Origin of the sequence: Flavobacterium sp. F52 (genome assembly GCF_000278705.1) — a bacterium.
GTDB classification, from domain to species: Bacteria; Bacteroidota; Bacteroidia; order Flavobacteriales; family Flavobacteriaceae; genus Flavobacterium; species Flavobacterium anhuiense.
In genome coordinates this window covers 57,672-99,636 of record NZ_AKZQ01000043.1, presented here as the reverse complement: position 1 = coordinate 99,636, position 41,965 = coordinate 57,672, and the positions used below count along the sequence as shown (strand labels likewise).

Sequence of the window (41,965 nt, the reverse complement as noted above, 5' to 3'; positions counted from 1 at the left end):
TAGTTAGTTAGTTAGTTAGTTACTGCTGGGACTGAGTTCTTATTTTTTAACTGTGATGTGGCTAATTGGCTTTGCTATTCCTGTAAAGACATGAGCCCGAAACAAACGGGCTCATTATTATCAGATCTGATTAATTCTAAAGTTTTGTGTGAAGTCTCTTAAACCCACGCTTCCTTGCAATTTTATGCGAGACTTTGTCCTATAGGCAGTCGGGTGCTGAGTACAACCCTGTTCCAAAGATTTATCGTAATTACGGCAGTTATGATATCTGCAATCTGGGTTTCGCTGAAAAAATGCACGGCGTTTGAATAGGTTTGATCTGATAATCCCTGTTGATGGATCAAGGTTATTTCTTCCGTTATCGCCAGCACTGCTTTTTCTTCTTCTGTAAAAATATTCCCAGCTTCCCTCCAGGCGCTCAGGAGAAAAATGCGCTGGTTTGTTTCGCCGTTTTTTACCGCGTCCTGAGTGTGGATATTGATGCAGTATGCGCAGCCGTTGATCTGCGAGGCGCGGATCTTTATCAGTTCTTTGGCTGTCTTGGAGATGGAAATCCTTGAAAGATAGCTTTCCAGGCCGATCATCGCTTTCAGCGCATCCGGGGCAGCCTGCTTGATGTTTAGTCGTTTTTGCATTGTATTATTCTTTTAAAATTGTTCTATGCAAAATTGGACAATAAGAAAATGAAAAAACTTAAACTGGTTTAAGAAAGAGACCTCTTGCGGATCTCGCTCAGATATTCGGGGGTGAATCCCAGATAGGATGCGATCAGGTACTGGGGTACGCGCTGAATGAATTCAGGGTGGTTGCGGACTGCCTGAAAATAGAATTCTTCCTTAGAGAACGAGAAAAGGAATTTGATGCGTTTCTGGGCCGCTGCATAAGCCCGCTGGTAGACAAAGCGGAAATAGCGCTCCATTGCAGGAAACTCCTCCAGCAGCTTCTGCTGCTTCTCGGGAGTGATATAAAGCAGGGTGGATTTTTCCACTGCCTGAATGTAAAATTCTGTCGGCAATAGGTTCTCGTAGGCATAGTTATCGGTAAGCCACCAGGTTTCTATGGCAAATTCAGTGGTCTGCTGGGTGCCTTTCTCGTTGATGTAAAATTTTCTGAGAAGGCCCTCCAAAACAAAATAATGGTGCCGGCAGATCTGTCCCTCTTCCAGCAGGTTTTCTTTTTTGGCCGCTTGCTTGATTTCAAAGAATTTTATGATCTGCTCAAAGTCGTCCTCCGGGACCTGGGCGAACTTGGCTATATGGTTTTTAAATATATCGGACATCTGAGGTAATCGGCTTCTAGGTTTTGACTCTTTGGCCTGCCTATACAATCCGAATAACACCGGTGTATCCTTGTTTGCAGGCCAGGCGCAGCCGGTAGGCTTTTAAAGCAAATATAGCAATAATATTTCAACTCTATTCTCCCTGCAGATCCGATGTCTGACTGGGCTGGGTTTTCCTTGCCAGCAGGTAGAAATTCCTGAGATGCCGCCATGCGGAGCACATTTCAAGCGGGCCGTTGAAAGTCCTTATCCACGTATAGCAGCTTTTTAAAAAAAGCTGGGAATCTTTGCCCAAGGCTTCCAGTCCACCTGTAAATGAGGAGTCGTATTGTCAAAATATCATTTGATTTCTTCGGGATTCCGGGGCAGGAGGATTTTCGCTGCTAATTTTAGGGAGGCTAAATTCCTTGAATAATACCTGCTGATTTATCAAACTATGAGAATAAGACTTCCACTTGGAAAGAAGTTTTGGGGTCACGCCAAGTTCAATAGCCTTTTCCTTGACATTTTTTCTTTCGTAGCTTAGCAGAACGCTATTCTCTTTAAAGTCAGAGTTAAGGTTCCTAATTATTTTTGACATGATGGGAATATAATGTTAAATATTGAAAATGATCGTGCTATGAATGGTTTTTCTAAAATTAGCACTTTTTTTTATATTTATGCTCCAGCTATTAACTTGAATGTTCTTTTGAAAACTTGATTATTAAACGAAATTATATAATATTACTTCACTTGGCAGCAGCCCTTTTTTTTATATTGCATTGCAATCCCATTTCTTTCATATATCTCTTTACCGTTGAAATCGAAATCTGAAAGCCGTCATTTTGAAGCATCGCAGCAATTCTAAGGGCGCCGTAACGCTGTTGCGAGTTAAAAAATGCCTCCTTTATCTTCTGTTGTCTAATTGCTTTTAGTTTCTGCGTCTTTGTAGGAATATTTCTTTTCCATTTGTGGTAGAAAGATCTGTTAACATCTAATACGTTGCACATTAGCCTAATGCTGTACTTTTTTTCGTTTTTTTGGATAAAGTTCAAAAGTCCGGCCGCTTCCTCATTTAAGTATCGGCCAGCGGCTTTTAGAATCTGGAATTTTTCCTCTATATGCTTTATTTTTTTTTCTAGCTCTTGAATTTTCCCATTCTCGAGACGAAGCCTCGAAAAGTATTCTGCCTTGAAATTGTCGTTTCCCCATTTCTCATGCTTCTGGCGCCAATCGGTCAGCAGGCCTCTATGTAGGCCAAATTCTTTCTCCAGCTTTATGATGCTTTTGTTTCCGTAACTCATGAGGACTAGCTTTTCTTTAAAATCAGGGTCGTATTTTCGTCTCATTACATTTCTAAGTGCGAATTATAAATGGTTTGGTTTTCTGCTTCGAACTGTTCAATGGTCTTATACTTGAGATAGGAATGGATCCTTTTTCTATTATACCATGTTTCTATAAAATCATATATTTCTTTCCTCATGTGTCTTTGGCTGATCAGTTTGATTTTCTGATGAACCAATTCGTTTTTTAAGGTGCTGAAAAAACTCTCGCATACCGCATTATCATTGGAATCCCATTTTCGGCTCATACTTCGGATGCAGCCGAATGAATCAAGAATGTCACTGAAAACTTTGCAGGCATACTGCACTCCTCTGTCAGAGTGGAATATCATCCCTTCTAAAACCTTGCGGTTCTTTGCTGCCATCTTCCATGAGGGTAGAATGGTATTTTCCGCAGACATGCTGACGCTTAGATTCCAGCCTATTATTTTTCTGTCAAATAGATCCATTATTACAGTAAGATACATAAAGCGTTTTTTTGTTTTTATATACGTTATGTCTGAAACCCATACTTTTGAGGGAGCGCCCACAGTAAAATTTCTGTTTAAGACATTTGTGGCGATGTAATGGTTATGGAAGGAATCGGTGGTTGCCACAAATTTTCTTTTAGGAATCCTTTTCAGCTTCAGCTGTCGCATGTAGAAATCTACCTTGGATTGTTTCAGATTGCATCCAAGCTGATTTAATTCGGATGTGATTTGTCTGCTCCCGCAGCGTTTGTTTGAGTTAAGGAATATTTTAGTGATATTTTTTTTTAAAGCAATGATATGGCGCTTCTTCTCAGAGAGGCCGTTCTTTTTCCATATATTGTATCTTTTTTTACCCACATCCAGCACCTGGCACATCTGCATCAGGTCATATTTTTTATGGCTGTTTTTTATGAACTGGTAGATTTCCTCATTCCCGTTGTAGAGATGCGGAGTGGCATTTTGCAATATTTCGTATCTCAGTTCGGCTTTTTTTAATTTTTGTTCAAGTTCATATATGGTCTTTTGTTCAGGATGCACCCTTTTTTGGCCTTTTCCGCAAAAGCTTCCATCGCCGAATTGTCTATGCTCCCTACGCCATCTCTGGATAAAATGCATTTCTATTCCCAATTCTTCGGCAGATTCTTTAGTGCTGTTCTTCTGATAGCTTAGCTTAATGGCATTTCTTTTGAAATCAGGGCTAAATACTCTTCGTTTTTCTGCCATAATACTCTTTTTTTAATATTATTAAGAGGAAATTTAAAAAAAAATATTCTATTATAGCAGGAAGCGCTATAAAGTAATATGCTTATTCCTTTAAAAGATAAGATAGTTACAGGCATTCCTAGTCACTCCTTTTGGATCCTTCCCTATGAGCCGTCAGCAGCTTGATAAAAGGTTTTTAAAATGAGAGCCCTTCGGTTTCTCGTCAAACAGCTTCTGTATTTTCAGTATATGGTGACTTGCTAAAACTAATTATAAATCTGTTTTTTGCTTAAAAAGTTTTAGCGTAGAGTTGGAAATTATGGGTTTGGACTAATAATTAGTCGTAGTATCCTTAATGCTGATATAATATTATAATAAGGATCTGTAGATTTAAGGCTTTTTAATTGAAACGCAAAGGCCTAATTCCCTCATGTACCTCGCCGTGGTTGAGCTTGAGATCTTGTAGCCTCTTTTTTGAAGTTCAGCGGCTATTCTCATATAACCGTATCTTTTTTTATTTTCATTAAAAAGAGCCGTTATGATCTGCTGTAATTCTATTTTTCTTTTTTTTCTTTCGTGGATATAATGGCGGTTTTTCCATCTGCTGTAGGAACGCTGGTCTACGCTAAGAATTTTGCAAATTTGTTTTGCAGAACACTTTTTTTCAAATCTCTCAATGAAATGGTATATGGAGATTAGTCCCATAGAAAGATAAGGAACTGCATTTGATATAATTGAAGAATGAAGCTCTGCTTTCTCAATTCTTTTTTTGAGCAGATAAATTTTGTTGTCTTCGGGACTTAGTCTTAGGTTTCCACAACCTGGAAAACTTCCTTTGCCATATTTATAAAAATCCTGGCGCCATCGGTTCAGGAGTGTTTTTGTTATATTGAGTTCTTGCTCAATTTTTTCAATAGTACTTCCCTCATGACTCAATAATACAGCCATTTCTTTGAAATCACGGTCATAAATTCTCTGACTCTTTTTCATATTAGATAAAAGTTTTGTCCGGTATGAAAATTAATAAATTTTATGGTTTATGCATCGCATTGAATTCTTCGATAGTCAGATAATTAAGGGCGGAATGTATTCTTATTTTGTTGTACCAATTTTCTATGTAATCAATAATCAATATTTTAAGATCTTTCTTAGGCAATAATTTGTTTTGATATATCAATTCTCTTTTAAGTGTATTGAAGAAACTCTCGGCAGGGGCATTGTCTAGTGAGTTTTCCCTGCGACTCATACTGCGGATGATGCCTTTGTATGATTGCAGTCTGTTGGTAAAAGCTCTGCAGGCGTACTGTACGCCACGATCAGAGTGAAATATTAACCCTTCTGAAACTGAGCGATTCGCAACGGCCATGTCCCAGGCAGCAATTGTGGTTTTTAGGGCAGACATAGTAGTGCTAAGACTCCATCCTATTATTTTCCGGTCGTACAAATCCATAATGATCGTAAGGTATAAAAACCTTTTATCGGTTTGTATATAAGTAATGTCTGAAACCCAGACCATTGACTCAGATGTACTATTAAACTTTTGGTTTAGAAGATTTGGTGATGTATAGTGATTGTGTTTGGAATCAGTTGTGATTTTGAATTTCCTTTTTGCTTTTGGACGCAATCGCATCTCTTTCATGTATAACCCTACCTGGGTGTAAGATATTTTTGTGCCGTTATTGGTGAGTTCTTTAGCGATTTTAGTGCATCCATAAAATCCATGGGAGCTTTTAAATGTCTCTGCTATCTTTTCTTTTAGTAAAGTTATACGCTTCTTAGTATTTGAAATTGGCTGGGCTTTCCAAATACGATAACTGCTTTCGCATACTTGCAACACCCGGCACATTCTATGAATGGTATATTTTCTTTCATTTTCTTTTATGAACTCAAATACGGCAAGTGAACCTTTACGAAAGTAGGGAACGCAGTTCTTTAAGATTTCACAATTAAGTTCTGAATCAAGACATTTTTTTTCCAGTTCCATTATTTGTTGGCGAGGCTGGTCTATTCGACTTCGGCCATATCCGCAGAAACATCCCGAGCCAAATTTTTCATAGATTTTGCGCCAGCTGTGAAGACGCCCATTTGGAATATTAAGTTCTCTTTCCATTTTTGAAATATTAGTGCTCCGATAACTTTGCTGGACCACTTCCTCCTTAAATTCAGGACTAAAAAAAAGGTTCTTTGATGTTCGTCTTTTTTTGGATTGCTTAGCAATAACGAGACTCTCCATTTTTACTTTAGGTTTACCTTTACCGAGGAAACAATAGTTTCCCAATAGTTCGTACTCCCTGCGCCATTTATGTAATAAGCCTTGAGGTATATTGAGTTCTCTTTCAGTTTTGCTGTTATTGTTTCGGGTGTAACTTAACAGTACTGCCTTTTCTTTAAATTCGGGATTAAAATAACGATGTGATGTTCCCATAGATATTTGGTTTATTATTCTAATAAAACGTTTAGTGCATATCTACTGGGGGCATCTTAAGCAATTTACAACTTTTAATTGTAATTGTTTGTGAAACAATATGTTAATTATGTTTCGCCAAATTTTAAAAAAAATCCAAATAGCAATACTAGAATAAAATACTATCATGTTAAATTATGATGACTATTCAAAGTTGTAAGATTATTTCGTATATATTTGTACTAACTACTATGTTAAATGTTCTCTTGAAAAACTAGCTATTTTACCAAATGATCGGACAGATAACAAATGATATTTTTGTAAGACTTTATTTTGTAAAATTTGTACCTTATTTGTACCTCGACATTGCTTGCCTACGATAAAATAAGGAATGTTAATTTCTGCATCGCAAATAGAGGGCGCAAAGAATCCAAAATAAAATTTGCATAAAGAGTTAAGATGTTCGTAGAAGCATTTTAACTCTTTTTTTATTGAAATTCAAAAATGAACGCCAAATAAATTCTACAATTCTATTTAAACAACTCTTTTTTAGTGATATAGTAATATTTTTTTTGTATTATTGTAGTATAGTACAGTATAGTACTGTTGTAAATTTTACTAACTAATTAAGAAAACCATGCAAAAAATTACAAAAGAAACCGTCCCAGTTAAAAACATTCTAGCTTTAATGTTTTTTTTATTAACGATATGCTGCTGGGGGCAGACTTACGAATTTGAAAACGGCACTCGTACCGGAAATGCTGACATTCAAAACTGTGATTCCTGTTCAGGAAAAATAGTCGGTAATTTAGGAGGTACAGGAAGTGTCTCTTTAAACGTCAACGTAGCTACAACAGGCTGGTACAATCTGCAATTGTTTTACTGTACAGGAGATCCGCGTGCAATTCGGTTAACTGCTGGTTCAGCCACGGCTATTGCAATTCCATGTGAGCCAAGTGGAGGATGGAGCACAGCAGCTTCCAAAAATATAAGCGTCTATCTAAACAGCGGTACAACCACTCTGCTTTGGGATAATACCAATTCATGGGCTCCTAATCTGGATAAGTTTGTCTTGACGCCTTTAGCGGCTGGAACCAGTCAAACGATCTCTTTTGGAACAAATAATAGCATTGTTTATAACCTTACAAATAAAACATATAGTATAAAGTTTAATGGCGCAACCGTAATCAGTAATGCCTCAGCTTATGCAAACAGTGACCAGCAATACTTGAGCAGTAATTTTGCTTCGGCTGTTTATACTTCAGAACCGTTTGCAGACAATATAGGAAGTGGCACTAAACATATTTTTACTTTAAGTGGTAATTATAATCTTGGAATGCAACAGATTTTTTACACTTATACCAATAAAAACTATTTAGCTGTGCAAGTAGTTTTAACAGGGAATGGATCAAACTGTTATAAAATGTCCCCTTTAACCAGTAATCAGATAACGCCAAATTTTGAAACAGGAGATACAAGAGCCGTATTTGTTCCTTATGATAATGACGCTTGGATTCGATACAATGCTTATACTTTAAATTCGGCTGATTTTACAGCATCAGAGGTGACCAATATTTATAACAATACCAATCGAAAAGGTTTGGTAATTGGTTCTTTGGAACATACCAAATGGAAAACAGGTGTCACTGTAAGCGGTGGTGGTTCATCATCGGCTTATGTTTCCGTTATTGCAGGATGGACTAAACAAGACATAACCAGAGATGCGCGAGGACATGGTTGGGTAAATGTTGGGCAAACGAGCTGTCCTTCTCCAAAAATAATGATTAATGCTACGAACGACTGGAGAACTGGATTTGAAGAATTTGCGCAAGCCAACGCAGCGATGCAACCCAAATATATTTTTGATTGGACAGCACCAAAACCAATTGGATGGAATAGCTGGGGAGCTATGCAGACCAATATCAACTTGACGAAGGCAAAAGCAGTGGTAGATTTTTTTCATAATGATTGCCCTGCGTTTAAAACGGAGGATAATACTTTATTCATCGACTTAGATTCGTATTGGGATAATATGAGTGATTCGGAGTTGGCACAATTTGTTACTTATGCAAAAAGCAAAGGATATAAGGCTGGAATTTATTGGGCTCCGTTTGTAGATTGGGGAAAATACAATCGTCAGGTTGAGGGAAGTTCGTATACTTATAATCAATGTTGGACAAAAGTCAATGGAAATCCGTTTGAATTGGATGGCGCTTACGCTATGGATCCGACAAGTCCAGGAACTAAGGCAAGAATTCAATATTTTATAAATCGCTTTAAAACTGCTGGATTCGAAATGATAAAAATTGACTTTTTAACTCATGCAAGTATTGAAGCAGATAGCTTTGCTAATAACCAGTTGCATACAGGAATGGAAGCGTATCAAGAAGGAATGAAATTCTTAATTGACCAAATTGGAGGAACGATGCTGGTTCAGGCAGCTATATCTCCTAATCTAGCTACTGGTCCTTTTGTGCATGTAAGACGTATTGCATGTGATGCATACGCGACAATAAGTGATACTGATTATACTTTGAATAGTACAACTTATGGATGGTGGCAAAATCAAATTTATGATTATATCGATGCAGATCACGTAGTTTTCGGAAATGCTTCAATTGGACAGAATCGTGCAAGATTATTAAGTAGTGTAGTTACAGGAACGGTAATTACTGGTGATGATTTTTCTGTTGCTGGACAATGGAAAACTACTGCACAAAATCTTTTGCAAAATAATGATGTAATGGATGTTGCACGTAATGAAATGCACTTTATTCCTGCAGATGGAAATACGGGATATAATGCGGCGAGTGTTTTTTCGGCAACGCATAATAACGTTACTTATGTGGCAGTTTTTAATTACAGCAATTCGGCTACGACAAATAATATCAGTTTGAGTCGTTTAGGGCTTGGTTCAGGCAATTATACTGTTAAAGAACTCTATTCTGGAGCTACGAGTACAGCTCAAAGCACATTAAGTGTTCAACTGCCTCAGGCTGATGCTGCGATTTATGCTATTTCTAGCGGGACATTAAGTACTCCAAGTTATAATTGGTCGAATGCTTCTACTAATTATGTTTTTCCTAACCCTGCGACAGACAGTTTTAGAATTAAGTTTGATCAGGAAATTAATGGTCCAACAGTAATCTCGGTACACAATATAGCAGGAAAAGAAGTTTGGAAAAACACTGTTACAACAAATGGAACAATTAGTTCAGAAATTCCGGTAAACGGTCTTACAAAAGGCGTTTATGTAGTAAAAGTGAAAGCATCTGGACATCCTCAGCAAAATTTTAAATTTGTTAAGAATTAAAAATCTTTAAGTAACTTTTAAAAATCCCGATTTTCATTATGTTGAGAATCGGGATTTTTTGTATTGATGTTTTAGAATTTTTAAACGGCAAATTTGAAATATAGTACTTCTTGTGCTGTATATTTTTTGTTTATTTTTTTGAAATTTTTATCCGTTTATTGTCAGATTGACTATTTTGAAGAAAAAAATGCAATCCTTTTTAAGTGATTTTATTTATTGATTTATAGGTGTTTATGTTTTTGGAATCGGAAAAAATGAGCACTATTTTTACTTATATTCTTGCAGGGTTAATTTTAATTTGTATTATTGTAGTATAGAATAGTATAATAAACCAAAAAACTTATCTAATGAACCACTATCCTTTTCCTTTAAAAAAACTGTTTTTATCCATTTTTCTGGCAGTATTTTTTTGTATATCAGCTTTAGCGCAAAAAAATATTACAATGACTTTTGGTAAAAACGGAATCATTATTTATGATGTGAAACAAAAAACGATTTCAGTAAGCCAATCTGGAAAAACTGTATTTAGCGGAGCAAAAGCTTCTGTTATAGTTAACGGAAAAACCATAACGACAGATTCATATCCGGATGCTGTTTTTGCAAAACAAACTATTAAAGATGATTTAGGAGATGGTTTAAAATATACTTTAACTTATAAAGAGAAAAATAACCCAACTTTAATTCAGAGTTTTTATACTTATACTAACAAGTCTTACTTTATAACTCAAATAGAAATAATAAGTAACGGAAAACAGATTGCTACCAATTATATCTCACCATTAGATTTAGGTAAACTTGCTTTTGATAAAATTGAAAATCTGCACACCGTTTTTGTTCCTTATGACAATGATGCTTTTATAAGTTATAATTCTAAAAAACTAGATACTATTTCGCAAAATACTAGTGCAGAAGTTGGAATTATATTCAACAACAATTCAAGAAACGGTTTTATTGTAGGTTCGCTTGAACATACCGTTTGGAAAAGCGCTGTTAAAACAATCAATACAAATAAAGAAGCACAATTTTCGGCTTGGGCAGGATTTTCAGAAAAAGAAATAACTAGAGATAGTATTGAGCACGGAATAATAAAAGGTGAAAAAGTTTTGTCTCCTAAATTCTTCGTCGGATATTATTCTGATTGGAGAGAGGGAATGGAAGAATATGCAAAAACAAATCGTATTGTAGAGAAACCTTTTGTTTTTACTTGGAATAAACCAACTCCAGTTGGCTGGAATAGCTGGGGTGTTTTGATGGAGAAAATTAATTTTGAAAACACGACTAAAGTTGCCGATTTTTTTGCGAACTCAATTCCGCAGTTTAGAGTAGGCAATACAGCTTATATTGATCTCGATTCTTTTTGGGATAATATGGTAAAAGGCGGATTTACAGGAGATTTCAGTAAATTAAAAGAATTTGCAGATTATTGCAAAAGCAAAGGTTTAGAACCTGGAGCCTATTGGGCACCTTTTACCGATTGGGGTTGGAAAGACGGCCCAAACCGCAAAGCAGAAGGCAGTGATTATACTTTTGGAGAATTGTGGACTAAAACCGGAAATACTTATTTTGATTTCGACGGTGCTCGTGCCATAGATCCTACACATCCTGGAACGCTTAAACGCGTTGATTACGTTATTAATAAGCTAAAAGCATGTGGTTTTAAAATGATAAAAATTGACTTTTTGGGTCACGCCGCTGCAGAATCGACTTCATTCTATGATAAAAATGTGACCACAGGAATGCAGGCTTATAAAGTAGGAATGGAACATTTAGTAAAAGCTTTAGATGGACAAATGCTAATTTATGCTGCAATTTCTCCTAATATGGCTACAGGTCGTTACGCACACGTTCGCCGTATTGCATGCGACGCTTGGAAAACAATCGAGCAGACACAATACACCTTAAATAGTGTCAATTATGGCTGGTGGCAAACGCATTTGTATGATTATATAGATGCAGACCATGTTGTTTTTGCAGATGTTACAGAAGGTGAAAATAGAGCTAGATTAATATCTTCGGTAATTACGGGAACATTAATTACAGGAGACGATTACAGTAAAGATGGAATCTGGAGCAAGCGTGCAAAAGATTGGCTTCAAAATCAGGAATTGCTTAAAATTGTTGCCAATGGAGTAGCTTTCCGTCCAGTAGAAGGAAATACGGGAAAACTAACAACTGAAGTTTTCGAACAAAAAATAGGAAATGATTGGTATGTTGCAGTTTTAAATTATGGTTCAGCAGCTAAAAATTTTACTCTGCCATTAGAAAGACTTGGTGTTAAGAACGGTAACTATAAATTGCAAAATCTTTTTACAGCCGAAACTGTTGAGATAAAAAACAACAGTATAGACTTAAATCTTAGTGCTAAAAATGCTGGTTTATTTAAAATAGTAAAACGTTAATTGATAGAATTATGAGAAAACATTTTTTTAAGAAAACGGCTTTAGTGTTTGCCTTATTTATTCTTTGCTCAAACGTAATAAATGCAACGGTTTCATTGCCATCTTTCTTTACAGATAATATGGTTTTGCAGCAAAAAAGTACAGTTCCGTTTTGGGGAGAAAGCGATAAACAATCAGTGTCTGTTACAACTTCTTGGGATAAAAAGACTTATAAAGTCAATGTGGTAAACGGTAAATGGGAGGTAGTTTTAAAAACTCCAGTTTATGGCGGCCCTTATACTATTGCAATAAATGACGGAGATTTAAAAACGCTGCAAAATGTTTTAATTGGCGATGTTTGGCTATGTTCTGGACAAAGCAATATGGAAATGCCTTTGGAAGGCTGGGGAAAAATCGATAATTATAAGGAAGAAATTGCAAATGCCAATTATCCTCAAATACGATTATTACAAGCCGAACATATCGAAAGCACTTTACCTCTAAACACACTAAAAGTGCAACACGATGGGTGGAATGTATGCAGCCCTAAAACTATTGCCGATTTTAGTGCGACGGCTTATTTTTTTGCTAGAAAAATTTATAAAGAAAAAAAGATTCCCATTGGATTGATTCATTCTTCTTGGGGAGGAACATTAATAGAAGCATGGACAAGTTCTGGAGCGCTAAGTACCATTCATGATTTTGATGCCGAAATTGAAGCCATGAAATCTGAAACAAGCAGAGAAGTTTTAGAAAAAAAATACAATGCTGATTTAGCAGTTTGGGAAAAACATCTTGCTAATGCTGACAAAGGATATGAGAAAGAAAAAGCAGTTTGGGCAACGTCTAAACTTGATGATTCAGCTTGGAAAACAATGAAAGTGCCTTCTTTTTTTGACAGCAACGGTTTAGGGAATTTTGATGGTATAGTTTGGTTTAGAAAAAAAGTAAATATTTCAGATGCTACTAAAGATTTCACTCTGAGTTATTTTGCTGATGACGATGATATAATTTGGGTTAACGGAAATTATATTGGAGAAACCAAAGGCTATAATGTAGAACGCCATTATACCATTCCAGCGAAATATTTGAAGAAAGGTGAAAACCTAATAACAATAAGAGTTTTTGACGGAGCAGGAAATGGAGGAATTTACGGAGATGAAAATATCGCTTTAAAATCGGATAAAGAAACTATTTCATTGAGCGGAGATTGGAAATATGTTATTGGTGTCGACAGTAAAGATTTGCCTGCAAAACCATATTTGGCCCAAGGGCAAAACCGACCAAGCGCCATATACAATGCCATGATTGCGCCTTTGTTAGATTATAAAATAAAAGGAGTAATCTGGTATCAAGGTGAGAGTAATGCCGAAAGAGCGCATCAATATCAAAAGTTAATGCCACTCTTGATAAACGACTGGCGAGATAAATTTAAAGACAAAAATCTTCCTTTTTTCTTTGTGCAATTGGCTAATTATAAAGAGAAGAAAAAACAGCCAGGAGATTCAGATTGGGCAGAATTAAGAGAAGCACAATTCCTGACCTTGAAAGTTCCCAATACAGGAATGGCTGTGACAACTGATATTGGTGATGGAGAAGACATTCATCCAAAAAATAAACAAGATGTAGGAGGGCGCTTGGCGAATATTGCTTTAGCGAAAGTCTATAATACCAAAATTGATTATTCGGGACCTCTTTATAAATCATATAAAATTGAGCATAACAGCATTATTCTAGATTTTGATTTTAATACCGGTATTAAAGCTAAAGACAATATTCTGAAAGGATTTTCAATTGCGGGATCCGACCAGAAGTTTTATTGGGCAGAAGCAAAAATAGTTGATGGAAAAGTAGTGGTTTATGCTCAGGAAGTTCCAAACCCTGTGGCTGTAAGATACAATTGGGCAGACAATCCAGACGGAAACTTAACCAATGCATCAGGATTGCCAGCATCATCATTTAGAACCGATAATTGGAAAGGAATTACAGAAGGAAAAAAATAAAAAAATAACATATAATAAAATGAAAAAACAAAGTATCAATTTAAGGCAGTCTTTTGCGATAGCATTTTTTATTCTCACGAGTTATTGCAGTACAGTAACCGCACAACAGATTATCGCTGTAAAAACAAAAACTAACGCATTAGTTTTACAAGTAACACCTGGAAAAGAAGTAAATACTATTTATTTAGGAGAAAAACTGGCAAACGACTCGGATTATGCTAAAATACAAAGTCAGTTTCGTCAAGGAACGGATTATTCAGGAATTTATAATGCGGCTTACACTGCTTCTGGATCAAAAAATTTATTAGAACCTGCAATTACAGTAACACATGCTGACGGAAACACTTCTTTGGATTTGCTATATGTAAGTCATAAAACGAATGCGGTAAGTACAGGAGTTTCTCAAACTGAAATTACATTAAAAGATCCTGTATATCCAGTTGAGGTTCATTTGTTTATCCAATCTTATTATGATACTGATGTGATTGAGCAATGGACAACGATTCAGCACAATGAAAAAGGAAGCATCACTTTAAATAAATATGCATCGGCTAATTTATATTTAAAAGGATACAAAAACTTTTATTTGAATCAATATCATGGAGACTGGGCAAAAGAAATGCAGCCAGAAGAGACTAAAATTACTCACGGAATCAAAACTTTAGATACGAAATTAGGTTCTCGCACCAATTTGTTTCAACCTTCTGTTTTTATGGTTTCTTTGGATAAACCAGCTACTGAAGATGAAGGGAAAGTTTTATTTGCAGGTTTAGAATGGTCAGGTAATTTTAGAACCGATTTAGAATTAGATCCATTGAACAATCTTCGTCTTATTTCTGGAATCAATAATGCGGCAGCAGCTTACAAATTAGCTAAAAGCGAAGTTTTTACGACTCCTAAATTTTGGTACACTTTATCATCAAAAGGAAAAGGAACTGCAAGCCGTAATCTGCACGATTGGTCAAGAACTTACAAAATCTTAGACGGAAAAGAAAATCGTTTGACTTTATTAAACAACTGGGAAGCAACATATTTTAATTTTGATGAAGAAAAACTTAAAGTTTTAATTGCCGATAGCAAAAAACTAGGCGTTGATCTGTTCTTGTTAGACGATGGTTGGTTTGGAAACACGTATCCTCGTAACAACGATGATGCAGCTTTGGGAGATTGGGATGTCAATAAAAAGAAATTGCCAAACGGAATTGGAACTTTAGTAAAAACGGCCAAAGACAATCAAGTGAAATTCGGAATTTGGATTGAGCCTGAAATGGTAAATCCTGCAAGTGATTTGTATAAAAAACACCCTGATTGGGTTATCAAACAGCCAGGTAGAGCAGAACATTATTTCCGTAATCAATTGGTTTTAGATTTGGCAAATCCAAAAGTTCAGGATTTTGTGTACGGAGTTGTAGATAATCTTTTTACTGAAAATCCAGAATTAGCTTATATTAAATGGGATTGTAATGCTGTGATTTATAATGCTAATTCTAATTATTTGAAAGACAAACAGAATAATTTCTACACCGATTATGTAAACGGATTGTACAAAGTGTTGGAACGTATACGCGTAAAATATCTAAAAGTGCCAATGATGCTTTGTTCTGGCGGTGGAGGAAGAGTAGATTATGGTGCTTTGAAATACTTTACAGAATTCTGGCCAAGTGACAACACAGATCCTTTAGAGCGTGTTTACATGCAATGGGAATACTCGTATTTTTATCCAGCGCTTACTATTGCGGCACACGTTACAGACTGGGGAAAACAACCTCTAAAATACCGTACAGATGTTGCTATGATGGGAAAATTAGGTTTTGATATTGTGGTAAAAGATTTAAATGAAAAGGATTTGGCTTTCACTCAAAAAGCAATAAAAAACTATAACGAATTAAGCAATACCATCTGGCAGGGAGACCAATATCGTCTGCAGAATCCGTGGGATAATGATGCCGCTTCTGTAATGTTTGTCAATAAAAATGGTAATGAAGCTGTGGTTTTCAGCTATTCTGTTAACTCTAGATATGAAGCAGGAACTCATCTTCCAATTAAACTAAAAGGATTGCAGGCTGGACAAAACTATAAAGTAGAAGAAATTAACGTGTATCCAGATAAAAAACCAGTGGTAGAAACTGCTGTATATTCGGGCGATTTTTTAATGCAAGTTGGGATTAATCCGAATGTTACAGCATCAAACAGTAGTGTTGTTTTAAAAATTACTAAGGCCTAAACTAAATTTCAAACATTAGTATATATTTGTAATACAATATTTTCTAAATAAATACTTATTAAAACGATTTATGAAGCAAATTATTCAGCAGATCAAAAATCTTGAATCTATAAATTCCTTATCTAAGCATGAGCAATTGGTTCAGGGAATAATTAATGCCATTGATGAAAAGGTAGTCGTAAAAGGCGATTTACTTCCTTCTGTAAATACTTTTATTAGCGAATTGGGTTTTGCGAGAGAAACCATTGCAAAAGCTTATAAAGAATTGGTGCACAGAGGAATTATCGAATCGAAAAACCGATTGGGGTATTTTGTAGCTACCAATGATGTAAAGCAGGAGTTAAAAGTGGCATTGCTGATATTTGCTTTTGATATTTTTCAGGAAATGTTTTACGAGAATTTTAGAAAAGGACTGGGCAAAAATGTGCAATTGGATATTTTCTTTCATCATAACAATTTTGATACGTTCGAAAATATAGTTCAAAGCATAAAAGGAAAATACGGAATGTTTGTTATCGCTCCGATTCCGAATAAAAAAACACCTGCTGTCTTAAAACAATTGCCTACAAACAGAGTGCTGTTGGTAGACCGTTTTATAGAAACGGATGAAGATTACAATTATGTTGCACAAGAGTTTGGAGATTCGTCTTACAACGCTTTTGTGCAGCTTAAAGATAAAATTAAAAAGTACGATGAACTTGTTTTCTTCTTCAAGCCATCGTCTGCAGAACCTAATGAAATCTTAAATTCTTTTAAAAGATTTATGAAAGATTATGATATCAAGGGAGTTATAAAAGAAGAATATACAGCTGGCTCTCTGGAAAAAGGAAAAGTATATTTTACCATTCACAATTTGGAACTTTGGGAAATGCTGAAAGATTCTAAAATTAAAGGATTGAAGATTGGTAAAGACATTGGTTTTATTTCGCATAACGATGATATTGTAAAAGAGATCATTTTTGACGGAGTAACTACATTTTCTACAGATTTCTCTGAAATGGGAAGAAGAGCAGCCGATTTTGTGCTGAACAGAAAAAAAACGCAGGAAATCATTCCAACAGTTCTTATCGATAGAAATTCGCTGTAATTTATGAATGTTTTATCGATTGTTAGTTTCCTACTGATTACGGGTTTAGTTGCCGTTATTTCAGCAATAAAAACGCGAAAAAAAAAGGTACAGACAACAAGCGGACTTTTTTTTGCAGACCATAACAATAATTTTTTTATAGTCGGAGGTGCTTTACTGCTCAGTAATATAAGTGCTAATCAGTTTATAGGTGAAAACGAATCTATTTACACCAATAACATGAGCGTGATAGCATGGGGCGTAAGTTCTGTGCTGGCGATGCTTTTGGTTGCTGAGTTTTTTCTTCCAATTTATTTTCGAACTGGAGCAATGACAATTCCCGATTATCTCGGAAAGCGTTACGATCAATCGACTAAAAGACTCGTATCGATTATATTTCTTTGCAGTTATATTGTTAATTTACTTCCAGCCGTATTATATGGTGGAGCAGTAGCGCTGACTGGAATGTTTAATTTCTTGTCTCCATTTGGATTTAGTTATTGGCAGAATATCTGGGTAATGGTTTGGCTAATAGGTCTTACAGGTTGCGCTTATTCAGTTTTGGGCGGTTTGCGAGCCATATCGATCAGCGATACTGTTTTGAGTGTCGGTTTGCTGACTATTGGTATTGCATTTCCTTATTTTGGATTTAAATTCTTAGGAAACGGAGATTGGTTCAAAGGACTTCATATTCTGCTGTCAGAAAATAAAGAGCATTTAAATGCAATTGGTGGTCCTCATGATGAAATTCCGCTCAGCACCATTTTTACAGGTATGTTTATCATGAATCTGTATTATTGGGGAATGGAACAATTTATTGTACAGCAGGCACTTTCGGCAAAAAGTTTATCCCATAGCCAGAAAGGTATGGGGCTAGCTTGCTTAGGAAAGCTCTTATGTCCTTTTATTATAAATATTCCTGGATTGGTTGGAACACATCTTTATAAAAATTTAGAAAATACAGCAGAAGTTTTTCCGCTTGTCATTAAAGATACCATGCCGGGAATCATGATTGGTCTAACGGCAGCTGTTGTTCTAGGAGCAGCAATAAGCACTTTTAATGCAGGACTTAACAGCAGCAGTACTTTATTTGTTCTTAATCTTTACAAACCTTGGTTAGAGAAAAGAAATAAAGAAGCGACAGAGAAACATCTGGTTTACACAGGACGTAAATTTGAAATTATTGTTTCAGGTCTGGCTATGTTTTCGGCACCATTTATCATTTTTAGTAAAGCTGGTTTTTACACTTACTTGCAGCAATTAGGCGGTATGTTTTGTGTGCCCATTTTTACTATTATACTGATTGGTTTTGTATTTAAAAAAGTACCGCCTCAAGCAGCAAAAACGGGTATGATTTTTTTCATTTTGAGCTATATTTTTTTCAATTATGTATTGGACATTAAATTGCATTATCTGCACATGCTGGCTCTTTTGTTTATTCTGACTTCATTCTGTATGCTATTGGTATCTAGGTATTATCCTGCGTATCAATACACCGAAATCAAATTTGAAACAGTAGAATTATCGCCTTGGAAAAATCGTTATTGGTATTTTGCTTTATTGATTATTGGCATGATAAGCATTTTTATTTTATTCTCTAAATGGGGAATAGCTTAGGTTTTAAGGTGCTGAGATGCTGAGATACTGAGGTTCTAAGGTTTAGGTGCAAAGGTTCAGAGGTTCAAAGATTTATGTAGAGACGCACTTCAGTGCGTTTTTTTTTATGTTTTAGGTTAAACCTAACAGTTTTTTAAAACCTGTTAGGTCTAATTAATAGACATATATTGAAAAGTTTTTTATTAAAAAGACACATTTTGCATGTCTTTTAAAGGATAAATATCTTGAGAATGAGTTCTTTAATTTGTACACTTTTTTCCTTGGTTTTAATTGAACCTTTCTTCTTTTTTGTCTGACATTTCTTTAAATTATCATATCCTTTATTTTCTTTTTCCTTTTTTAGATGCCGTATTTGTGGCAAAGCCGAAATAAATCAATAAAAAAAATAGCAAATTCTTAAAACATAAATTTGGATGTAATGAAAATATTTGTATGTTTGTAATGTTGTAGTATAGTATAGTATAAGTCAATTCGTTTTCTCGTATTTTAAATGCTCAATAAAGAACAAAAAACTAACTAACTAATTTATTAACTAAAAACCAAATTATTATGAGAATTGCAATAAGATACTTATGCTTCTTAGTAGTTATGTTGTATGCCGGCACACTTTACTCCCAAACCATAACTGGTAAAGTTAAGGATGAACAAAATTTACCTTTACCAGGGGCAACTATTCAGGTTAAAGGTACTCAGAATTCAACAGTAACAGACATTGATGGTAGTTACAAATTATTAAATGTAAAATCTGGTTCCACGCTTGAGTTTAGTTTTATCGGATTTGATAAGCAAACAGCAATTGCAAACAAGTCTGAAATTAATATCTCTTTGACTCCGAGCACTCAGGAACTGACAGAAGTGGTAATAGTTGGAGCTGCTATAAAAAAGGGAGATCTAACAGGTGCCGTAAGCAGCGTTTCTGGAGATAAGCTTAGAGAGGTTCCTACTCCAAACGTAGTGCAGGCGCTTCAAGGGCGCGCGTCAGGAGTCTACGTGCAGCAAAGTGCAGTGCCTGGCCAAACAGGCTCAATAAGAATTAGAGGGAATAATTCTCTCAACTTTGGCGGTAACCCAATATTTGTAATTGATGGTTTGATTACAGATAGTAATTTTGAAAACATAAATCCTGATGATATTGCGAGTATGGAAGTGCTTAAAGATGCTTCTGCTACTGCATTGTATGGTTCAAGAGCTGCAAATGGAGTAATCGTAATCACAACAAAAAAAGGTTCAAGATCAGGAGAAGCAAAAATACAGTATGACACATGGACTGGTGTATCTGAATTTGCAAGAACTATTCCTTTGATGAATGGCCAGCAGTTATTTGATTTAAGAGTTGACGCTTATGCAAATCGTTATATGGATGAGAATCCTGGTGCTGATCGTGCTGCTTATATTAATCAAATTAAGTCAGATGGTTCGACTGTATTTGCACCTTATGAATTGGAATCTTACAGAACTGGTAAAAGCTATAATTGGCTAGATCAGGTAACGCGTTCAGGTTTTCAAACCAATCATAATTTAAGTTTTAGCGGAGGAGGAGAAAAAGGAACTTATTTTGTGAGTTTTAATTATGTTGATCAGGAAGGGCTTCTTAAAAATTCTGATTTTAAAAGATATAATGGAAAAATTAACCTTACACAGGATTTAAAATCTTGGTTGCAATTTGGTACTAATACTACTTTTTCTAGAAGTGAAAGCAACTATCAGGAAGGCAGTGCCTTTGGTGTGGCATTGGGAGCAAATCCATTATTGCCTATAGACCCAAAAGCTACTTATTTGAGATATGGTGAAGTATTTGATCAAAATCTTTACAATCCAATAAAAAGTCTTGACATCATAAATACAAGTACGCGCAATAGACTTACAAGCAGTAATTTTTTAAGCGCAAAACCAGTAAAAGGACTTGATATCAGAACGAATCTTTCTGTGGATGTTATAGATCAGGCAAATTTTGATTATGTGCCAAGCTACACTGGACAATCACTTAGAAATTCTATGAATGGCGAGGCGCACCATTATAGATATTCACAATTAAATTATCAATGGGATAATACTGTAAGTTATAGTAAAGTTTTTGCTGCAAAGCATGACGTAAGTATAATGGGAGGATTTTCTGTACTAAGCAATTCGGGTAATACTACAGATGTAAGAGCTCGCGGATTTGTGAGTGATGACTTGACATACATGGCATTATCTGGAGCTTATCAAAAAGACAATGCACAGTTAGGATCGAATTTTACAGATTATACAAATCAATCATATTTTGCAAGAGCGAACTATACTTTTGATGGGAAGTACAATATTACAGGTACAATAAGAAGAGATGGTTCTTCTAAATTTGGACCTAATAACAAGTGGGGAACTTTTCCTTCTATAGCGGGAAGCTGGGATATTTCTAGAGAAAATTTCCTTTCTGGATTTGAAAAATTAAGCCAACTTAAGTTTCGTGTAGGTTATGGTATGGTAGGAAATCAGAATGTAGATGCTTATAGATACTTTGCATTATACAATGCGCAAGTGAGCAATAATTCTGGAACTTACGTGTCTGATAATTACATCGATAATTTTGATTTAAGATGGGAAAAACAAAAACAATTTAATATAGGATTAGACGCTGGTTTCTTCCAAAACAGATTGACTGCAAGTGCTAACTATTTCCACATCAATAATGATGATCTTTTGATGTTGCGTAACATGCCAGTTTCATCAGGATATAAATATAAGTTAGACAATATTGGTGCTACCACTAATGAAGGATTTGAATTAGAACTTAGCGGTGACATTATTAAAAACAAAGATTTTAAATGGAATGTTTCTGCCAACATATCATCCGCAAAAAATAAGGTTACAAAACTTTACGGAGATGCTACAGAGATTTACAATTTAGGTGGTTATAGCAACAATGAGATCCAGCGTACTGGGAATTTTTTCTTAGGAAAATCAGTAAATACGGTTTATGTGTTTCAATATGATGGTATAGCACAGCAAGGAGAAGATCTTACTAAAGTAAATTATGGAAGCCGAACTGTTCAGGCTGGAGACATTAAAATTAAAGACCGCAATGGAGATGGTGTAATAAACGACCAAGATAGATATGTGGTTGGCGATTTAAATCCTGATTACTATGGTGGTTTTTCTACTGATCTTAATTATAAAGGTTTTGGATTAAATGCAGTATTTGCGTATTCAATAGGAGGAAAGAGGCCAAGTGGCACTTATGAAAGCTATATGAACTCTGGAGGAATGAGTGCAGCACATACAGATCTTTTGGATCGTTGGACTCCAACAAACACCAATACAGATGTGCCACGAGCTTATTATGGAGGAGGAAGATATACTTTGGGCGAAACAGATAAGGCGATACAAGATGCTTCATTCCTAAGATTAAATGCACTTACACTATCGTATACATTGCAAGACAGAGTTGCAGAAAGTGTTTTTCTTAAAAATTGCAGGTTTTATGTAACGGGATCGAATCTATTTATTATAACTAAATATAAAGGATATGACCCTGAGGGAGGAGATTCTTATCCGATTTCTAGAGCGATAGTTATGGGATTAAATGTAACTCTTTAATCAAATTAATTCTAAAAATTATTTTTATGAAAGCAAAAATTATAGCCTTTATGGCCCTAACAATATTATCCGCTTCCTGTTCTTCAGATTTTTTAGATCAAGAACCAAAAAGTTCTCTTACTGCAGAACAAGCATACGGCAGTTTAGGAAAAATAGAACCTGTTCTTTTGGGAGCTATAACAAATTGGAGAAATATGCAAAAAGACCGTGCAGGACTTTATACTTCTCTTGGTACAGACGAGGCGCAACAAGGAGCTTTGCAGGTAACAGGAGATGCAAACCAAGCGGGACTTGATTTGTATAATGGTTTCTTAAGCCAGGAAAATCAGGCAATTGGACAATTATGGAATGACAGATGGCCAGTAATCGAAGTTGCAGCTCAGTCTATCAGAGCATTAGGAATTAATACCGAAGATGATAGTGCAAAACGCGATCTTCTAATGGGTGAAGCTAGTTTTTTAAGAGCAACATTAATGTTTGAACTTACACAATACTGGGGAGAAATACCAATTAATGATAAAGCAAAATCGGCAGAGTTTGGTTTAAAGCGCCAGCCTTTAGATTTGGTCTATTCTTATATAGTTGCCGATTTGGAAAGAGCAGTAGAGAAACTTCCTGTAACACAAAGCAATCCTGCATTTCCTGCAAAAGGAGTAGCTCAGGCACTTTTAGGAAAAGTATATCTATATGCACCAGAAGCATCAGGATACCGTGATTATAACAAAGCAAAAAAATGGTTTGAAGAAGTGATTAAATCTGGAAAATATAGCTTGCTGCCTAATTACGCAGATGTTTTTAATCCTGATCATGCTAATTCTTCAGAATCTTTATACGAATGGCAGTATAACAATAACTGGCCAGATAACAACCAGATACAATGGCAGACAGGTTCAAGAGTTTTAGCCAATATGGATCAATATGCCTATTTTGGAGGTTACGATCTTATTCTTCCTACTCAATATTGCTATAAAGACAAAACGGCTGGAGGAATATGGGAAGCTGGTGACACACGTAAAGCTGCCAGTATTCGTTATGATTTTACTTATAAAGGAGTTACGCCAACACTTCCTGCAGGTTTTGGTGGTGATGAGCTAGATCCACACATTAAAAAATACGAAGATATTCGTGTTGATGGAAAACAATCATTTTGGAATTCTGGTAAAAATAAAGCGTATATCAGATACTCTGATGTATTGCTTAACTACGCAGAATGTTTAAATGAATTAGGAAGCACAACAGAAGCTGAAAGTTATGTGAATCAGGTTCGAACAAGAGCTTTTGGAGGAACATTGCCAGCAGGAATGGCTTGGAGCGGACTTTCTCAAGCTCAGTTTAGAGATCAGATTCTAGATGAGCGTATGCGCGAATTGGCTTTTGAAGGATGGAGAAGAATGGATCTTATTCGTACAGGAAAATTGGTAGAATTGGTAGGCGCTCGCAACAAATGGGCAAAACAAAACGGTACCATTGCAGCATTTCATAACCGTTATCCTATTCCAATTGGAGAGATTAAGCTTAACGATGAGATTGGCCCAGAGGATCAAAATCCGGGCTATTAATATCTAAAAAAAATTCAATAGTAATTTTTATTTTTTTGGTTCATGTGGTTCGGTTAATGCCACAGTTTTGATTTGTAATGCCATTTTGGGTATAGGTAGTAACAGTACTGAGTTCTTCTGTTCGAAAAAGCTTATTCCAAAATGGCATTCTTATTTCTTATAATTCAATAATTTTTAATCATTCAAATAACAGTATGAAATTTTATACTTATCAGGTTTATCTCTATTTATTTGTTTTAAATGCCATTTCGTTCAATTTTTACGCTCAGAATAAAGTAAGCCTAAACTCTTCTGATATTGTTTGGAAGGTAAAACCACAAGCAGAAATAGGAAAAGACAGCCTTAAAATGTTTGCTCCAAATTATGCCGATAGCGATTGGGTAAAAGCAGTTGTTCCCGGTACAATTTTTAATTCTTATGTCGTAAGCGGATTAGAAAAAGACCCTAATTTTGGAGACAATATATATCAGGTCGATAAATCGAAATACGATCGCAGTTTTTGGTATCGTTCTGAATTTGCCATTCCGGAAAATTTCACCAAAGAAATCATCTGGCTAAATTTTGAAGGTATAAACCGTGAAGGAGAAATTTACCTTAACGGAAAAAAAATAGCAGTTTTAAGCGGAATGATGCAACGCGGCAAATTTGATATTACAAAGCTTATAAACCGTAAAGCAAAAAATGTCTTAAACATTTTAGTAAGCATCCCAAAACAGCCGCTAAATAACTACGGAAGCCCAACTTACATTTCTAGCGCAGGATGGGATTGGATGCCTTATGTGCCAGGATTAAATTCTGGAATTACAGACGATGTCTTTTTAACCAATACCGATAAAGTCACCATTGCAGATCCATGGATTCATACCAATCTACCAACCAATGCACGCGCAGATTTGGAAGTAAAAGTAGATTTGAAAAACACCTCTTCACAAAATCAAGAAGGGGTTCTAACCGGAGTGATAATGCCGGGGAACATAACCTTTTCTAAAAAAATAAATCTGGATGCTGACGGAATTACAAGTGTAAAACTGACAAAAGAACAGTTTCCGGAACTTTCCATTCAAAACCCGAAACTTTGGTGGCCCAATGGTTACGGCGATCCTAATTTATATACCTGCCAATTTACTTTTAAAGTTGGAAATGTAATTTCGGATAGTCAAAAAATAACTTTCGGAATTAAAAAATATACTTACGATACAGAAGGTGGCGTTTTGCATATTTCCATAAACGGAAAACGTGTTTTTTTAAAGGGAGGAAACTGGGGAATGAGCGAGTATATGCTTCGTTGCAGAGGTGAAGAATATGATCTTAAAGTAAAACTTCACAAAGAAATGAATTATAATATAATCCGAAACTGGCTGGGCTCAACAACAGACGCAGAGTTTTACGAAGCTTGCGATAAATATGGTATAATGGTTTGGGATGATTTTTGGCTAAATGCCAATCCGAATCTGCCTTTGGATATTCATGTTTTCAATAGCAATGTAATCGAGAAAATAAAACGAGTTAGAAATCACGCCAGTATTGCAATTTGGTGCGGAAATAATGAAGGTCTTCCGCAGCCTCCGCTAAATGGCTGGATTGCCGAAAATATTAAAACGTTTGACAACAACGACCGTTATTATCAACCTTGTTCGAATACAGGAAACTTAAGCGGTAGCGGACTTTGGGGAAATAAAGATCCGAGGTTTTATTTTACAAAATATCCAGAACCTTATGCGGGAACAGGCGACGGTCCAAGCTGGGGTTTACGTTCTGAAATTGGTACAGCAGTTTTTCCTAATATCGAAAGCTTTAAAAAGTTTATTCCAGAAAAAGACTGGTGGCCCAGAAACGATATGTGGGATAAACATTTCTTTGGACAAAAAGCCTTTAACGCAACTCCAGATAATTATGATAAAAGCATTACAGAACGTTACGGTAAACCAAATAATCTGGAAGAATATACTAAAAAGGCTCAACTTTTAAACATAGAAACCAACAAAGCCATGTACGAAGGATGGCTGGATCATATGTGGGAAGATGCCTCTGGTATTATGATCTGGATGAGCCAATCTTCATACCCAAGTATGGTTTGGCAGACTTACGATTACTATTATGATTTGACGGGAGCATATTGGGGCGTAAAATCGGCTTGTGAGCCTATGCACATTCAGTGGAGTCCTGTAGACAATTCGGTAAAAGTAATCAATACAACAGGAACCGATTTTAAAAATCTGAAAGCCGAAGCCGTTGTCTATAATTTAGATGGAAAAACGGTAGGAAAGTATAAGCAAAATGCTGTGGTTGATTCTTATTCTAATACAGCTGTAGAAAGTTTTGTAATTCCGTTTTATTCCAATCAGAAAGATTTGGCTTTTCAAAAAAATGTTACGGCATCCTCTACTGATGGAGGAAATACAAGAGATGTTGCAGATGGAGATTCAAATACGCGCTGGGCAAGTAATTCGACAGATAATGAGTGGATTTATGTAGATCTTGAAAAAGAGTATATTGTGAATCGAGTGGTTTTAAACTGGGAAAATGCTTTTGGAAAAGAATACAAAATCCAAATTAGTTCTGACGCCAAAAACTGGACAGATGTAGGCGTGATTAAAGACGGAAAACAAGGTCTTCAAACTATTTCATTTGATGAAACAAAAGGCCGTTACGTTCGAATGTTAGGAATAAAACGTGGTTCAGGCTGGGGATATTCATTATACGATTTCAAAATTTTTGGAGCCGAAACCCATGTTGATACTTCCGATTTATGTCCTGTGCATTTTATTCGATTAAAACTAAAAGATGCCTCAGATAAATTAATCAGTGAGAATTTTTATTGGAGAGGCACCAATATGAAAGATTTTACAGAACTGAATAAACTACCAAAAGCAAACGTAAATGTTTTCAGCAAAGTCATAAAACAAAACGGGAAATACATTATAAAGTCAAAAGTTTCAAGTCCATCGGGAATAGCTTTTGGAATTCAGATTCAGCCCTTAAACGAAAAATCGGGAACTCAAATATTACCCGCAATCGTAAGCGACAGTTATTTTACTTTGTTAAAAGGAGAAAGCAAAGAAGTGACAATAGAATTTGATGAAACAGCTTTAAAAAATGGAGAAAAGCCAATTGTAAAAGCGATTCCTTATAATAAATAAGAGCGTTTTATATCCTAACAGGTTTCCAAAACCTGTTAGGTATTATTATAAAGTAAGCCCCTTAAGGTTTTAGAAATAATCAAAACAATAAATATGCATATCAAAATAATCAAACGTTTTCTTCTTATACTATTGCCATTTCTGAGCTTTTCACAAAACAATCAGCTCGAATTATGGTATACAAAACCTGCTTCACAATGGGAAGAAACTTTGCCTCTAGGAAACGGAAGGTTAGGCATTATGCCCGATGGCGGAATTGAAACCGAAAAGTTAGTTCTAAATGATATTACTTTATGGAGCGGATCTCCACAAGATGCTAATAATTATAAAGCTTATACTTTTTTACCTCAAATAAGAGAATTGTTATTGGCTAATAAAAACAGTGAAGCCGAACAGCTCATTAATCAAAATTTTGTTTGTACAGGCCCAGGTTCAGGGAGCGGGGACGGAGCAAATGTACAATTTGGATGTTATCAGGTTTTGGGAGATATGACTTTAAAGTTTGATTATAAAACCAAATCAAAAGCTATAAATTATAGTAGAAATTTAAATATCCAAACTGCACTTGCATCAACTCAATTTACTATTGACGGTGTAATTTATAAACGAGAATATTTTGCTGGTTTTGGTGATGATGTCCTTTTTGTAAAATTGACTTCAAGCAAAAAAGGAAAACTTAATTTTACCGTTAAGTTAGACAGATCGGAACATTTTAAAACTGTAAACAGTGACAATTCCTTAGTCATGACAGGTCAGTTAAACAACGGAATTGACGGAAAAGGAATGAAATATAAAGCCAAGGTAAAAGCCAAAACAGCAGACGGAAGTGTTTTATATACTAACAATACAATTGAAGTAAAAAACGCAACAGAGGTCGTGCTTTATGTTTCTGCAGGAACAGATTTTAAAAATCAGAATTTTGAAACTGCTGTAGATAAAACTTTAGAAATTGCTCTGCAAAAAAAATACGATGAGCAGAAGAAAACGCACATTCAAAACTACCAAAAGTTATTTAATCGAGTGGCTTTGAATTTTGGCAAAACAGCAAGAAATACATTGCCAACAAATGAGCGTTTAGATGCTTTTATGAAAAATCCAGATTCAGATACAGGGCTTCCAGTTTTGTTTTATCAATATGGACGTTATTTGAGTATCAGCAGTACAAGAGTGGGTTTGCTTCCTCCAAATTTGCAAGGATTGTGGGCACATCAGATACAGACGCCATGGAACGGAGATTATCATTTGGATGTCAATGTTCAGATGAATCATTGGGCTCTGGAAACGGGAAATCTGTCTGAATTAAATCTTCCTCTAAAAGATTTGGTTAAAGAAATGGTGCCTTACGGCGAAAAAACTGCCAAAGCGTATTACAATGCCGACGGCTGGGTAGCACACGTTATTACGAATATCTGGGGATTTACAGAACCAGGCGAAAGCGCCTCTTGGGGAATTGCAAAAGCAGGTTCGGGCTGGCTTTGCAACAATCTATGGAATCATTATTTATACACGAATGATCAGGCTTATTTAGCTGATATTTATCCAATCATAAAAGGCGCTGCGCAGTTTTATAACAGCATGCTGGTAAAAGATCCAGAAACAGGATGGCTGGTAACTTCACCGTCAGTTTCTCCTGAAAATTCATTTTTCTTGCCAAATGGTCAGGACGCACATGTTTGTATGGGACCAACAATTGATAACCAAATTGTTCGTGAATTGTTCAATAATGTAATTGCAGCTTCTTCCAAATTAGGATTGGACAATACTTTAAAAGCAGAACTTGAAAAACGACTTAAATTACTGCCTCCCCCAGGGGTTGTTTCTCCTGACGGAAGAATTCAGGAATGGTTAAAACCGTATAAAGAACCAGACCCACAACATCGTCATGTTTCTCATTTATACGGATTATATCCAGCGCCTTTAATTACCCCAGAAAGCACGCCAGAACTTGCCGAAGCGGCTAAAAAAATACTCGAGGTTCGCGGAGACGATGGTCCAAGTTGGTCAATAGCTTATAAAATGCTTTTTTGGTCTCGTTTAAAAGAGGGTAATCGAGCTTATAAATTATTAAAAACGATTTTGAGACCAACTTTAGCAACGAATATTAATTATGGAGCAGGAGGAGGAGTGTATCCAAATTTACTTTCTGCTGGGCCGCCATTCCAAATCGATGGTAATTTTGGCGCCGCAGCCGGAATTGGAGAAATGCTGATACAAAGCCATGCTGGATTTATCGAATTACTGCCTGCAATGCCCGATGTTTGGCTAAAAGAAGGTGAAGTAAAAGGATTAAAAGCCGAAGGAAACTTTACTATAAATATGAAATGGGAAAAAGGTAAAGTGACGAAATATGAAATTTTATCTCCTGTACCAACAAAAGTGAAAGTAAAAGTGAACGGCGAATTAAAAGAAATCATTTCTTCTAAATTATAAGTTCGAGTAGAAATCCTGCAAGGTTTTTAAAACCTTGTAGGTTTAGCTTTTTTATCTCGATTTAAAATATAATATCTACAAGATTTTGAAAACCTTGTAGGAATAAGAAAAGCAAGACCCGACAGGTTTTAAAAACCTGTCGGGTCTGCTGTTAAAAATAGTTACTAACTTAAACCGAAACCGATTCTTCGTTTTTTAATAACGATAAATGTATCGTAACTGCTGAATGGCTTTTCTCTTCAGAAAGAACACTGTTAAAAGTTTCCTCAGCTTCTACTTTTTTATCAAGACCTAAAAGACCTAATCCTTTCATGTACAGACAGTGAATTTTATTTCGCTTGTCCAAGTCATCTTCCCAAATCATAAGATCCGGAAGCGAAACTGCAAAATAATCAATCGTAACATGATCGTTTACATGTTTTTCTGCGTAAGCAACAAACTTCTCGAAACGTTTATTGGCTTCTGGAATATTGTTTAATTTTAAGAAAGCCAATCCCTGATAGAAAATTTTATCAGGCTGCTGATCGTTATAAAAAATCGCTGCTGTTGGTTCTTCTAATCCTTGAGTTGCTTTATGCCACCAGTTATTCGCTTCTTCTAAATTATTTTTCTTTTCGAAAGCAACTCCAAGCCAATAATGAATATCGTTTTCTTGTGCGCCTGGCAGTTTTCCTTCACCTAAATTTTCTGGATAAATTTGAGCCTGTTCTAAAAGTTCTATGGCTTTATCATAATTCCCTTCAGTAATATTCTGTTTAGCAATTTCGGTCAAAGAAATCAGGTATTGACCGCTTACTTTTCCTTCACCACCTTCCCAAGGATGGAATTTTCTGTTTTGCAATAAAGTCAAAGCTTTATTATGTTTGCCTAAAAGATTGTACAAAGCCACTCTTTCTAAATACACATCATCTCTTTGAATAACCAACTCTAAATGTTTTTCTAAGAAAGCCAGTCTGAAAACCAAATCTCTGTTCAAACGTTTGTACAATTGGTCTAATTCCATTAAAATTCTGGAATCTTCCGTATCCAGAGAAAATGCTTTTTCTAAACTTGAAAGCGCTTTTTGCTCATCATTTAATTTATTGTAATAAGCCAATGATAAGTTACGGTGAACAGTTGGAAACGTATTGTCTATAGCAACAGATTTTTCCCAGCAGGAAATAGCATCATCATAGAATTTTGAAGCATACCAAAAGTTCCCTAAATAATACAATGCTTTTGCGTCATGAGTTTTTTTCTGAATTACTTTAGAAAGGACTAAAGCCGCTTCAATCTGGTTTGGGAAACAGTAATCCGGTTTTGCCTGAGAAGCCATTTGGAAACATTTTTCGGCTTGACCGAAATCATTTAATTTTTCATAAAATGAACCTGCAAAATACCATGCCATTGGATAAGTGTTTTCATCTTTCAAACCTTCATTTAATAATGATGCAGCTTCTTCATATAAACCGGTTGCGCTGTAATCTAAAGCATATTCAATATAAGTATGAATGTTATCTCGGATTAATGCATTTAGATACGCCAGATCTTTTTTATCGGTACTTAAAATATACTTTTCATATAGCAATCCGAAATTAAACAAGTCGTTCTGTAAATATTGGTCTGCAAGTTGAAGCGCTTTTTCTTTTTGATTTAATTTTCTAAGAAATGCTACTTGCAAATGCAGTGCTTTATGATCTTCGGTATTTTTAGAAATAGCTTTTTGAATGTGTTCCAAAGCCAGTTCAAAATCGCCATTTAAAGCATCAAGTTGTGCTACATAAAAATAACCTTGATTCTGCCAAGCTGCATTCCAAGTTGATTTGTAAAAAGCATCGTAAGCTTCTTTGTTTTTGTTTTGATATTTAAGACACAATCCCAAATTGAAGTAAGCTTCACCATCGTACGGATTTGGGTTTCGCTGCGTCAATGTTTTTATGGCTGCTCTAAAATAGGGTTCGGCTTCAGTAAATTTTGCTCTTCGCATGAGCCATAATCCCATAGCATTATTAGAACGAATATCGCCAGAATCACGTTTTAAGGCTTCTTCGTAATACGGAATCGGACTGTAAGTAGCGTGTCTGTATTGCTCCAAATGCTGTGCAGTCAGGAATAACTGTTCGTTGTTTTGGATATCTTCTGGAGCAAGTGCAGGTTTTGCGGCTTCTGGAATTTCGTCTTCATTTTGTCCTTCATAAATCCAGTCAACTAAAACTTTATCATCTGCATCGGTCACAGAAATCGATAAACCTTCTAAAGAGGCATTGTGCTCAAAATCGATAGTTTCTTCAAATGAATTATATGGAGACGCATCGTATTGTTTTTGGAATAATACAATATCATTGTTTTTTAAAGTGACGGTTGTTTTAGGATAAACGCCTGTTGTATAAGCTTTAATTACTAATTTATTGTCAACACTTTCCAGATTAACCATCGCGTTTTTAGTAGCATTTTTTACAACTCCCAAATCGCGATATGGCATAAAATATTGCGTGAATTCTTTTTGTTCGCCTGGCATAATCCAAGTAAAATCAGGCTGATTGTCAGTATAAACCCCGCACATCAATTCGATATACGGACCATCTTCATCGGTAAGGTTACGATCCCAAGCACGTCCGAAGTCGCCGTGTCCCCATGTCCATTGTTTTTTCCCAGGAGAAACATGATGATTGGCAACATGAAGCAATCCGCCTTTTGAATCATTTTCGTAACCTCCCACAAAATTATATTTGGATGCAATCGCCATATATGATGTTGGAACGGGAATATTTTTATAACGGGAAATATCAGTTCCTGGCGAATAATCTACTTTGTAATACGTTCCTTTTGCAATTGGGAAAGACGAAACGTCGCGCTTTCCATGATCAAAAACAGCATTTACATCTGGAGGAAAAACCGACTGATAATCGTCATTTACTTTAACTGCAGGATTGGCCCACCATAAAAAAGTCTGTGGAAATGAGGTTCTGTTGTATAATTGGGCTCTAATTTCTAAATAAGCTTTATCTGGATACAATCGAAATCCGGCCATACCTTTGGTTCTAAACATACGTTCTATTTCGCTGCACCAAATTGTAGCGCTCCCGTCTTCGTGTTCTTCTATAGTAAAATCAACAGGATCAAAAGTGGTTGGTCTATGGTGCTGTGGCCAGTTAAACTCAATTCCTCCCGAAATCCAAGGTCCTGTAAGTCCAACCAATGCAGGTTTTACAACCTGATTGTAATACACAAAATGACGTTCTTTAGTTTTATCATAAGCCATATGAACGCGTCCGCCTAGTTCTGGCAAAATCATTATTTTAACAAACTCATTTTCAAGATAAACGGCTTGATATTCTTTATTGGTTTTTTCGTCAGCGATTTTTTCGATAACCGGATAAGGATATACAGATCCGTTACTTCCCTGATACACTCTTTTTTCAATAAATACAGGATTTTTTTCAGGTTTGCCCACCTCATAAGTTGGCAGGATTATTTTTTCCTTCCAAACATTTACTTTTTGCATGATGTAATGAAATTTAAATTATTGAATATTCTTTGATTCTTTATCAGAAACCATCAGTTTTTCAATCTCTTCGAGACTTTTGTTTTTGGTTTCAGGAAGTTTTTTGAGTACAAACAAGGATCCTAAAGCACAGATAATTCCATAAATCCAGAAAGTTCCAGATGTGCCTAAGTATTCGTTGAAGATTGGAAACGTTTGTACCAAAAGTGCAGATGCTATCCAGAGTGCAAATGTGGCAACAGACATCGCAACACCTCTGATGCGGTTAGGAAAAATTTCAGATAAAATAACCCACGTAATAGGAGCAAGAGACATGGCGTAAATAGCAATTGCTAATAATACCAGTAATAATAAAGGGAGACCGGTAACATTGGTATAATAAAAATAACCGAGTAAGGCGTAAATTATGGCAAGTCCAGCCGAACCAAAAAGCATTAGTTTTTTACGTCCAATTTTGTCTACAGTTCCCATGGCAACCAATGTAAAAACAAGATTGATACTTCCGGTAATTACGATATTCATAAACAAATCATTAATGCTATAACCAGCCGAAACAAAGATTTCCTGAGCATAATTAAAAATGATGTTGATACCGCACCATTGCTGGAAAGCGGCCAATACAATTCCGATTAGCAGAATGGGTAAAGCTCTTTTATCAAGCAACATTTTGAAATCGGTTTTTTCGGTTTCTTCTGTAAAAGTTTCTTTAATTGTGGCAATCTCTTCTTTGGCGTAGGCCAAACCTCCAATTTTAGTTAAAGTATTCTCTGCTTTATCATGGTTCCCTTTTTTTGCAAGATAGCGAGGGCTTTCAGGTATTAAAAACATTAATATAAAGAAAAGAACCGCGGGAAAAAATCCTGCCCAAAGCATCCATCTCCAGCCTGTTTGACCGTTCCAAGAAGCTAAAATCTGTTCATGTGAATAATCTGGCGGAATAACATCAGTAATTAACATATTGGTAATCTGTGCAGCAAGAATTCCAATCACAACGGTTAACTGATTGATAGAAACAAATAATCCTCGGGTTTCTTGAGGGGCAATTTCTGCAATGTATAAAGGAGAAATGGTAGAAGCGATTCCAATTCCGACTCCGCCGATAATTCGCCAGATAATAAACACGGTAAAGGTTTCAGATGCTCCTGTTCCAAGAGCGCATAAAGAGAATAATATGGCAGCAACGATTAGTATAGGACGTCTTCCGTAACTGTCGGCTAATTTTCCTGCAATGGCTGCTCCTGCGACGCATCCTACAAGCGCACTGCTCATTGCCCAGCCTTGCAGAGCTGGAGAATTTGTAATGCCAAAATAAAGTTCGTAAAATGGTTTTGCGCCGCCGATTACAACCCAGTCGTAACCAAAGAGTAATCCTCCCAATGCCGCAACAAGACTGATTGATAGTAAAAAGGTATAATTATAGTTTTTCATAAAAAGGTTTTATAGCTTTTGTAAAATTAGCGGAATAGGAACCTTTGATTTATGGATATTTTTTTTGAATAGATGGATTATAATCTGATTTTTTACTATTGAATGATTAAATACGAAAACAATTGCGTTACTGCTTGTATTCGGTTCGATATTGTATTGGTGAAGTACTCATGATTTTTTTGAACAAACGAGAGAAATATAAAGGATCATTAAACCCTAAATTAAAACTGATTTCTTTTATGCTCATAGTGGTAAAGCTCAGATATTGGCAGGCTTTCTGCATTTTTAAATAATTGAAATAATGTATAGGAGAGTAACCAGTCTGCTTCTTAAATAGTGTAAAAAAATGAGAAGGAGAATAATTAAAATAAGCGGCAACATCATTAATTTTTAAGGAAATATCGAGATGTTTTTTCATATAGTCAATAGCCGATTCAATAGTATTATCCTCTGAAAATTTTCGGTTCTTTTGAATGAAGAATTTTTCATACAAAAAGGTATTTAGTAACTGCCATAAAGAAAGATTAGCAAATTCGAGATTACTGGCGCTATAGCCGTCTTCCATAACGTCTAATATGTTTTCAAAAAGTTCTATGCGTCTTTCTTCAAGTGATAGTTGAGGTGCAGTGTCAGGATGTTCGGCAATGAATTTATCATAGAAAAAAGGAGCTTGCATTCCCGTAAAATGGATCCAGTAAATACTCCACGGATTTTGTTTTAAAGCATAATAATCATGTGCAACTTCAGGAGGTATAATATAAAAGGTATTGGCTTTTAATGTTATGGTTTTATTTTCTTTGCTTATGATGCCTTCTCCTTTGTAACAATAAATTAAAATGTATTGCTTGCTCCCATGTTTTCGTTTCATGGAATGATGACTTGCATTAGGGAAAACACCAATATCCGTAAAGTATAAACCAGCTATAAGCGGATTCTTTTTAATGATCGAAAGTATATTCTTTGGAATTACAATCATTCGCTGTCCTAGAAAGCCTTCTTTGACTTTTGTTTTTTCTTTTTGTGTTGCATTTTTCATGATCCAGATTGTGTTTTTCAAATATCGTAATTTAATCCATGCTTTCACAAAAAATGTCCATTTTGAGAACCATAATCAAAACTAAATTTGAAATTCTATACTAACACTTCAAATTCTAAACTTTTTGTAAAACTTTATGAATGCTACAAATAACATTGTTTGGGAGTCTTTTGGCTGGCATGATGAGAAAGAGATTTTCAAATTTCAGATCACAAATAGTCACGGCAACTATGTCGAACTTATTAATTATGGTGCCATAGTAAAATCCATAGTAGTGCCAGATAAAGTGGAAAACAAAGAAAATGTGGTTTTAGGATTTCCAACTTTAGAAGGTTATGTAAAAGATCAATCTTATATAGGAGCGACTGTTGGCCGTTTTGCAAATAGAATTCATAATGCGGCATTTTCTATCAAAAATAAAATCTATTATCTCGATAAAAACGATGGTAAAAATAATAATCATAGTGGTTCGGCTGGATTTAATAACAAAGTATTTGATTGTATTGTAGAAGAAGATGCCGTAATTTTTTCTCTTGAAAGTAAAGATGGAGAGGGTGGTTTTCCTGGGAATTTGAAAACAATAGTACGTTATAAATGGACAGATCAAAACGAACTTAAAATTGATTTTCTGGCAGAAGTCGATCAACCAACTCCGTTAAATTTTACCAATCATTCTTATTTTAATTTGACAGCTTGTAAAGAAAAAATACATCATCATCAGTTAACCATTCAAGGATCAAAAATTCTGGAAAGTACTGTTGATTATATTCCAACTGGAAAAATTTTGCTCGCCGACGAATATTTGTTTTTGAGAGATGAATTAAAAGACGTGATGCAAAACAACGGACTTAATCTCTATTATATTTTTGATAGAAAAACTAAAAATGAAAATGCTGTCTGCGAATTGTATGATGAAAAATCGGGAAGAATAATGCGTGTTTACACCTCTTATCCTGGAGTACAACTGTATACAGGAGATTATTTAAACTGTGATATTGTTGGAGAACATAATAAATTATACAGTTCATTTGACGGACTCTGCTTAGAGTGCCAGTTTTATCCCGACAGTCCAAATCACCAGCATTTTCCGAATACGATATTCCAATCCGGACAAGTTTATAACGAAACTATTATGTATGCTTTTGATGTAATAAAATAACAAAAGGAACTATCACCTCTAATAATTATAAAATGAAAAAAATCTTTCTTAACCGATCTTTAAGTGTGCTGATACCTGTGGTATTTTTTGTGCTAACGAGCTGTGTTGCACAAAACGAAGAACTTTCTTTAAAATCAAAAGATAATCTCAATGAAATCAATTTGTCTCTGACCAAAGACGGAAAATTATCGTACAAGGTTTCCCGTAAAGATAAAACAATAATCGAAGATTCGCCTCTTGGACTTGTTTTTGAAAATCAGGATTTTTCATCAGGCTTGTCTGTTGCAAAAGTTTCAGCTATTGAAGAAAAGCGTGAGCAATACGAACTTAAAGTAGCGAACAACAAAGTAATAGATCATGTTTTTAAAAGCAAAAGCATTACATTCAAAAACAGCAAAGACGCTTTAATGACAATAGATTTAATTGCAGGCCAAGAAGGTGTTGCTTTTAGATATAAGTTTCCCGAGCAGGAAAAGCAAACTAGAATACTTAAAAATGAATTGACAGGTTTTCATATAGCTCAGAATGTAAAGGGATGGTTGCAGCCTTATAACAAAGCAGGAGATTATACACCAGGTTATGAGGATTTTTATATTAATGTAAAGCCTGGAGATCCTATAAATGGTGCCAGAGGTGAATCAGTTGGCTGGTGCATGCCGGCGCTTTTTAATGTAAATAATACTCAAAATTGGATTTTAATTGCAGAATCAGGAACTGATGGTTCATTTCCGGGCTGTCATTTAGATTCAGATTCTAAAGATGGAATTTACAGAATCGCTTTTGCTAAAAATGATGAAAAATTCACACTGCCTTTAGCTGATAAAGGAATTGCATATCCTGAATCAAACTTGCCTTGGACAATGCCTTGGAGAGTAATTATGATTGGAGATAAAGCAGGAGATATATTATTGTCTACCATGATTACCGATTTGGCTCCAGCTTCTAAAATTGAAGAGACTTCATGGATTGTTCCAGGAAAAGCGGCTTGGTCGTGGTGGTCACATCCTGAAGATTTTACGCCAGAAATGTATAAAAAGTTTACAGATGTTTCGGCATCATTTGGATTTAGATACACGCTTTTTGACGCTGGATGGGAAAAAGCCAACAGAGAAGGAAAAATTATTGACGATGCTTTGTCGAAAGGAGTTCAGCCACTGGTTTGGGGTTATTCGGCTGAATATTTTGACGCTGATAAAAGGAAGAAGAGATTTAAGGAGCTGGCAGAAATGGGCGTAAAAGGAGTTAAAATAGATTTTTGGTGTTCAGACAGACAGGAAGTTATGGGAACGCTGCAGTCGGTTTTTGAAGATGCAGCCAAAGAACATCTTTTGGTAAATCTGCACGGTACTACAATGCCAAGAGGCTGGCATAGAACATGGCCGAATTTCGTAACAGCTGAGGCTATTTTAGGAACTGAAAGTTATTTTTATGAGCCAAGATTTCCTGAAAAAGCGGCGGAGCAAAACACTGTATTGCCTTTTACAAGAAACGTTGCAGGACCAGCAGATTATACGCCATTTGCTTTGACTTTTAGAAAGTACACTCGTTTAAATACAGCGACGCACGAATTGGCTATGGCCATGATTTATACTTCAGGAATAATTCATTTTGCCGATTCAGAAGAGGTTTTTAATTCACTCCCGAATGAGTTGAAGAATTTACTGAAAGAAATGCCAGCAACATGGGATAAAACAGAATGCATTATTGGAGAGCCGGGCAAAGCATTAGTATTGTCACGCCAGAAAGATAATCTTTCTTATATCGTGGGTATTAATGGAACTAATGTAAATCAAACCATAACAATTGATTTAAAAAAATACGGCAAAGGTTTTTCAAAATTCAGGATTATTTCTGAAGGGAAAGATCCTTTAATGGATTTTAAAATAGAATCGCATGCTGTAAGTTCAAAATGGAAATATAGCTTGGCTCCAAAAGGTGGTTTTATCATCCAATTTATTAAGTAGCGGAAAATAGAAAAATAAGTTTGGTTAATAATGTGTGATTTTTAAAGATACGAGAGTCTATTGATTTTTATTTTATACTTATTAACGAAAAAAGTTTAAATGCTTTAGGAGCTTTAAAACTTAAGTTTTTTTATCTATTAAGATGTTATTGATTGACATTTCTTCGCATCAAAAAATAAAAGCTTACAATCAAGAAGCGAAGCAGTATTTTTTTATAAAAAAGACCGATTGTTCTTTTTTTATTGTAATTTTGTCATAGTAAAAAAAAGGGCCATGAAAATAAAGACATCCAAGTCAGAAAATACTAAGCAGTTAATTATAGAAAAAACGGCATCGGTTTTTAATACAAAAGGCTATGCAGGTACTTCCATCAATGATTTGATGAACGTAACGGGGCTTTCGAAAGGCTGTATTTATGGTAATTTTGAAAATAAGGATGAAATTGCCCTGAAAGTCTTTGATTACAATTTTGCGAAGATTACCCAGCATATGAAAGAACGCATCCTAGCAACAGGCGATTCAGTTGAAGGATTGTTGGTTTATCCAGAAATGTATAAAAACTACTATAAATATCCGTTTTTACAGTCGGGATGCCCGATACTCAATACAGCTACAGAAGCAGATGATACACATCCGCAACTTAAGGAACGCGCGCAAAAGGCACTTGATCTTTGGAAAACTGCTATTGTGAATCAGGTAAAACGAGGTATTGAAGAAAAGGAAATAAAAGAAGAAACAGATCCAAATGAATTGGCTGTGATTATGATTTCGATAATCGAAGGGGCATTTATGCAAGCAAAAGTGAACAATAGAATGACCGAGCTCAAGGTAGCAATGTCGTTTTTGGAAAAAATGATTATGCAGTTAAGAGCATAATTTTTTTTACTATAAAAAAGACCGATTGGTTTATTTTGAATTATAAAATAATAAACAATAATAAAATGGAAGAATTTGATATTGCCGTTATAGGATCAGGTCCTGGCGGATATGTAGCCGCAATTAGAAGCGCACAGCTTGGTTACAAAACAGTTTTAATAGAAAAATATAACAGTTTGGGCGGTACTTGCACCAATGTGGGATGCATTCCTACGAAAGCACTCCTGGATAGCACGCATCATTATGCAGATGCAGGGAAGAGTTTTAGAGCGCATGGAATAGAATTTTCTGATATCCAGCTAAACTTTGAGCAGCTTTACAGACGCAAAAGCGAGGTGGTGCAGAAGAACACACAAGGCCTAGAATTTCTGATGAAAAAGAATAAAATCAGCGTACTTCATGGTATAGCTTCTTTTGTCAGCGATGAACAAATTAAAGTTTCACATGCCGATCAGACCGAAACTTTTTTAAAATCAAAGAAATATATTATTGCTACAGGATCTAAACCAGCTACGATTCCTAGTGTCATCATAGATAAAAAAAGGGTAATTACTTCTACTGAAGCGTTGGATATGAAAGAGAAGCCTGAACATATTGCTATCATCGGTGGTGGCGTAATTGGTGTTGAAATGGCATCGATCTTTAATAGAATAGGAACAAAAGTGACCATTTTAGAGTATGCTGATAACCTTATTGCTAATATGGATCAGGAACTCGGAAGTGCTTTGGCTAAAATTTTAAGTAAGGAAGGTGTTGAAATTAAATTGGGACAAGCGGTTTACAAAACAGAAAATCTGGGTGAAAAAGCTAAAGTGTATTTCAAAAATAAACAAGGCGAACAAAATGAGCTAAAGGTTGATTATGTGTTAGTTGCAGTAGGTAGAAAACCCAATGTAACTGCTTTGGGGCTGGAGAATACCAATGTAACATTAAATGCCAATGGCACTATCAAGGTAAATGAACTTCTCCAAACAGCAGTACCTAATATTTACGCTATTGGTGATGTTATTGGTGGAGCCATGTTGGCTCATAAAGCCGAGGAAGAAGCTGTATTTGCGGTGGAAAGGATAAATGGTCAAAAACCGCACATTCATTATAACCGTATTCCTTCCGTGGTATATACTTGGCCAGAGGTTGCTTCTGTAGGGGCCACGGAAGAGGAATTAAAAAGAGATGGAGTTGCTTATCAAATAGGCAAGTTTCCTTTTGCAGTCAACGCCAGAGCCAGAGCAGGTATGGAGCAGGAGGGTTTTGTGAAGGTGATTTCTGATCCAAAATATGGCGAATTATTGGGTGTGCACATTATAGGAGCTAGAGCAGCAGATCTTATCGCACAAGCCGTTGTAGGGTTAGAGTACGAAGTGACCGCGGGAGACATGGCTTCTATCAGTTATGCTCATCCAACCTATTCAGAAGCGCTTAAAGAAGCATACACGATTGCTTCAGGAAAGCCGTCACTTAATATTTAAAACAAAGGATTGAAAAAATCATAATTCATTTTAGTTTAAAATTAGATTTAAACTAGACTAGTGGCAGCGTAAATTTGTGCTGCCTCTAGTGTTTTATGCTCTTAGACTGAATAGTTGATGCACAACGGAATTAGTGCGCAGGAAATGGCGAGAAATATAGTGACCCTGATATAATAGATTCTGCCAAAGGGAGGTTCGTTTTGCAAGATACATGTTATTGTGTGGAATGGAATCGTTTTGCTGCGAAATCATTTTTTAAATAATTCTGAAAAATAATATTCTATTTCTTTTTGTAATACAGCTGCACTAATCCAGTTTCAAATGTTTTTGCCGAAACAAATTCAAGTATTTGCTCAGGTCTGCCGTCTTTAAAAAGTTTGGTTCCATTACCTAATAAAACAGGGATAATTGAAATTATGAATTCATCGATTAAACTATTTTTCAACAGTTCATTTATTACTTCAGCGCCGCCATCACAATAAATATTTTTTCCTTTTTCAGATTTTAGCTTCTCGACTAGTTCGGCTATGTTTCCTGTATAAAAAATTGTCCTCCCTATTTGTGGCCTTTCAGTTCGAGTGATGACATAAACATCTCTTTGGCCGTTGTCGTAATGAGATGCACCGATTTCCTTTAGCACATAATCATATGTTTTTCTGCCAATAATTAAAGTATCTACATTAGCAGTAAATTCAGCATATCCATAATCTTCATCTTTTTTTTCTACAAGTTTCAAAAAGCTAAGATCGTCATTTGGCTTTGCTATGTAGCCATCTAAGCTCATAGCGATGAAAAGTGATATTTTTCGCATTTTTTATTAAGTTTTAATGTTCTGTCAAATGTACTTTTGTGCCACCGATTATACTTTGTAAAAATGCGACAAATTATAATGATGAAGGCCAAAATCCAGTATTTCGCTTAATTTCATTACTGAGATGCGAATGGTCGTAATAGCCACATTCAAATGCAATATTCGAAAGGCTTCGATGTTGATTTGTTTTTTGGATAATATTTAAAGCATTTTGAAAACGAATAATATTTGAATATTCTTTTGGAGAGAGTCCAA

The 41,965-nt window shown here is 35.6% G+C and carries 26 protein-coding genes (1 of these 26 running past the window's edge); 14 read left to right on the top strand and 12 right to left on the bottom strand.

Translation table 11 applies throughout. The annotated features are described in order from the left end of the window. Positions 1-182: 182 nt before the first annotated feature. From FF52_RS22885 to FF52_RS23495, 7 genes are all read right to left on the bottom strand, one after another. Positions 183-635 (bottom strand): carboxymuconolactone decarboxylase family protein, encoded by a 453-nt coding sequence (locus tag FF52_RS22885; protein WP_008469317.1) that lies wholly within the window; start codon positions 633-635, stop codon positions 183-185. Between the two features lie 68 nt (positions 636-703). Beyond that, positions 704-1,279: a Crp/Fnr family transcriptional regulator gene (locus FF52_RS22880; RefSeq protein WP_008469316.1), complete on the bottom strand. Its 576-nt coding sequence runs from the start codon at positions 1,277-1,279 to the stop codon at positions 704-706. Positions 1,280-1,412: 133 nt separating this feature from the next. Beyond that, positions 1,413-1,574, bottom strand: a complete 162-nt coding sequence (locus FF52_RS24040; RefSeq protein WP_416371846.1) for a DUF6965 family protein — start codon at positions 1,572-1,574, stop codon at positions 1,413-1,415. A 433-nt stretch (positions 1,575-2,007) separates the two neighbouring features. Then, positions 2,008-2,607, bottom strand: coding sequence for an IS3 family transposase (locus tag FF52_RS22870; protein ID WP_008469314.1), 600 nt, complete (start codon positions 2,605-2,607; stop codon positions 2,008-2,010). Further along, positions 2,607-3,794, bottom strand: coding sequence for an IS3 family transposase (locus tag FF52_RS22865; protein WP_008469313.1), 1,188 nt, complete (start codon positions 3,792-3,794; stop codon positions 2,607-2,609). Before FF52_RS22865 ends, FF52_RS22870 begins: the two co-directional genes overlap by 1 nt. Positions 3,795-4,163: 369 nt before the next feature. Continuing rightward, complete coding sequence (locus tag FF52_RS23300; RefSeq protein WP_008469311.1) at positions 4,164-4,763, bottom strand: IS3 family transposase; 600 nt, start codon at positions 4,761-4,763, stop codon at positions 4,164-4,166. Between the two features lie 40 nt (positions 4,764-4,803). Continuing rightward, positions 4,804-6,198 carry an IS3 family transposase gene (locus FF52_RS23495; protein WP_008469310.1) on the bottom strand — a complete coding sequence of 465 codons (1,395 nt, stop codon included), beginning with the start codon at positions 6,196-6,198 and terminating at the stop codon, positions 4,804-4,806. Between the two features lie 616 nt (positions 6,199-6,814). Here FF52_RS23495 and FF52_RS22850 point away from each other — a divergent pair. The 10 genes from FF52_RS22850 (at position 6,815) to FF52_RS22805 (ending at position 29,483) form a co-directional block, all read left to right on the top strand. After that, entirely contained in the window at positions 6,815-9,490 is a 2,676-nt protein-coding gene (locus FF52_RS22850) for a T9SS type A sorting domain-containing protein (protein ID WP_008469308.1), read from the top strand. Positions 9,491-9,933: 443 nt separating this feature from the next. Further along, complete coding sequence (locus FF52_RS22845; RefSeq protein WP_157498680.1) at positions 9,934-11,889, top strand: alpha-galactosidase; 1,956 nt, start codon at positions 9,934-9,936, stop codon at positions 11,887-11,889. An 11-nt stretch (positions 11,890-11,900) separates the two neighbouring features. Next, positions 11,901-13,871, top strand: a complete 1,971-nt coding sequence (locus FF52_RS22840) for a sialate O-acetylesterase (protein WP_008469306.1) — start codon at positions 11,901-11,903, stop codon at positions 13,869-13,871. Positions 13,872-13,890: 19 nt separating this feature from the next. Beyond that, entirely contained in the window at positions 13,891-16,095 is a 2,205-nt protein-coding gene (locus tag FF52_RS22835; RefSeq protein WP_008469305.1) for an alpha-galactosidase, read from the top strand. Between the two features lie 70 nt (positions 16,096-16,165). After that, positions 16,166-17,182, top strand: a complete 1,017-nt coding sequence (locus FF52_RS22830) for a GntR family transcriptional regulator (protein ID WP_008469304.1) — start codon at positions 16,166-16,168, stop codon at positions 17,180-17,182. 3 nt (positions 17,183-17,185) lie between these two features. Further along, a complete protein-coding gene (locus FF52_RS22825; RefSeq protein WP_008469303.1) occupies positions 17,186-18,778 on the top strand; it encodes a solute:sodium symporter family transporter in 1,593 nt (530 codons plus the stop codon). Positions 18,779-19,327: 549 nt separating this feature from the next. Then, positions 19,328-22,354 (top strand): SusC/RagA family TonB-linked outer membrane protein, encoded by a 3,027-nt coding sequence (locus tag FF52_RS22820; RefSeq protein ID WP_008469302.1) that lies wholly within the window; start codon positions 19,328-19,330, stop codon positions 22,352-22,354. Positions 22,355-22,380: 26 nt separating this feature from the next. Next, a complete protein-coding gene (locus FF52_RS22815; RefSeq protein ID WP_008469299.1) occupies positions 22,381-23,913 on the top strand; it encodes a RagB/SusD family nutrient uptake outer membrane protein in 1,533 nt (510 codons plus the stop codon). A gap of 194 nt (positions 23,914-24,107) precedes the next feature. Continuing rightward, positions 24,108-27,053: a discoidin domain-containing protein gene (locus FF52_RS22810; protein ID WP_008469298.1), complete on the top strand. Its 2,946-nt coding sequence runs from the start codon at positions 24,108-24,110 to the stop codon at positions 27,051-27,053. A 93-nt stretch (positions 27,054-27,146) separates the two neighbouring features. Then, positions 27,147-29,483: a glycosyl hydrolase family 95 catalytic domain-containing protein gene (locus FF52_RS22805; RefSeq protein ID WP_008469297.1), complete on the top strand. Its 2,337-nt coding sequence runs from the start codon at positions 27,147-27,149 to the stop codon at positions 29,481-29,483. A 169-nt stretch (positions 29,484-29,652) separates the two neighbouring features. Here FF52_RS22805 and FF52_RS22800 read toward each other — a convergent pair whose 3' ends face one another. The 3 genes from FF52_RS22800 to FF52_RS22790 form a co-directional block, all read right to left on the bottom strand. Continuing rightward, positions 29,653-32,967, bottom strand: a complete 3,315-nt coding sequence (locus FF52_RS22800) for a DUF5107 domain-containing protein (RefSeq protein WP_008469296.1) — start codon at positions 32,965-32,967, stop codon at positions 29,653-29,655. Between the two features lie 18 nt (positions 32,968-32,985). Then, positions 32,986-34,395: a sugar porter family MFS transporter gene (locus tag FF52_RS22795; RefSeq protein ID WP_008469295.1), complete on the bottom strand. Its 1,410-nt coding sequence runs from the start codon at positions 34,393-34,395 to the stop codon at positions 32,986-32,988. 127 nt (positions 34,396-34,522) lie between these two features. Continuing rightward, on the bottom strand, positions 34,523-35,479 hold the full coding sequence (locus FF52_RS22790) for an AraC family transcriptional regulator (RefSeq protein WP_237718571.1): 957 nt from the start codon (positions 35,477-35,479) through the stop codon (positions 34,523-34,525). 88 nt (positions 35,480-35,567) lie between these two features. On the opposite strand from FF52_RS22790, the gene FF52_RS22785 reads away from it, so the two are divergent. From FF52_RS22785 to lpdA, 4 genes are all read left to right on the top strand, one after another. After that, the gene (locus tag FF52_RS22785) at positions 35,568-36,590 is read left to right on the top strand and encodes an aldose epimerase family protein (RefSeq protein ID WP_008469292.1); all 1,023 of its coding nucleotides are present in this window, start codon (positions 35,568-35,570) and stop codon (positions 36,588-36,590) included. A 32-nt stretch (positions 36,591-36,622) separates the two neighbouring features. Further along, positions 36,623-38,554, top strand: coding sequence for a glycoside hydrolase family 97 protein (locus tag FF52_RS22780; RefSeq protein WP_008469290.1), 1,932 nt, complete (start codon positions 36,623-36,625; stop codon positions 38,552-38,554). A gap of 273 nt (positions 38,555-38,827) precedes the next feature. Next, complete coding sequence (locus FF52_RS22775) at positions 38,828-39,430, top strand: TetR/AcrR family transcriptional regulator (protein ID WP_008469289.1); 603 nt, start codon at positions 38,828-38,830, stop codon at positions 39,428-39,430. A 65-nt stretch (positions 39,431-39,495) separates the two neighbouring features. Then, positions 39,496-40,899: a dihydrolipoyl dehydrogenase gene (lpdA, locus tag FF52_RS22770; RefSeq protein ID WP_008469288.1), complete on the top strand. Its 1,404-nt coding sequence runs from the start codon at positions 39,496-39,498 to the stop codon at positions 40,897-40,899. Positions 40,900-41,179: 280 nt separating this feature from the next. Here the strand turns inward: lpdA and FF52_RS22765 are convergent, their stop codons facing one another. Together FF52_RS22765 and FF52_RS22760 are read right to left on the bottom strand one after the other, a co-directional pair. Further along, positions 41,180-41,710 (bottom strand): dihydrofolate reductase family protein, encoded by a 531-nt coding sequence (locus FF52_RS22765; protein WP_035692297.1) that lies wholly within the window; start codon positions 41,708-41,710, stop codon positions 41,180-41,182. A 73-nt stretch (positions 41,711-41,783) separates the two neighbouring features. Beyond that, positions 41,784-41,965: the end of a helix-turn-helix transcriptional regulator gene (locus FF52_RS22760; RefSeq protein ID WP_035692295.1), read on the bottom strand. Its footprint extends 553 nt past the window's final position; the window shows 182 of its 735 coding nt (coding positions 554-735); the start codon falls outside the window, past its right edge; it ends in the stop codon at positions 41,784-41,786.

Coding starts and splice junctions, on each gene's coding strand:
- FF52_RS22885 (WP_008469317.1), bottom strand. CDS start 635: ATGCAAAAACGACTAAACATCAAGCAGGCTGCCCCGGATGCGCTGAAA.
- FF52_RS22880 (WP_008469316.1), bottom strand. CDS start 1,279: ATGTCCGATATATTTAAAAACCATATAGCCAAGTTCGCCCAGGTCCCG.
- FF52_RS22870 (WP_008469314.1), bottom strand. CDS start 2,607: ATGAGACGAAAATACGACCCTGATTTTAAAGAAAAGCTAGTCCTCATG.
- FF52_RS22865 (WP_008469313.1), bottom strand. CDS start 3,794: ATGGCAGAAAAACGAAGAGTATTTAGCCCTGATTTCAAAAGAAATGCC.
- FF52_RS23300 (WP_008469311.1), bottom strand. CDS start 4,763: ATGAAAAAGAGTCAGAGAATTTATGACCGTGATTTCAAAGAAATGGCT.
- FF52_RS23495 (WP_008469310.1), bottom strand. CDS start 6,198: ATGGGAACATCACATCGTTATTTTAATCCCGAATTTAAAGAAAAGGCA.
- FF52_RS22850 (WP_008469308.1), top strand. CDS start 6,815: ATGCAAAAAATTACAAAAGAAACCGTCCCAGTTAAAAACATTCTAGCT.
- FF52_RS22845 (WP_157498680.1), top strand. CDS start 9,934: ATGACTTTTGGTAAAAACGGAATCATTATTTATGATGTGAAACAAAAA.
- FF52_RS22840 (WP_008469306.1), top strand. CDS start 11,901: ATGAGAAAACATTTTTTTAAGAAAACGGCTTTAGTGTTTGCCTTATTT.
- FF52_RS22835 (WP_008469305.1), top strand. CDS start 13,891: ATGAAAAAACAAAGTATCAATTTAAGGCAGTCTTTTGCGATAGCATTT.
- FF52_RS22830 (WP_008469304.1), top strand. CDS start 16,166: ATGAAGCAAATTATTCAGCAGATCAAAAATCTTGAATCTATAAATTCC.
- FF52_RS22825 (WP_008469303.1), top strand. CDS start 17,186: ATGAATGTTTTATCGATTGTTAGTTTCCTACTGATTACGGGTTTAGTT.
- FF52_RS22820 (WP_008469302.1), top strand. CDS start 19,328: ATGAGAATTGCAATAAGATACTTATGCTTCTTAGTAGTTATGTTGTAT.
- FF52_RS22815 (WP_008469299.1), top strand. CDS start 22,381: ATGAAAGCAAAAATTATAGCCTTTATGGCCCTAACAATATTATCCGCT.
- FF52_RS22810 (WP_008469298.1), top strand. CDS start 24,108: ATGAAATTTTATACTTATCAGGTTTATCTCTATTTATTTGTTTTAAAT.
- FF52_RS22805 (WP_008469297.1), top strand. CDS start 27,147: ATGCATATCAAAATAATCAAACGTTTTCTTCTTATACTATTGCCATTT.
- FF52_RS22800 (WP_008469296.1), bottom strand. CDS start 32,967: ATGCAAAAAGTAAATGTTTGGAAGGAAAAAATAATCCTGCCAACTTAT.
- FF52_RS22795 (WP_008469295.1), bottom strand. CDS start 34,395: ATGAAAAACTATAATTATACCTTTTTACTATCAATCAGTCTTGTTGCG.
- FF52_RS22785 (WP_008469292.1), top strand. CDS start 35,568: ATGAATGCTACAAATAACATTGTTTGGGAGTCTTTTGGCTGGCATGAT.
- FF52_RS22780 (WP_008469290.1), top strand. CDS start 36,623: ATGAAAAAAATCTTTCTTAACCGATCTTTAAGTGTGCTGATACCTGTG.
- FF52_RS22775 (WP_008469289.1), top strand. CDS start 38,828: ATGAAAATAAAGACATCCAAGTCAGAAAATACTAAGCAGTTAATTATA.
- lpdA (WP_008469288.1), top strand. CDS start 39,496: ATGGAAGAATTTGATATTGCCGTTATAGGATCAGGTCCTGGCGGATAT.
- FF52_RS22765 (WP_035692297.1), bottom strand. CDS start 41,710: ATGCGAAAAATATCACTTTTCATCGCTATGAGCTTAGATGGCTACATA.